Consider the following 57671-nt stretch of genomic DNA (forward strand, 5'->3'; position numbering starts at 1 on the left):
GGTGATGGCATATCGCTCACCCACGGAAAGCGCCCTTCTAAAGCGGAATCAGCCTTCTATGGATGCTTTTCCTGTAACTTTGTATTGAGTTATTTATCCAAGCGACTTTCTCATTTCTATACAACTTATGCTTGAAGCAGCAGGCGGCGACTCCGGTGGAATGAGGGAGACAGATAAGACATCACAAACCGCCCAAGCGACGGTGATGGCATATCGCTCACCCACGGAAAGCGCCCTTCTAAAGCGGAATCAGCCTTCTATGGATGCTTTTCCTGTAATTTAGTATTGAGTTATTTATCCAAGCAACTTTCTCATTTCTATACAACTTATGATTGAAGCGACAGGCGGCGACTCCGGTGGGATGAGGGAGACAGATAAGACATCGCAAACGACGCGTAAGCAACGGTGATGGCATATCGCTCACCCACGGAAAGCTCCCGTCTAAAGCGGAATCAGCCTTCTCTTGCTGATTTTGAGTTAGAAAAAAAATCTCCATAGCGATAATCACTAAGGAGATTTGTATTCATTCATCTAACTTTTCAATTGTTTTAGCTTCACCTGAAGCTGGATGAGATTCTTGTAAAGACTCATATCCAACTTTAACTAGGTCATATAACTCGAAATCGTTGCGCTGAGCCATCGAAATTCTAAACCAAGTGGCATTTGTCCCAGCTTCTATCGCTTCTTCTACCGTTAACTGTGTTGCTTCCTCTTCAGTTAAATCTCCTACAACAAGGATACCGCTATCCTCCGTATCAATAATAATTCCAGTAGTATAGCCTATCGGCTGTGTTTGTGTAGGATTATTCTCGAAAAAGTTCATGATGAAGTAAAATGTAGCTCCGATAGCTACGAGTAAAATCGCTATAATAATTGCTACAGTCGATTTTCCCTTCATATGAAAACCTCCTTATCTTTTTCCACGTCGGAAGCCTTCTTCTAAAAGATAAGCTTTTGCTTCATCATAGGAGCCAAAACTTTCTTCTAGGTTGTATCCATGATAAATATTCCAAAGAGTATCCTCTTGTAAAAGAGTCAATTTAGAGCTTTCTTTGTTTGTCCACTCCTCTTCTACTTCTTCATCAAAGGCTTCTTCCTCCTCCGTTGCCAAGTAGTCAATAGAGTCTTTAATCATTTTACGAAGCTCATCTGCTGATACTTCTCGAATATTCACTAATCCTTTTTCTTTTGCTTCATATTGAGGAAGATCTCCAACATAAACAAAACCATTTCCGTTTGGATGTAAATGGTAGATTACTGTAGTTTTATCGTATAAGCTCTCTTCATAATGGTAGTTAACTCGCTTCATGGATACTTCCTTACGAGTTAGTTCCGGAAATTCTTGAATAATTGCTTCTTTTTCTTCAAATGTTAGCATATGATTCCTCTTTCTTTTCTTATCATTAGTATATTATTATACCATAAACTCTATCCTCTTCGCGTCCACCACTCTGCTACTATAACAAAACAAATGACAACAGCAATTGCTACTGCAAAAAACCAGTCTGGTAAGCTGCCCAAGTTATAATCCTCCTAGCACATCCACATATCTTACAATTGTGAATACTATTTTCTAAACCAGTTGAGGAAAATAACTTCTCCCCATCTTTCCTAGTGTCACTCTACCCTTTTTAGCATAATGCTTCTAACTATACATCTTTTTAAAGATCCTTATCTCTGTTGCTAAATTACCTTCGTACCTCGTAAGTTTAATCCTGCCTCTTTCGAATAGATATTACCGCTCCAATGTGATAAACTAAGGGACAGACAATAAGAGGACGTGAGAGAAATGATTAAAATCGAATTACCAAAACCAACTGTAACAATTACTCAACGTAAGCAAGCACTAAATGAAGGAGAAGTTGAAATACCATCAATCTACGGATTTATCGACTTCCACCAAATTCCTAGAGATAAAGGCGGCATTTTTATGTTTTATAACAAAAATGATGAGCTATTATTCGTAGGAAAAGCACGTAAAATTCGTCAACGCATTAAAAAACACTTTGAAGATAATGTTTCTCCAATGATTAAGCATCGTGAAGAAGTGTATAAAATTAGTGTTTGTGTAGTTGAAGAGCCAATGGATCGTGAAATATATGAAACATATGCGATCAATACATTAAAAGCAAAATATAACATCGATAAAGTATTTTACAAATAAAAATCTCATGCCTCCTAATAGAGGCATGGGATTTTTATTTGGATTCTTCAAAAAGACTGGTACTATGTTTTGGCTGCACTCGAGCTTTTGGGTCTATGAAGGCTTTAATATGACTGATTGCATTAGGGACTTCTCCAAATCCAACAGCTATTAGCTTTACTTTCCCAGCATGTGTACACACATCACCCGCAGCATATATTCCTTCTACACTTGTTTCCATCTTTTCATTAACTACTACTGAGTTCTTTTCCATCTCGAGGCCCCAGCTTTTGAGTGGTCCAAGCGAGGCAACATTTCCGTAGTTGACTAGCACATGATCTACCGGGATGTTTTCCTCTACCTTGTCCTTACTTACCACTACAACTTCTTGAACACGTTCTCCATCGCCTATTAATTCTTTGATTGCATACGAGGTTTTAACAACTACCTTTGAATTATCTAACTGCTGAACAGATTTTTCATGCGCCGTAAATTGCTCTCGTCGATGACAAATGGTCACACTGGAAGCTATGTCCTCTAGCATTAACGACCAATCTAATGCGGAATCCCCGCCACCCAAAACTAATACGTTGGAATTTTGAAAGTCATTTAAATCCCTGACTTTATAATGAAGGTTTTTTCCTTCATATTCCTTGGCTCCAGGCACAGTTAATTTCCGTGGTTGGAAAGAACCAACCCCTGATGTCAGGAGAATTGTTTTTGAATAATGAACCCCTTTATCCGTTTTCAATATAAAATACTCATCCTGCTTTTCAAGCTCGTTCGCAGTTTCCTCTAAACATATTGTAGGATTGCTGTAGGCAGCCTGTTCAACTAAATTAGCTACTAAATCTTTTGCCAAGATTTTAGGCAAACCCCCAATATCATATATATACTTATCCGGATAAAGTTCCATCAATTGACCGCCTAGCTCTGGAAGGCTGTCAATAATCTTAACCTTTAAATCACGGAGTCCAGCATAAAAGGAAGCAAATAAACCTGTAGGTCCTCCCCCTATAATTGTTACATCAAAAACTTCTTGCTTCATGTAATCAATCACCTCATCAATCTATTATTTACTTTTATAAAAAACGGCTTCGTACTTCTGGAGAAGGAAGCATACAACTATCCTTTTGACCAAACCATTTATATCTATTCTTTGCGATAAATTTGTAAATACTATTTCTAATTGGTCTTGGAACAAATATAAAAATATACATGTATCTCCATATTCCTTCTAAATTTCTACATACCCTTAGCGCACCATCAGAAAATTTATAGACTTTCCCGTCTTCTATGAGGATAAAACTGTCTATATTATGTGAAATACTGTATTGTTCTTTTAATTTCATTCCGGCATCGCTTTGAAGCGCAGCAAATTGAAAATAACCTTTAGAGTCTCTTTTGATTATAAATTGAACACTGGAATCACAAAAATTACACACACCATCAAACATTACGATAGCTTCTGCCATTTTAAATTCCTCCTTGCCTCTAGTGTATCAGAAAGAATTCAGGCTGTTAAATGAGAGTGGTTGATATTTCTTAAGACTTTTGACTGATGCTAAAAAAGACATTATTTCAACTTTCTACATAAAGTAAATACTAAAAAATAAAAATGATGCCCAATACCGTATTGGAATTGGCATCATTTTTATCATTTATCCTGCGGTGTATCTGATGATCCAAAGGCTTCCACATCTTCAAAGCTATTTTCAAAATCCCTGATTTCTCTTGCTTCTTTATCTACTGGATGATCAGTATCAGCATTTAGTCTATCCTCTTCTACAGGTCGAAGATCATTTACCTCTTGCTGCGCATGATCTACACAGGTTAGAGTTGTCGGAACAGCTTCTAATCGTTCAATAGGGATTTGCTTGTCACATACACTACATTTTCCATAAGTACCCTCATCTAAACCCTGTAAGGCATCTTTAATATCTTCTATCTCTTCTTCTGCATGCTTTCGCAGAGCCAATCTCGTATGTTGGTCAGTTAAATCAGTGGCATTATCAGCAGGATGATTGTCGTAATTAGACAACTCTGTTGTTTCAAATTCCTCATCATTATTTAAGCTTTCCTCTAGTTCGTTAAACCGATCAAGTAAATTTTCTTTTAACTTTTCATATTTCGCCATATCAATTCCTCCTTAACGTTAGTATTAGGATTACCCCAATGAAGGGAAAATAAAACTAATTAGAATTCTTGGAAGTTTCCACTACATGAATTTCGGCTATTTAGGTAATATAGAAGAAAGGAGTGATTAACAATGGGTATCCATCGTTTTTTTATGAGCATGAATGACTTAGAAAGAATCATTCGAGCACCAGGCAGGTTTAAATACGAGGAACATAACGTTGCTGCACATTCATGGAAGGTAGCTCAGTATGCTATGTTCTTTGGAACCATTGAAGAAAATAATGGTGCAGTGATTAACTGGAAATCCCTGTACGAAAAAACCATTAACCATGACTTTGCAGAGATTTTTATCGGAGATATTAAAACTCCAGTCAAACACGCTTCCCCGGAATTAAAGCAAATGCTTTCCCATGTCGAAGAAAAGATGATGGAAAAGTTTATATTAGATGAGATACCTGAAGAATTCCGTCCCGTCTTTTTCGACAGAATGAAAGAAGGTAAGGACGAAACAATAGAGGGTCGTCTACTAGAACTGGCAGATAAAATGGACCAGGTATACGAAGCCTTTACAGAACTCCAACATGGAAATACCGATCCTGAATTTATTAAGATGTACGAGACAGCCTTACGAAAAATATTACATTTGCCATTAGAAAAGAGTGTGGCCTACTTTAAAGAAATAATGCTTCAGGACATTATGGCAGAGGAATCTGTAATTGACGTTAAAAGTATTACGCTAAAAATTTTAGTAGAATAAGGAAATCTTTCAATAAAAACTGCGATATATTGTATAATATAGTGTATAATATGATTCAACTAGGAAAATATAAGGAGGCTGTCTCATGCCTATACCAGTCGATCATACTAAACCAGTTCGTACTACAGCGAAACTTCATGCATTTAATCAGCTTCAACAATGGATTATAGATGGTACTCTACAACCGGACGAAAAGTTAAACGATATAGAGCTAGCCCAAGCTTTAGGAGTTAGCCGGACACCCATTAGAGAATCTCTTCAGTTACTGGAATCGCAGGGCTTTGTAACGATGCAACCAGGCAGAGCAACACAGGTTACGCCAGTGGAGCCAGAAGATATCTATAACCTGCTTCCTCCATTGTCTGTATTACAAGCACTTGCAGCTGAACTAGCAACACCTAATATGGATGAAGAAACATTAAACCTGTTAGAACAAAAAAACAATGAATTTGCAGAAGCTCTGCATGCACAGAATTTTACAAAAGCATTAAAATTAGATGAGGAATTTCATCAGCTGATTGTGGATCGTGCTAATAATCCATACATATTCTCTATGGTAGAAATGCTTCAAGCACATGTTCGTAGACTTTACTATTATGAAAAAATTAACTTAAGGGAATATTCCATTGAACAGCATAAGGAATTAATACGATTATTCAAGGAAAAGGATATTCCAAAGCTAGCTGAAGTAATGCGTGCTAACTGGATTTATACCATTGAAAAATTCTAAAATTAAATAGTAAATAAGGGTGCACGTGATAGAGAATGCTACTTCCTATAAGATTTCACACTTAACTACAAAAGCCTATCGACAAAATTAGTCGATAGGCTTTTGAATATTAACTATTTAATGGTACTGGTCTCTTCCCATTTATTCGAGCTATAACACCTGTTATAAGAGTAATAATCACGAAAGGAACTATCCAACCAAGACCTACATCGTAAAATGGTAATACATTGTCATAGAAATCTAGGATGGATTCTAACCAACCAAAGTATTCGATTTCTAAAGAATCACATAGTGCTTTTAAGCCGTCAATTATGCTTATTAGGAATGTACAAATCATAACCGCTACGTACACAAATCGTGCATGATAAAACAACGGCGACAAGAAAGCTAGCAATATCAAAACAATAGCCAATGGATATAAAAGCATTAGTACAGGTACTGAGTAAGTGATAATATTCGATAAACCAAAATTAGCAATCACACATGTAAATACACTAAAAATGATTACAAATGCTTTATAGCTAATGGAAGGAATTAACGTATGAAAGTACTCTGCACAAGCAGTAGTTAATCCAATGCTTGTTGTTAGACATGCTAGAATAATTACAATTGCTAATAGAATAGCTCCAAAGGATCCAAAGTAATGCTCCGAGGCAGCGCTTAAAACTGGTCCACCATTTTCCATTATTCCGAACAAATCAACAGAAGTAGCTCCTAAGTAACCAATACCAGCGTATATTATTCCTAAAAAGAAGATAGCTATAGCACCAGACTTGGCAGTGGCCGCTAAGATGCCCTTCTTAGAAGTTACACCCATAGAGCGAACTGCATTTATCACAATAATACCGAATACTAATGAAGCTAACGCGTCCATTGTATTGTATCCTTCTGTGAATCCTGTCATAAAAGCATTATCAATGTAACTGCCCTGTGGCGTACTAAATTCACCCATAGGTTTAAAGATTACAAACCCCAATAAGATTAAGAGCCCTATTAAAATCCCTGGTGAAAGGTATTTCCCTACATTATCTACAATCTTGGATGGGTTCAAGGAAAGCCATAAAGTAAGACCAAAGAAAACGACAGTAAATATCAATAAACCGATTTGTGTATATTCTGAATTTACAAAAGGCATAATCCCAATTTCATATGAAACAGCTCCGGTTCTCGGTAAAGCGAAGAAAGGTCCAATTGTTAAATATAGCAAAGAAGTAAAAATCACAGCAAAAGTCGGATGTACTCTACTAGATAGTTCCTGTAAGTTTTTACTTCCTGAGAAGCCCATTGCTAAAGTTCCTAAGAATGGAAGACCGATACCAGTTATTAAAAAGCCTATTATAGCAAACCATAAGCTTGTACCTGCGTTTTGACCCAGACTTGCTGGAAAAATTAAGTTACCTGCTCCAAAAAACAAAGCAAATAACATTACTCCAATAACCAAATAACTTGAAAAAGATAATTTATTGTCCATTGTACTTGCCCCCTGTGATATAAAAAAATAATCATTACTTTTTATTTTGTTCTAGTTGTATTAAATACATGTGCTAAATGATTATTCATCATCACTTAATTGCTAATAACAATCATGATAATACTATGAATTTATACAGAATGCAATATATTATATAAAATTAATAGAACATTTATTTAATTTAAAACATAAAAAAATAGCTAGCTAATAAAAAATTTATTAGCTAGCTATTTTTCGCGTTTTCATCTTCTTCTTCAAATAGGATTTCCGTTAAAGAATTGTCGGAAGAATTATCTGCTAATTCTACATTTGACCGATAAGCAGCTCTTGTTAAAAGGTGACCCGCAACAGGAGCAGTTAAAAAAACAAATAGTATTCCTAATATCAAACGTACACTTACGAAGCCATCATGTACCCAGAAATAGATAAACGCACCTGAAAGGGTTAGTAATACTGCAACCGTAGAGCTTTTAGTTGCAGCATGTGAGCGAGTATAAACATCGGGAAGTCTAACAATTCCAATAGCGCTAATAACACTCATTATGCTTCCTAAAAGGACAATTACAGCAGCGATTAGCTCAATTATCTGACTTACGCTCAATGATAACCCCCCTTTCAATATATCGGGCAATAGCAATTGTACTGATAAAAGCTAAAATTCCTAAAATAAGAATTGCCTCCAGAAATGCCTTTGTCTTAAGTACAATAGAAACTATGGCTATTATAGATATTAGGTTAACTCCTATCATATCTAATGCTACTGCTCTATCTGGCATTGAAGGACCCTTTATAATTCGAAAAAGTGCGATTCCTATGGAGATTGCAAACAAAGAAAGTGAAAGTACTAATATTTTTTCTACCATTAGCGAGTCACCTCCATAATTGCTTTTTCGAACTTAGTTAAGGAACGCAAAACATCTGCTTTTGAAGCTTCCATATCCATCGCATGAATATAAAAGGTATCTCCCTCTGGATTTACTTCCATTACGACAGAACCAGGAGTTAAAGTAAGCAATAACGCAAGCGTCGTAATTTCCCATTCACTAGACAACTTCGTTCTATAAGTAAATATCCCTGGCTTAATCTTTAGCTTAGGACTTAATATTTGTTTACTAATAACTATACTAGATGTAGCCAATTCTCTGATAAAGATAAATATCAATTTAATAATTGCAAATAGACGCTTTAAATAAAATTGTGTTCCAAAAAATCTATGCATAAGGAATACAATCCCGATTCCTACGAAGAACCCACTTACAAAAGTTTGTAATTGTAACTCCTCAGTGTCCATGAGCAGAGTCCACAAAAACGCTATAAATAAATTAAGTAGAAATTGTGCTGGCATTGTTAATCACCTCTCCCATTACTCTTCTCCGCCTAATATCGCATCAATATATATGGCAGGATTAGACAGCGTATTTGCTGCATCAGTAACATATCCGGAAATTACCTCTGCTCCTAGTCCTAGCGCAAGCGTTCCAATACCTAATAGGAAAATTGGAAAAATCATACTAAACTTCATAGGAGTTTCATCCTCTAAGCTGATGATTGTTTCACCGAAAATAGAGTTTAAGAATATACGAAGTAAAGAATACAGAACTACTATACTGGAGAGGAATGCCAAAGCCAATAAAATATATGATCCTGACTCAATCGCCCCTTGTCCTACTAAAATTTTCCCTACGAAACCACTAAGTGGTGGAATCCCAGCTAAAGAACAAGTAACAACAAAGAACAGCCAACCAAGTAAAGGATAGTTTTTTATTAATCCACTAATTTCATTAATCTTTGTTTTCCCTGTTAAAGAAATCATCGTACCCACCAATAAAAATAGCATTGCTTTAGCAATCATGTCGTGCACTATATAATAAATTGATCCCTCAATGGCTACAGGAGTTCCTATCGCTAAACCTACAAGCATAAATCCTACTGCAATCACTACATTATAGGAGGCTATTAATCGTAAATCCTTATAAGCGATTGCTCCCATACAGCCTACGACGAGTGTAATTCCGGCCATAACACCAATAATCGTGTGAGTTACTAGCGTATCGTGATAAAAAATAATCGTAAAGGTACGGAACAATGCATAGATACCTACCTTTGTTAAAAGAGCTCCAAATAAGGCAGCGATTGCCATAGGAGGCGCACTATATGAACCTGGCAACCAAAAGAATAGTAGAAGCCCTGCTTTTATACTAAATACGACTAAAAATAGTATACCTATAGTTGTTAGCAAGGGATCTTGCCCTGCTTCAGCTACTCTTTCTGAAAGGTGTGCCATATTGAGCGTTCCAAGAGAACCATATAAATAGGCAAGCGCTAGTAGGAAGAACCATGAAGCAATTACATTAATCACCACATATTTAATAGATTCTCTTAGCTGGCGTTTTGTACCACCCAATGTTATTAGCACATAAGATGCCAGAAGCGTAACTTCGAAACACACAAATAGGTTAAACATATCACCAGTTAAAAACGATCCGTTTACTCCAGCTAATAGGAACAACACAAACGGATAAAAGTACATCTTCTCGTGTCTTTCTCCAATGGAAGAGAAAGCATACATAACACAAAGTGCAGTTACAATGCTTGCAGTAAGCACTAGTAGCACTGAAAACGAATCAGCAACAAATAGAATTCCAAACGGAGGCTTCCACCCACCAAAATCCAATCGAAGAATTCCTTCTAATTGAATCTTATTTAAGATAAATACACTAATCCCGGTGATTGATAACACCGTCAATAAAGTAATGATACGTTGCAGCTTAATATATCGATTAAAGAATACTAATAATACTCCTATCATTATAGGAATTATTAAAGGCAAGACAATTATATTATTCATCATTTGTTCCTCTCAATGCATCCAGGTCATCTGTGCCAATATCCTGATACGCTCGGTATGCAAGAACAAGTATGAAAGCTGTTACTGCAAAGCTTATTACAATAGCAGTTAATATCAAGGCTTGTGGCAACGCATCTGTATAAGGACCATCTGCTTCCTTTAACAAAGGCACATTCCCTCTTTTTAAATCTCCCATAGTCAATATGAGTAAATGAGCTGCATGTGATAACACCGCAGTCCCTAAAATTACTCGAATAATATTACGTGAAAGGATTAGATAAGTAGCAACGGCAACTAAAATACCGATCAATATAACCATAATTGTTTCCATTAGCTATCATCCTCACTTATGCTTAAAATTATTGTAACTAGCACCCCAACTACCGTTAAAGCCACTCCTGCTTCAAAGATTGTGACGGTTGTAAGCTCTGTTTTACCGAAAATAGGCAAATCAAAATAGGCAAATGATTGTGACATAAATGGCACCCCAAATATCAATGAACCAAAACCGGTTGCTGTTGCTAATAGCACTCCCACAGCAGCTACTAGCTTAAAGTCTAAGGGAAGACTATTATGAACCTTTTCTATGCCATTCGATAAGTACAGCAGAACAAATGCTGAGGCTAATACTAAGCCTCCGATGAAGCCTCCTCCCGGCGTGTTATGACCTGAAAGAAATAAATAAACCCCAAAGGTTAAAATAATAAACACACCTATTTTAGCAACATTTCGAAGAATAACATCATTAATTTTCACTATCGGTATCCTCCTTTTTTGCTCTAAGCTTAATCATGGTATATACACCTAAGCCAGCTATAAAGAGAACGACTACTTCTAACATAGTATCAAAGCCACGGAAATCCCCTAATATAGCATTAACAATATTAGTTCCTCCAGCTAAATTATAAGCATCTTCAAATAGGTAAGAAATCCTTTCAAACTGGTCATAATTTAACACAGACAAACCAACTAAAACTACTACTAGCCCTACCCCGATTGATATAATGGCATTCATGTTCTTGGTTTTCAAGGATACTTTTTCTTTTTTCCAATCTGGTAAATGAGAGAACGCCAATAGGAAAAGTGCAGTGGTTACTGACTCAACTACCAATTGTGTCAATGCGAGATCAGGAGCTCTGAATATTACAAAGAAAATAGCTACGGTATAACCTAAAACTCCATTGAGTAAAGTTGCAGTAATTCTCGATTTAGCACGTAGCATGGCCAAGCTAGCAATTACCATAATAATCACCAAAATAATCTCATATGCACTAAACTTAGCACTTGGGGTTGTATCAACTGAAAATGCTCCTGAAATTATTAAATAGCCACCAACTGTCACAATAAAGAATATATAAATATATAGAAGATAGTCTCTTAAATAACCTGTCATATAACTTTTCGTTGTAACTGTAGACTGCTTCTCTGAAAAATTTAAAAAGTTGGTATATAAAGCATTAAAGGAATATTTCTGTGGTAATATGCTATAAATTGGTCTCCAATATTTTAAAATCTTAAAAAGAAGAAAACCGACAACTATTACTCCAACTGTCATCTGTAGCTCCGTATTAAAACCATGCCATGCGTAAATAGAGGGTGTTAGTTTCTCCGGATCACCAAAAGTTGGATAGATACTAGCCATTGCTGGCTTCAATATATAATTCCCTAATATATTTGGAAAGAAAAATATACCTACAACAAAAACGCTTAATATGATTGGCGATATAAGCATACCAATCGGTGCTTCATGAATCGGTTTATCCAGTTTTTCCGGCTGTGCATCACCCAGAAAGGTTTTAAAGATGAAAATCATACAATATACAAACGTTAGCACACTCCCTATCCATGCGATGACCGGGAAAATAATACCCCAATTTTGCAAGGAGAAGACATCTGCCTCCATTATATAAACGGTAGCCGTAAAAAACATTTCCTTACTTAAAAATCCATTAAATGGCGGCAATCCTGCCATTGATAAGCTACCAATTGTCCCTACTGTAAAAGTAATCGGCATTAAAGTCATTAACCCGCCTAATCTTCGAATATCCCGTGTTCCAAGCTCGTGGTCAAGGATACCAACAACCATAAACAGAGCACCCTTAAATGTGGAATGATTAATCATATGGAATAGTGCTGCAAAGGTGGCCTGAGTATAAATAACCGAATCCTCAGAGTAACCATATTGTAATGCAACTGAACCAAGACCTAGTAAACTCATAATTAGGCCAAGCTGACTAACTGTGGAGAAAGCAAGTAATGCCTTTAAATCTGTTTGCTTAACTGCATTAAAGGACCCCCAGAACATGGTGATCATCCCAACAATACTAACTGTCCAAAACCATATTTGGTCTACTCCAAATATTGGTGTAAAACGCGCCACCAAATATATTCCTGCTTTAACCATAGTTGCTGAATGTAAGTAAGCACTAACTGGTGTCGGCGCTTCCATCGCATCTGGTAACCATATGTGGAATGGAAACTGAGCAGATTTAGTGAATGCACCCAACAGGATTAAAATCATGGCAGGTACGAATAAATGATGATTCGTAATTTCCAATACCATCGGAATGATTTCTCGAATACTGAAGGTGCCAGTCATTGTATGCAGCATGATAAATCCTACTAGCATTGCTATACCACCGCTGACAGTAATAAGCATAGCCTTTTGAGCCCCACGTCTAGAAGCATTACGATGGCTCCAGAAGGCTATTAATAAGAAAGAGGAAACACTCGTTAGTTCCCAAAACACATATAAAACCATCAGGTTATCAGAAAACACTACACCTAGCATGGCTCCCATAAATAACAAGAGGTAACAATAAAAATGATGTAAAGATTCCTTAGTGGAAAGATAAAAAATAGAATATAGTATAACTAAACTACCTACACCAGTAATAAGTAAACCTAATATTATACTTAGACCATCTAAATAAGTAGTGAAGTTTATATCTAATGAGGGGATCCAGCTATATGTGTGAGAGTATGTTTTTCCACTTGCAATTGAGGGAATATAGCTTGCAAGCATTGCAAACAAGATGGTCGGTACTAGCAACACAAACCAACCAATATGTATTTTTTTAAAATTCCTATAAAAAATCGGTATAATTGCGGCTACTATAAAAGGTAAAATAATAGCAAAGTTAACAGAAAACAAATTGTAACCTCCTATTTCCATATATTGAGGGTATTTTCTATATAGAAAGATTTATTTCATTTGAAAGAGAGACTTGACTATAAGGGTAACTAGTTGCATAATAGGATTCCATATGGGGTTCCAATAAGAGCATTAGTTGAAACAGGGGTGTTTACCATTGCTGAATTTAAGCTAACTTGTTTGGTGTGATTTATAACGAAATGAGTGGCTACAAAACGTATAGACAAGGACAGTTAATAGTCCTATTTATAGAGGGTATGTCCAATGCATAAGAGGTTAGGAGCAAAACAATCCTCTATGCAAATTTTAATAGTGAATCAAAGACAATTTTTTTAAAACATTTAGAGCATATGGTAAATCTTTAGAACTCCTTAAAAATAATTAATAGTATTTTCATGATTTTCCTAAGTAAATTATACACTAAATGATGCATCTCTGCACTTCTGGTGTTTACAATAGCTTATAATTTGCAATATTTTATACATGTTACTAGAATAGATGAGACTATAATAAATGAGGTGTAGACAACCGTGAAACGCGTAAAAGGTAGAATGGACGAAAGTATACTTGTCTGCGTATACTATGGACCAAATGGTGAACGACTCATTAGAAGAGGACACAAGATGGCAAGTATTATGGACTGTCCACTCTATATCTTAACTGTGGATCCACTTCCGTACGATGCTTTCGATGCGGAAAAATCAGGATACGTAGAGCAGTGGAGATCTTTAGCAGATGAACTAGACGTGGAAGAATTTATCATCCGTGATAATGAAAAGCGTCCTTCTCCTAAAGTGATTAAGGAAGTAGCACATCAATTTAATATCACCCAGATTATTATCGGACAAACAGCTCAGAGCAGATGGGAAGAAATTACGAAAGGCTCCTTTATGAATGTACTATTAAAGGAAATCCCATTTGTAGATTTCCATGTGGTTTCGGTGGAACGTGCGATAAAAGAAGAAGAAGAAGGAATATTTGAAAAAGGTGTAAGAGCCTATTTGGTGAATGATGGAGATACTTATAAAGTATCCTTTACCTGTGCAAAGAATATGTGTCAGGAAGGAATTTTCTTTAAAGAAATTGGTACAGATTTTGATAATGGGATATTCAAATTTATGCATAATAACAAAATGCAGCAAGTTCATATCCAAGACAATCTAGTAACTGATCCATCTCAAGTTCCAGCTGATTGTAGACTAAAAGCAAGATAATATATAAGAGCAATCCTTTATGGATTGCTCTTTTTTTGTAAATATGAAAGCTCGGCGCTGCTCCTGCGTAAGCTCGCTACAAACAAGAGCGTTTGGAATGACTAAGGAACTGTCCCTTCACTTTTCTCCATTTAACTGACACAGGCGCTTGCGCTTTTCTTATGCCGCAACCTTCCCATCCTTTGGTAGAGCAAAAGCTACTAATCCTAATATAGGAAGAAGCGACACAACCACCATAGTTGAATACACTCCTATGTAATCCATAAGAATACCAATAACTACTGCTCCTATAGCTCCCATTCCAAACGCCAATCCAACCGTAAGACCAGCCATTGTTCCAATTTTGTTCGGAACTAGCTCTTGTGCGTAAACAACTGTCACGGAAAAACTGAGCATGATTGAAAATCCAATAGCAGTTAGTAGTATTAAAATAGCCCAAACAGGCACATAAGGTAATACAAGACACAATGGTATTGGTACAATGGTTGAAATGACAATCACTTTTTTTCTTCCAATCCTATCAGCCATCGGACCTCCAAAAAACGTCCCCACTGCCCCCATAGCTAAAAACAAGAAAATAATTAGTTGGCCTTTATCTGTTACGAAGTTATAGTTTTCCGTCAAATGAAAAATATAAAAGCTAGTAATATTCGTAACATAAAAAGAGCGCACAAAAATAATTATCATTAAAAGCCCTAGTGCAATCCCTACCTGTTTCTTAGTCAATACAGGCAAAGAAGATATAAATGCTTTTTTCTTAGCACCTAAACCCGCTTCTCTTAGTTGTTCCTTATACCATCTAGAAATTTTACTCAATATAAAAATACCTATCGCAGCAACGATTAAAAATAACGCAGCTCCTCTTTGTCCAAGCGGAAGTAGTATGAATCCACTAATAAGAGGGGCTAAAGCTTGTCCAGAATTCCCTCCAACCTGATAAATCGATTGAGATAGTCCTCTTTTATTCCCCGCTGCCATATAAGAAACCCTAGACCCCTCCGGATGGAATACTGCTGATCCCAAGCCTAAAAATATAACAGCTACGAGTATTATCCAGTAATCTGGTGCAAAAGCTAATCCTGCCACACCGATAAAAGAACTTACCATTCCTAGAGGAAGAGCATATGGCATTGGCTTTTTATCACTTATAAAGCCAACCACTGGCTGTAGTATAGAAGCAACTATATTAAGGGAAAATGTTATAAATCCTAACTGAGTAAAGGTTAATCCAAGTTCACCTCTAAATATTGGAAACATAGCTGGGACAACAGATTGTAAAGTGTCATTAAAAAGATGACATATTCCCATAGCCACCATAATAGGATAGACAGGATTCCCCTGCCTATTCAGAGTTTCTGTTTGCGACAATTTACCACACCTCCCTATAAAAATAGTTTTTGGATCAATTTTATAATTGCTATCTATATGAAAAACACGAACAAAAAAAGAATATAAATGATTTCCACTTTAATCGGTCATTTCTCATTTAGCTGATATCGTCGCAGCTTTTACAATCAAAAAGTTATAAATATTCATGTTTAATAGTAAGTGCAATTTATGAAAATAACCCAATTTAGTTATTATATCGCAAAATCATTGAATTTATAAAATTTTCCTAAAAGAGAATAGTTAGATGCTAGTGGGTCACAATACATAGAAGTATATTAAAAGGAGTATTGATCACAATGGCTGATATAAGTTTTTGGGAAATGATTTGGAGAACTACCATCTCATTTGCAGTTTTGCTTTTTTTAGCACGCATAATGGGAAAGAAGCAGATAAGCCAATTAACTTTCTTTCATTACATTACAGGAATAACTATAGGATCTATCGCTTCGGAAATTGCTTCACAAAAAGAAACTCCCTTTGTGGACGGAATTATATCACTAATATGGTGGGCAGTACTTACAATCCTTATGACATATCTTTCACAGCTTTCCCCTAAGTTGCGTCTGCTTTTAGATGATGAGCCAACAATTATCATTAAAGATGGAAGAATATCTCTAAAATCCTTAAAATCTTCTCGCATGAACATGGATGATGTAATGATGTTATTAAGAGAACAATCCATCTTTTCTATAGACGATGTCCAGTATGCAGTATTAGAAACAAATGGAGAGCTAAGTGTGTTTAAAAAACCTGCAGAACAAAATGCAACAAAACAAGATGTGAAGGCAGACGTTTCCATGCCCACTTATATTCCAACCGAAATTATATCAGACGGTAAAATTGTACGGAAAAATCTAAAAGAATTGAAACTAGACGAAGAATGGGTAATGAAGAAGTTGCGCAAGCACGGGGTTCAGTCAGTCGATGAGGTATACTTTGCACAATTACAAACAAATGGATCCCTTTCGGTTAACCTAAAAAATAATAGTCTATAAAATAACCATGAAGACAACAAAAGGTATGGGGAATTTTTCCCCATACCTTTTTACTTCCTTTTAAATAGGAAGCTTTTGCTATTTTAAAATATTATTTGTTAATTCTTCAGCTAAATTATTTAGTTCATTTACATTAATAGAAGAAAGTTGATCGTTGCTTAGTTGATATTTCTCCTTTAACTGAAGAATACGTTCCACGCTCCGATCAATTTGTTCTACCTTTATTTCTTCATTTTGTACGGCCTCTAAAATAGCTTGAATGGCTCTTTGCACTTTTTCATAGTCATGTGCGATTAATACAATATCATTACCAGCCTTGACAGCTTCAACTGCCGCCTCTCCTATTTCATAATTATCCAAAATGGCCTTCATCGTCATATCATCCGTCATGACGACTCCTTCATATTTCAGCTGCTCTCGTAGTATTTTCGTAATGACCACATTTGAAATGGATGATGGCTTATTAGCATCTATTTCTGGTAATAATATATGACCAATCATGACCACATCTGCTCCACTTTTTAAAGCATTTTGAAAGGGAATGAATTCTAAAGCCTGAAGCTCTTTCATATTCTTACTTACTATTGGAAGTTCAATATGAGAATCTACTTCTGTATCCCCGTGACCAGGAAAATGCTTAATAACTGAAATAACATTTTCACTTTGCAAGCCCTTCATAGTAGAAATACCAAGCTCACTCACCAATTTAGGGTCACTTCCAAAAGAACGATCTCCAATAACAGGATTATTAGGATTACTGTCAACATCAAGTACAGGTGCAAAATCCAAATTAAATCCAAACGCATTCAGCTGCTTGCCTAATAATTCTCCCAATTGAAATGCTAATGCTGGATTGTCCTTTTTACCAATTTGTTTATTGGTCGGAAGATTGTTGAGCTCTGGAATCCTTGTCACTCTTCCTCCCTCTTGGTCTATCCCTAAAAACAGCGGATATTGCTGCTGCATATTCTCAGCCTTAATGGAATTTAGTAATGTCACTATCTGATTTGCATTTACCAGGTTATCTTTAAAGAAAATGATTCCTCCAACCTTATCCTCACGAATCATTTCCCTACTTTTCTCCGATAATTCTACTCCTTCAATTCCTCCAAAAATCATTTGGCCCACTTTTTCTTCTAAGGACATACTATCCACTGGGGAAGTTGTCACCGTTGAGTCTACCTCCTTTAAGTCCGTATAAACCGAAATATGATGAACGTTAGGATTCGGATCATTTTCCGTAGGCTTTGGTAGGATCCATTTTAATTGTATATTCGGGAGAATTTCATAAACTAAAATAGTTTCTTCTTTCCCTTCATCCTGATAGCTACGTATAATATCTGGCTCTCCTGCAACCGAATGGATGTCTTCCAATTGAACCTCTTGTATATATGTCGAGTTAGTTCGGATATCAAAAACAGTTCCTGAATGATGTCCAACAGTTGCGTTTCGAGATAGATAGGTGTCATAAATATCATTCGAAAGATTGCTGCTCTCATCAGGTACTCCCCATAGCTCGTACAATTGTTCTGTATCTGTTTCGCCAACTATAAAGGGTACATTTATAACCTGTCCTTTTTCAGCTAGCTCAAAAACAAGCGAAACAACTGCCTGTCCTTCGTTAGCTGCTTCTTCTTCACTTATAAACTCTTTTGATTTCTCTTCTTTGTTAGTTGTTAAGACCGCTTCTATTATAGTAAACATAAAAATTACTACTATGATAATTCCAATTTTTTTAATCATTTTAAAGGCCCCCGAATGATCGTCTACCCTATTGTATTTCAATTAGTACCGACACTATACCTTTTTTTGTATTTTAATTTTAATAATCAATCATTTTCAAATGTCCTAACTAAATTATTTAAACCAATTTGCACAACAAATAATTAACTTAATACAGAATGAATCATAATCTTCAATTCAAGCAACGTATCTCTACGTTACTCACTCTGTACTTAATTTTCACAAAAAAATCCCCAAACGGGGATTGGAAATTATGCCTGTGATTTATGGCGGAATGGACATTTCCCTTGAATTGGCTCACTATCATCACCAATAAAGGATTGCTTCCATTCGTTATGTGTCGGGTCGCCGAAGTGGCCTATGTCTGGATGCTTAGGTAGCTGATCCCACACTTCTACACGTTTACGAACTTTTTCACGTGACATAATGCCACCTTTTTCAGTTCCTTCTAACCCTTCAAAAATTTTGCGAGGTTGGAATCCAAGAACCATCGCATTTCCTAGATGACGTGTCTTTCGCTTCTTGTATGCAGGAGCATTTCCAAACACAAAAATTGGCTCACCATTGAATCGGAAATCCCATAAATAGTGCTCTGGGTCGCGTGGACTGTCTTCGGGCCATTCTACTTCATCAACTTCATGTAAGTATTGGAGGATATCCCAAAACTGCTTTCGGTAATCTTCAATAGAACCCTCTTGCTCAAAAGGCTCCACAAATACAAAAAGACCGTGTCTCTTGTAATTTGGTAATTTAAATAAATTTAGAAATTCTTCTACTGCAGAAGGTAGATTACTCCAGTCATCTTGATTGATATAAGCATAGCGGAGCTCGCCTTTTAATTCGCCACTCATTCCAAAAAAACATGGAAACGTTTTATCTGTTACTGTGTTATGAAAGGTTTCGTATTCTTTATAAAGCCAACTAGGCAAGTCAGTTCTAGTATGAAAATCTTCTTTTGTTAATAATGCTTGTTCCTTTGTAATCATACGATCTCCTCCACCATCTTCATTCTTACATCTATTATGTCTATTCTTTACTTTAACTAATGTACATATTCTTTACCCCATTCTAAAATTCTTGAAACAACTAGGTACAAAAGGAAATAAATTTCACAAATAGGTTATGAAATGAAAAATTAAGGGAATACAAAAGTAATGAGTGAAGAAAATGGAGGATTACTTATGGTGAAAATAATTCAAGATAAATCTCAAATACATTGTAAAAGTGAATATGGAACGCTTCAAAAAGTAGTCTTATGTGAACCACAATTCATGGAAATTAGAGAAGTGATTAATGACGTACAAAAAAAATATATAAATGATAATATAGACCGTTCACTTGCCATTTCGCAACATCAAAAGTTTGAACAGACTTTAAGGAATGCAGGGGTGGAAGTGATAAAACTACAACCAAGCAAAGACCACCCTGAACAGGTCTTCACTAGAGATATTGGGTTTACTTTGGGCAACCGTTTATTTATATCCGAAATGGCGAATCCTATTCGTCAAGGCGAAGAGAAAGTATTGGCAACTTGGATGAATGAACATGACATTTCGTATAAGAAGCTTTCCACGCATTCCATTGAAGGTGGCGATGTAATCGTGGATGGCAATCGTGTGTTTATTGGCATTAGCCATCGTACATGTAAGGATGCTGTTCAAGCTTTACAAAAAGAATTGCCGGATTTTGAAATTATACCTATCCCTTTTAATCCAAAATATTTGCATCTAGACTGTGTGTTCAATATCCTTTCCTCAAAAGATGCATTAATTTATCCTGATGCGCTCGATCCTAAAATTGTAGAAAATTTATCGAGCATGTATCATTTAATCGAAGTGAGCGAAAGTGAGCAATTCTCAATGGGTACGAATGTGTTGTCTATAGGGCAAAACCGAGTGCTAAGTTTGCCAACAAATCAGGATGTTAATAACCAGCTGAGACAGCATGGTTATCAAGTATTGGAAATCGAATTCTCAGAAATCATTAAATCAGGTGGATCGTTCCGATGCTGTTCAATGCCTATTCTGCGCGGATAAGAAAAGAGTAATTGGCATCTTAAGTAAGTATTCTATTGGTAAATGAGCTTGGAAATGTAATTCCAAGCTCATTTTTTAATTTGAATCAGTATAATCATTCCAGGCACTTAGAGTAACTCAATCGAATATTAGACAAAATTAAAAGACCTCGGTTTCACACCGAAGTCATCTTTATTGCTACTATGTCATTTACTGAACTGATACATCATTTAAAGATAGCGTTTTGGCTAATCGATTAATTCGGAATTATCTCATACGCAAGCTTTCGAATAATGAACTCATGCTCCGGATAATTCTCTAAAAGTTCATCCCGAGTGAAAAGCTCAAAATCTTCATATTCAAATCCAGGAGCAACCATGCAGCCCACTAAAGAAAACTCTCCGCCCTCTAAAACTGAGGAGCCGAAGATAGAATTTTTAGGAACGATTGCTTGTGGCATTTCTCCGTTGGCTATATCTAACCCAAGCTTATATTCATGGTAGTTTCCTTTTGGGTCAATTACATGAACAACTAATGGGTCTCCACCATGAAAATACCATAACTCATCTGACTTTAAACGATGAAAGTGGGAGATATCTTTCTCTCCAAGTAAAAAATAAATGCTTGTATATAGATTTCTAGATGACCCAGATACATCTAGAGTTTCTGTCGAGGCAAATGAAGACTTAAAGTAACCACCCTCTGGATGAGGTTCTAAGCCTAAAAACTCAATATAATAGGAAGCATCCTTTTTCATTATACTTCCCTCTTCTCTAAATGCTTCATACAATTAAATAGATGACAGTGGTTTGCCTCGTCTTGCAGCTCAACCATGGTCAAAGAGGTATTTCCTATGTCTGTAGAGAATTCTCCATCCGGAATAAGCGCATATAAAATTCTTGCAAGAAATCCTCCGTGGCTAACAACTAAAATCTTTTTACCTTGGTGTGCTTTTTTTATGTCCTCAATGAAGGACATCCCTCTAGAGATAATAACTTCTTCCTTCTCGAAGCCCATTTCCTGCTCTCTCCAATTTGGTCCCCATTTCGCAACTCGTTCATTTTCGGTAGTTCCCTCTATTATACCGCCACCAATTTCACCTAAGCGCTTATCTACTCGAAAATCAATACTAGGCTGCTTTTCTGCTATAATTTCTGCAGTCCGCTTTGCCCGAATAAGATGGCTAGTGTATATGATATCCCACTGTTCCTTCTCCATCCGCTCAGCAACTCGCTCTGCCATTTGTATCCCTTCATCATCTAAAGGTACGTCTGTTGTACCCTGTGCTCGTCCTTCTTTGTTCCAGGCGGTAACACCATGTCTAATAAATCCTATTGTAGTCATTTAAAATCCCCCTTTGTTCAAAGATAAAATAGAATTTCCTTTTCGTAAAGTAATTGTCCATAAGCCTTGTAAAAATGTCTGAGTAGATTTAAATAATATCACTTGACCTTTACGCTACGTGAACCCTTAGACTATTTATAACAGGAGGTGAAGAAATGGAATACACGATTCAAAAGCTTGGGGAACTTGCAGGAATTAGTACTCGTACTTTACGCTATTACGATGAAATCGACTTACTGAAACCAGCCCGATTCAGTGAGGTAGGCTACAGAATTTATAGTTCAGCCGAAGTAAGCCGACTCCAACAAATATTGTTCTATCGAGAGTTGGGGATAAACTTAGTACGAATAAAAGAAATCATCTCTTCTCCAAGCTTTGACAGTACTTCTGCATTAAAGCAGCACAAAGAAAAACTACTTCAAAAAAGGGTCCAGCTTGATTTGTTAATAAATAATGTGGATAAATCGATTCAAGAAAAAGAAAGGGGACTTAAAATGACAGATAATGAAAAATTTGAAGGCTTTAAACAACAGCTTGTGGACAACAATGAGGATAAGTATGGTGAAGAAATTCGAAATAAATACGGAAATCAAACAGTAGATCAATCCAACTCTAAGCTAAAAGATATGACACAGGAACAATATGAGGAGATAGTTAAATTAGAACAAGAAGTATTAGATAGTTTAAAAGAAGCTATGACAGCTGGCGATCCAACAAGTGACCTGGGACAAAAGACAGCAAGCCTGCATAAGCAGTGGATAAGTTTCTATTGGCCAAAATATTCGAAGGAAGCTCACGCGGGTCTAGCCGAAATGTATGTGGCAGACGAACGTTTTGCAGCTTATTATAATAAAGTTCAGGCTGGGGCAGCTCAATTTTTACGAGATGCTATTCGTGAATATACTAAAAACTAGAAGGCTTGCCTTCTAGTTTTTTAAAAGTTGCTCAAGTATGTGGATATCATCGGGATAAGCTAGTGGCAATCTCTTAATATCGTCCAATGACTTCCAAGCAATTTCGTGGATAAATTCATCTGGATCATGGATTGTCAATTCTCCACTAACAAAGTTCACCACAAAGTATTCTACATAATACGAAATACCATAATCACTTAGTAAACCATTCTTTTGATGTACCTTTTCACTCGGATGAACAGTTAAACCTGTTTCCTCCCAAAATTCTCGGACACAGCATTCTTCAAATGTTTCTCCCTCTTCCAACGTACCTGATGGAACTGTCCACAGCTTATCCTCTCCTGGTGCAGCCTGTAAAACCATCAACACTTCATTTCGCTCATTAAAACAAATACCAGCTGCCCCTTGCCACTTGAACATATTTCCCATTCCCCTCTTCTGCCACATATCATTTTGCTTTAATTATACCGCACCCCAAAAAATCGGTGAAGTAGCGGGATACACCCGCAAGTATGGGAAAGAGTCCCTAAGTTAATGATTAACCTATATTTCTAGAGGATTCGCACGTAAACAGTAGTAGAAAGTGTCACCTAAATCAAAGATGCACACCCCTATTTACTAAGTTTTCGCCCCTAAACCACATACAAATGTATCCTAAAGTCGCCGAATTCGCCCATAAACAGTAGAAAGTGGCTCCTAAATCGAAGATGTGCCCATATTTACTATGTTTTCGCCCCTAAACCACATACAAATGTCTCCTAAAGTGGCGGTATCCGCTCCTAAACTACCTGATTTTCACCCGTAAATGAAAGAAAAAGCAATCCAATAATTTATATTTTTTCCACAGTACCTTGCAATGTATAATAGCATGTGATATATTACTTTCAACGGTACTGTTTATTAAATAGTAGCTAAGGGAGTGAAAGAAAAGTGAATATACAGTTTAAAAAGGGTGTTTTAAATCTGTGCGTCCTTGTCTTGTTGGATAAACAAGATCGATATGGTTACGAGCTGGTACAAAAAATATCTGATCAAATATCAATTTCTGAAGGCTCGGTTTACCCACTCCTTAGACGGTTAACTAAGGAAGGCTACTTCACAACTTATTTACAGGAATCAACGGAAGGTCCCCCACGTAAATATTACAAGCTGACGGACCTAGGTAGAACATATCTTCATGAGCAATTAAATGAATGGAAAAGCTTTACGGATGGTGTAAATAATCTAATCGAAGAGGGTGTAAATAATGACTGAGCAACAATTTATTAAGGAATTGGAACTTGCATTACATCAAATGACTACTGACGAGCGCAGTGAAATTATTTCGGATATTCGAGAATATTTCTCTAATGCACGGGAAGATGGAAAAACGGACAGCGAAATATCTGCCTCACTTGGTTCACCAAAGATTATTGCGCAGGAGCTTCTTGAGAATTATGTTCCAGAGAAATCCCAGCCAAAAGCTTTTACAAGCGATAAGTTGATACGCATTCCGGAGCCTAACTTTTCTAATGTGTTAGTAGATCTTGATTATGGTTCTCTAAACGTTTTTCCGTCTGAAACGGATGAAACTATTGTAGAACTGATTGGGGATAATGAAAAGCTTTCCTTTGTAGTCGAAGTGATAAATGATACTCTCTCCATTAATTTGAAATCTAAAAAAATGAGCTTCTTTACTTTTATCTTTCAGGTGAAAGAACTAAAAGTAAATGTCGCTCTACCAAAAAAACTTTATTCAACTATTATTATGAAAACTGATGATGGTCGTATTCGAGTAGAGAAATTGCTTGGTAAAAATGTGAAGATTACTTCTGACAACGGCTCCATTGCACTTCAAGAAATAGCTGCTACTATTATGGAGGTTAACACAGACAATGGTCGAATTGAGTTAGATCGAGTACAGGCTGACAAGCTAACTACTACGACCGACAATGGCAGAATTGAACTCCGCAATGTGGATACAGAGAAAACTTATGCAGAAACAGACAATGGCCGCATAACGATGCAATATGTAAGTGGGGATATCCTGGGGAAAACCGACAATGGACGAATCGAACTGTTAACAACTAGCATTGATCGAATGATTGATCTAAAAACAGACAATGGCAGTATCATGATTGAAACCGAATCCGAGCCTAAAGATGTATCTATCTACGCTAAAGTGGACTGGGGTAAAATAGACATTTTTGGAGAACGTAATTCCAAAACTGTTTACGGTGCAGGAACGAATCAAGTAAAGTTAACCTCTGACAATGGCAGATTAACTGTAGCAAAACGGATAATATCCGGGATTACTAACTAATGGTACCTAACTTAACCTAGCACAAGATCCAAACACCTTTTTTCCTCTTTTCTCATAGACTAGGTAAGGACTATAACAAAAGGGGAAATGTATGAATAATACCGAAAACTACAACCAACAGATGTATGCCCAACAGGCTTATCAGCAATCGTTAACATTAATAGCCGAAGCCGTACAAGGAGAAAAGGAAGATCAAGTTTTTTATGACTACCTAATCTCCTTAGCTCCTAATCAAGAACAAATAGAAATAATCACGTCTATCCGAAACGATGAGATAAAGCATAATCAGTGGTTCAGAGAAATGTATAAAGCATTGACTGGTAATGATGTGGTGGTTACGACAGAAGAGCAATTCGTTTCTCCTGCCAATTATGAGGCCGGTATTAAGAAAGCTTTTTTCGGAGAGTTAAAAGCAATGGAAAAATACAGAGTAATACGAGCAGGACTACCCTACCGCGAATACAGAGATATTGTTTTCGAAATTTTGACAGACGAAATGAAACATGCTCAACTATATAATTATATTTTAACGGAAAATATTTCAAAAAATGTACCGGAAAGCATGCAAGAAAATACTTCAGCAAATACTTCTTGGAACAAGCCTGAGCCTGTTGGCTTCCCTGACCAGTGGATTCAATATACACAATACCTTGTAAATGAAGCTCTCAGTGATGTGGAAAGAGGCGTTAATTTAAAGCATATTCTCCAGGAATTTATACTCATGGGTGTCCTCGTTGGTAAAGGATATACCCCAGAGCAAGCATATGAAACAGTAGAGAATTGGGAACTCTCAGGCGAATCTCAGTTACTCTACCAAAGTAAAAATATTAAGTAACACAACGCTGCGTATAATACGCGGCTTTTTTTTATGCCCAATTATTGTAATTCTCATGTTACTCTAAAATAAATATTTCATTTTTTGAGAAAAATTTAAATTTAGCGCGTTATATAGAGTGTAAAAGCTTTTAGAAATACCAAAAGGAGCTATTGTAGATGAAATCAACTGAATCTAATTTTATCCACAGGCTAAAATCAGAAAAAGAAGACGCACTGGAATATGTTGTGGATAATTACTTGCCATTAATAAAAGGCGTTTCCTACAAGGTTCTTTCTCCTCTAAAAAATGATGGGATGATAGATGAATGCATAAACGATATCTTTTTATCTATTTGGCATCATGCAAAGGATTTTAATGGCGACACAACTGATTTTAAAAAATGGATTTGTATAATCGCTAAATTCAAGGCTATCGATTACTACCGAAAAGCAACTCGTAATATGGAGGTTTCTAGTGAACAGATGGAACTTCAGCCAGCCGACTCTATAGAAAAAAGTTTGATTCTAACAGAAAATCGAAATGAACTAATGCAATTAATCCATAAACTAGATCCAATCGATCAACAGATCTTCATCATGCGTTTTTTTCTTGGCGAAAGTACAGAGGCCATCGCTAAGAAGCTAGGGAAAACAAAAGCATCTGTTGATAATCGTATATACAGAGGAAAGAAGAGGCTAAATGGACAGGTTAAGAAATTTCTTCTAGGAGGTAGCTATGTATGAAAGATCTTTACAAGCAATTTAATAATATTGAAATAGACGTAGACGAATTTGAAGAGATGGAAGTAAGCGAATTTGAGCGAGCGAAGGTAAAAAAAGAATTAAAAAATAAAATCAACACATCTAAACAAAGGAAAGGTAAAAAGTTTTTAGCTGCCGCTTCCCTTGCCGTAGGACTGAGCGTCTCAGCTATAGTAGGACTATCTTTCACTGCCTACGCGGACAATATCCCAGTAATCAGCAATATTTATAAATTCTTTTATGACTACAGAGATAATAACGGGGACTTCTATGGGGATTATGCTGAAAGTGCTACCCCTATTAACTTAACAGCAGCAAGCAATGGTATAAATGTAACTGTGGATGATGCCATTTACGATGGTGAATCTATGATTGTCACATATACAATTGATTCAAACAGAGACTTAGGGAATCCCATTGTATTAAGAGGAGTGCCTCATCTTCAAAACTCTCCCAAAACAGGAAGTAATGAAGCAAGCAAAGTATCAGAGAGCGAGAATAAATATGTAGGTATTATCACTATGAAAATGGACGAAAAGGATACCTCTTTACCGATAGAATGGAACATAGATTATTTACGTCCAGGAAGAACCATTGATAATGACCCTATTGAAGGTGATTGGAAATTTAACTTTACTTTAAATAAGGCAGATATAGCTATCTATAATTTAGATAAAAAGCTTACACAGTACGACCTTACAGTCCACCTTCAAAAGCTAACGATATCTCCAAATTCGTTTCATCTTCTATTTGAACAAATCGATTCTGATAAATTATATGAAAAATGGGATCAAGCAATCGTTGAATTATTAGTACAGGATGATCTAGGCAATCATTATTCACTAAAAGAACAAAGTGGAAGTTCTTCTAGACATAGGAACGGGACTAAATGGGGCTCCATATATGAAAAAGTAAATCCTATGGCTACTAAACTTATTATAACTCCTGAAGTAGAAATGAGTAATCTTGAACTTATTGAAGAAGATAAGGACTACAAAGGCAGTAGAAAGTCATATATAACTACTGATCAAAAACAATACAAAATGGATGACATAATCATCGATTTAAAATAAACGAATTCTTGTTTAACCTTAGCTAAGCCCATTAAAAATGAGCTTAGCTTTTTTCCTTTATAAAGGCAATATCTACTTAATACAAAGGTAATTTAATAGAAACAGTTGCTCCGCCGTCTTCGTTATTAAAAGCTTGGATAGTTCCATCGTGTTTATCAATAATTGTCTTTGCTATATACAGACCAAGGCCAGCATGTCCGTTTCTGCGGCTTTCTCCAGTTATACCTTGATAAAAGGATTCGAATACTTTCGCTTCCTTTCCTTTTTCAAACCCTTGGCCATTATCCACCATTTTTATATATAACCAGTCATCCGTCATAAGTACATTTAGGCTAATCTCTCCTTTTTGTACGAATCTAAGACTATTGGTGAAGAGATTATCCAGTACCTGCGATATTCTATTGGAATCAGCGAAAATATCGATTTTCTTACTTCTTTCATCTTTAAGCTTACCTGTAAATACAACTTGTTCTTTCATACACCAGTGTTCATATTCCTCCATCTTCCCCTGAAAGAAATAAATGGGATCAAATTCTTTTTTGTCTAACTGAAAAAAATCGTTTTCTAGAAGAGTCGTTTGATTTAAGTCGTAAACTAGCTTAACTGCACGCTGAATATTTGACTTAATCACAATTAGGTATCTATCAAAACGATCAATTCCTTTTTTCTTTGCTTCTTCTAAGCCTTCTACATGACCCTGGATAATAGTAAGTGGTGTTCGTAAATCGTGTGCCAGGGCAGCAATAGCCTCCTTACGTTCTTTTTGAAGCTTCCACTCACGTTGTAGAGAATCACTCAGCTCGCTTTGCATATTTTCAAAAGCTTCTATTAAAAGCTGTATTTCTCTTATTTTTTCATACTTATTTATGTTGAAATTTAAATCCTTTTTACGTACAAAGCTTGTCGCAATCATTAGTTGCTCTAGAGGTAATTTTATCTCTCTGCTAAGTCTTCGTACAAATATAATAGTGAATAAAATAATATAGAAAAAAGGTGTAAGCAGAATTAATGGGATTCCCACTTTTAGCAACAGAGTATCAGAGGATTCGATTGGTGTAACCTTCAGTTGATAATAAAGCATAACTACTCCTTGCAAGTTTTCGTTGGCATCAATTATAGGGATATATTTAACAAAGTAATTTTTCTCACTGTAATCCACAATATTTAATCTTTCATATAGTTGTTTGACATCTATGTCTAATTGATCCTCATGGCTGCCGTATTTATATGTACCCGCTATATCGATAACCTTATATTTAAAACCTTCGGATGGAATAATCATATCTAACTTGTTTTTTTGAGAAACTTCTAAGATTGAGTCTTTTTCTAATCGAATTTTCGATTCTATTTTAGGAATCATTTGTTCATAAAAGCTGGCCTCACGCATTTTTGATTCTCCGATATATATCAAAACACTCCATGTAAGAATTGTACTTAGAAGGCTGCATAATAAAATGTAGACAATTAATCGATGAAGTCTCTTATTAAGAGTTGTTGTTTTTACCCCCATCTATAGCCTACTCCCCATACAGTTTGTATATATGTATTGTCCTCCTTGATTGCTTGAAATTTTGCTCTTATTTTCTTTATATGTTCGGTAACTGTGGAATCCTCTCCATTAGCTTCTAATCCCCATACTCGCTCATAAATATGTGATTTAGAAAAAACTTGTCCTTTATTCTCTGCAAGTAACCAAACAATATCAAACTGTTTGTTTGTTAAGTCTATATTCACTCCATTTATATGGATCATTCTACCTTTGTAATCAATGGTTACTTCCCCATATTGTTTTACTTCATAAGCATAGCTTTCGATTCTTCTTTTTTCTCTTCTTATATGCGCATATACTCTAGCTTTAAGCTCCGTAAGACTAAATGGTTTAATGAGATAGTCATCCCCTCCAACTAACAAGCCTTTAATTCTATTAGATTCCTCCTGACAAGCACTAAGAAAAATAATAGGACCAGAGAGATTGGATCTTATTTTTTCACATACCTCAAATCCATCTATCCCATCCATCATTACATCGAGTAAAACTAAGTGTGGATTCTGTTTAGCTAATTGAATAGCATCGTATCCATTGTGAGCAGTTAAGATTTCATAACCCTCGTCCTCCAGAGAATCCTTCATAAAAGAAACTATATCCACTTCATCGTCCACAATTAGGATTTTTTCTTTGAGCAATATGGCACACCCCCCCTTTTACTCATACTATTTCATACTTATAACAAAAGTATAAACTTTTTACTTATTATTTTATTATATTTCAATTCTATTCTTATTCTTATAACAAGTTAAGGAGGAATTAGTTTGAAAAGAATTGAAGTTATTGATGCTTTAAGAGGTTTTGCATTATTAGGGATTTTGTTAGTGAATATACATTTTTTTAACGAATCACTTCAAGCAATTAGTTTGGGAGGAGTTCCTATAGAAGGTAAGCTCAACGAGTCGATTGACTTTTTTACTGCACTTTTAGTTGAAGGAAAGTTTATGCTACTATTTTCTTTTCTCTTTGGGTATGGCGCCACCATTTTGTACATGAACTCTACTACACAAGGGATAAAATTTACCCCTTTATACTTAAAAAGGATGTTTGCCTTATTCATCTTCGGATTGATCCATGGCTTGTTGCTTTGGTATGGCGATATTTTAACCACTTACGCAATAGTTGGCATTGTACTGTTATTTTTCTTAAAACGAAAGTCTAAGACAATACTTATTTGGTCTCTTGTATTACTTTCTATTGTCCCACTTCTACTTGGTATATCTACCGGATTGACAACTGGAACAGGGGACTATTCTTCTATGGATTTTTCCGAAGAGATTAAATTATCCCAAGAAATAGATAAGCAAATTTATGCGGAAGGAAATTTTGGTGAAATAGTAGCAAAACGTTCTATGGACTTTGTTATGAGCTTTTTCAATATGATATTGTTTTTCCCTCAAATTTTAGGGATATTTTTACTTGGAGTATTTTTTGGAAAAAGAAGGCTATTAGAGAACCTTCACGAGAAAAAACATTCTTTCCTTGTTTTTGGACTAATTGCCACATTGTCTGGAGTTATCTTAGAGTTACCTATGTTATTCTCCGACTCCTCGAATCTTATGTTGGAAATGATAGGTGTATTTATAGCAGGTCCATTACTGATGCTAGGCTATCTTTGTTTCTTCTGTCTTGCTTTCCTAAAATATAAAGAACAACTATCACTCTTTTCTTACATTGGAAAGCTTGGTTTTAGTATGTATATTTTACAATCCGTGATTTGTAGCCTCTTATTTTATAGCTATGGTCTGGGCTTATTTGGAGAAATTCAGCTTTGGCAAACCACTATCATCGCTATATCCATTTATATATTTCAGTTATTACTTAGCTATCTTTGGATTAAACATTTAAAGTTTCAATCAGGTCCCTTAGAATATGTTTGGAGGTTATTTTACAGAGGTAAAGGGTTCAAACGTAAGGCTAGCAAGTAAGAAGCTTTGAAGAAATTCCCACTGTCAGAAAGACAGTGGGGCTTTTCTACATCTGCTCCGGAGCATCTATCCCAAGTAAACTTAACCCTTCCTTTAAAACTATGGCAACCGCATAACAAAGTGTCAGCTTCGATCGCTTTGTTTCATCACCAACTAATATTTTTGTGTTCGCATAATATTTATTGAAATGGCGAGATAGCGTTAGGCAATATTTTGCGATAAGTGATGGATCTGCATGTTCAAAGGATTTCTGGATAACCTGTGGAAAGCCTTGAAGTGTCATTATCGTTGGCCATGCAGGTTCGCCTAGTCCTGCAAAACTCATGTTATTAGTCTCAAACTTACCTTTTTGAAGGAGTGAGTTTATGCGTGCGTGAGTGTACTGAACATAGGGTCCAGTCTCACCCTCGAAGTTAAGCATTTGCTCCAGAGAAAATTCTACATCATTCATACGATGATTTTTTAAATCATGGAAGATGACGGCCCCTACTCCAACTGATTTAGCAACCTCCTCTTTGTGAAGAAGTGAAGGATTTTTCTCCTCAATACTTTTTTTCGCCTCCTCGATAGCTTCATTTAAGACTTCTTTTAATAAGATCACTTTTCCTTTACGAGTCGACATCTTCTTACCATCCTTAAGCATCATCCCAAAAGGTACATGCTGACAGTCCTTTGCCCACGCATAGCCCATTTTTTGAAGCACACTGAAAAGCTGTTTAAAGTGAAGTGATTGTTCGTTGCCGACTACATAAAATGCTTTAGTAAAGGCATAGTTATTTTGACGATACAAGGCTGCAGCTAAATCTCTCGTTGCGTATAGAGTAGCTCCATCGGTTTTTTTGATCAAACATGGCGGCATATTCTCTAACTCAACTACTAATGCCCCGTCAGATTCCACGAGCAAACCCTTTTCTTCTATTTCTTTGACGACCGTTTCCATTTTGTCATTATAGAATGCTTCTCCATTAAAGGAATCAAACTGAATTCCTAGTAATTCATAGATATATTGAAATTCTTTAAGAGAGGCTTCCTTGAACCATTTCCAAAGCTGTAGTGCCTCTTCGTTACCCTGCTCTAGACTCTTGAAGGCAGCTCTTGCCTCAACATTGAGCTCTTCATCCACTTCAGCCTTTTCATGGAATTTTACATAGATTTTCAATAATTCCTCTATTGGGGAGGCTTCAATTTTTTCTTTGTCTCCCCATAGCTTATAAGCAACGATCAGCTTTCCAAATTGAGTTCCCCAATCACCTAAATGATTAATACGAACAGCTTTGTAGCCATTTTTCTCAGAAATATTGGCAAGAGCATTTCCGATTACAGTTGAACGTAAATGTCCCATAGAGAATGGCTTAGCAATATTTGGTGAGGAAAGGTCTATAGTAACTTGTTCGTCTTTCATTGGTAGCTGGCCATAATTGTTTTGATTTTTAAGTATTTCCCCTAACACTTCTTTCGCAATAGTTTTCTGGTCATAAAAGATGTTCAAATAGCCCCCTACTGCCTCTACATTAGCAATAAGTGAACTCTTCACCTGTTTTGCCAATTCAGAAGCGATAAGCTGTGGTGATTTTTTATATAATTTCGCTAGCGTAAAACAAGGAAATGCTAAATCTCCTAATTCAATGTTCTTTGGTTTCTCTAAAAGCATTTGTATTTCTTTCACTGTTAACTTACTTTCTAACTCAGTCTCAATCGAAATAGCAATTTGCTTTAATAGTTCCATATATATTCACCCTCCATTTTGTTTTTCCATATAAAAAAGCTCTCATCTCTATGAAGAGACGAGAGCTGAAATTCCCGTGGTACCACTCTAGTTGTCACATATTGTGACCGCTTTAACGTTATTAACGAGGACTTCCCCGATCTTTTCTACTCTAGTTCAAAAAGCTTCTCCAAAGTGCGTTTCTCTGAAAAGTCCTGTATCAGGCTCTCACTACCCCTGACTCGCTAATCATTATCTCATCAGATACTCTCTTTATCATCGAATTGTGTATGAATTTTCACTAATTTTAATCGAATCAAATACTAAAGTCAATATGTGAATAAATGTCTCCTTATCTATCTAACATTTACTATCTCATTTATTCCCCAGCTTTAAATGAACTGAATCCATCAACTTTTGATAACCAATTTCTTGATATATTTTGTTGGATGTGGGATTTAACATATCGGTATATAAAACACAGAAGTCATATTCCTTTAAAAGCTCCTTGCTGCAGGCTGCTACCATTGTTCTTGCATAACCTTTGCGTCGCTTTTCTTTAGGAGTAAATACCATAGAAACAGTCACTCCATGAGTTGATGGTCTAGCCTTCTTCATCATAGACACAATCTCTCCATCGTCCTCCCATAAGAAAACCTCCTGTCCATTCAACATAGCAGTCACTCTCTGGGCTATTTCCTCTTTAGCAGTACTTGGAAGTCCGGTATCTTCTTCAAACTGGCTATACCAAGATTCTATTAATGGAGCATCATTGTTATTAGCAAATCTCCAGGATCCTGGGCTATTTTCTAGCGTATCATCCACTTCATCTAATCGATATAATCCCTGGTCCATTAATAGCGAATTTGCTTGTCCCGTTTTCTCTTCCCATTTTGACGCGAAGCGAATAGCCCATTCCTTTACACTTATGATCGAATCTATATGTATACCACGTTGTAAAATCTCTTCAATACATAAATCGATTAACGCTTCGATTTTATTTAAATCGACAAAAATAATATTAAGTGGATGTGGTGGAGTCATCTGAAAAAGTGCCAATAACTCCCCATCCTCCTCAATAGTAGCCATCAGTGGGTCCTCATATCCTCCCACTCTAATTCTTTCAAGCACACCTAAAAATAAGCTAAATTTGTCCTCGTTTTGCTTTAAAAAAGGTTTTGCAATATCGTAAAACTTCTCTGCACTTTCATAGATTTGAAATCTCATTTTTACATCCCCTTTGCAACGTTTTATGTTAATATAACGTAAAACGTTGCATGATGGGAGATATTTATGAAAATTATTTCTATTCGGGATATTCATATTGGGGAAGGACTACCAAAAATTATTGTTCCACTAATCGGAAAAAATAAAGAAGCCCTTTTTAAGGAGCTACAATTAGTTAAGGATGCATCTCCTGATGTAGTCGAATGGAGAGTAGATTTATTACAGGAAGTTGAAAGCTTAGAATCTGTCAAAGACACCCTTTCATACATACGAGGTTATTTATATCCTACCCCCCTTTTGTTTACTTTTAGAAGTCACAAGGAAGGCGGCAATAAAGTTATTGAACCTGATTATTATAAGCAACTTTTACGTGAAGTGATCCAGACAAAGGAAATAGATTTAATTGATATTGAGCTTTTCTCAGAGGAAGTTGAGGAGCTAGTTTCTTTAGCTAAGGATAATCATATTTCTGTGGTGATGTCCAACCATGATTTTAATGGAACTCCCTCAAAAGAGGTAATAATAGAACGCTTAACAGCTATGCAAAGACTAGGTGCAGATATTCCTAAAATTGCTGTTATGCCTAATAGTCCAGCCGATGTTATTACCCTCCTGGATGCTACCTATACGATGTATTCTACATATGCGGATCGTCCGATTATTACAATGTCTATGGCTAAATCAGGTATTATCAGTCGTTTATCTGGAGAAATTTTCGGTTCAGCAGCTACCTTTGGTTCAGTTGTATCAGCTTCCGCTCCAGGACAAATTGAAGCAAAAGAATTAAAGAAAGTGTTAGGACTTTTACATAACGCATAGTAATAACTGCTCCCAATCATTATTCGGGGGGCAGTTTTAATGTTTAAGGCTGAGGAAATTCGCATTCTAATTGGCAAAATTAAACATTATAATTATTAAAAACAAAAGATATACATAAATGAGCTAGGAAATATATATCCCAGCTCATTGTATTTTCACTAAATAGATCATTAGTTAAAGTAAAATAATTTACTTTAGAATTACCTTACTTTAAACCTGTTTCCTTTTCATATAGCTTGATATGATCACCACTCACGCCGTACACAACACCATTATTTTTCCACCCGTATTTTTCATAATAGCCTTCAAGATCTGTGGACAAATAAAGCTTATCATATCCTTTTCTTGCTGCTTCTTTCAGGCTGTGTTGTAGCAGCATTAAGCCTATTTCTCTACCTCTATATTCTTCTTTCACGAATAAGCAGGCGAGCCATGGGCAAAGGTCTTGGCGGCTATTAAGGTCATTTCTTAATAACGCATAAGTTCCAATAATCTCCTCCTCTTCAATCATCACATAAAATCTTGGAATATCTGAAAAACGACAAGAATGAATCATAGCATCTTCATAAAATTTATAATTATGCTCATTTCCCCATTCTTTCCAAAATACTTGAATTGCTTTTTCGAATAGGTTATTCCTTTCCTGTAACTCAATAATTTGCATTATCTTTCCCCCAATCCAGCATAACCTGCTCCGTTAGTAAGAACACACCTCTATTAAGTAATGACACGCTTAGAGTTATTTTATTTTTCTGTGGATAAAATCCTCTCTAGTCGTATCATATCCACACAAGGAATGCCGTTTTCCACAATCTCTTCGGGATAATTAATTTTAAAAAAATCCTTATCCACAGAAACAATTCTGAATCCACACTTTTGATAGAGTGCAAGCTGATTTATGCTGGAGTTTCCTGTACCTACTTCTATTTTTTGATAACCAAGCTCTTTTGATTTCTCAATGGCATCGAGAACTAATTCTTTTCCTATTCCTTTTCCTTGATGTTGTTCATGTACAGCTATATTTTTAAGCTCCACAGTCTGGTTATTCAAAGGCACTAAGACATATACGCCAATTATTTTATTTCCTGCTTTCGTTATATAGCATTGACCCTTATCTAAATAAGCTTTAACTAATTCCTCTGCGGGATCTGCTAACAACAACAAATCCATTGGAAAATCGCTGTCTATTTTGTATACATTCATTTACTTTCCCCCCTGGAATATTTCTCTATATAAATTGTACCAAAAGAAAAGCCGTCCTTCTCTATATGAGCGGACGACATATTCTTTAAGACTCTGGAACAAGAATTTCTAAAATATCTTCAGACACATAGGTTTTCTTGTTGTGCAAAACCGGTGTTTCTTGAAATTCTCTTATACTTCTATTGTATCCATACTTCAGCTCTCCCCTAGTAATGGAAAGTGAGCTATTGCCAAGCTTTAAGTACACACTATTACGTTTTGGATGGGACATTACTTCATATCCTAAATACTGAGCCACCTCACGTATAGGAATCATCTTAACTCCATTTTGAATTAAATGGTCATTCTCTATTATTTTGTTGAGCTCTTTTTGAACAGGTTCAATATATTCTAGTGCAATAATTTTTGATGGAGTCGTAAGTTTTTGATTGTTCTTAGGTGAACTATAAAATACGATTAACTCCTTGTTTGTTAAATCGTTCTTGGAAATTTTCTTTCCCTTTTCATCCACCAATTCTGTTTTGTTGGTAATTTGAAGTTTCAGCTCTTTATCTAGACTAACAAATTGCTTATCGAATTTTGACACTTTCACTAGGCCACTCTTTTCTTCATGAGCAACAATGATTTCTGGAGAGATTCTTGGTGGATAAATTAAAATCATTGGTTTATTTTTATCGTAATAGGCATCAATTTTCATCCCCTTTTTAAAGGAGTCAATAGAAATCGCTTTTGTTGAAGCGCTATTAAGAGCTATTACATCTTTATTTAATACTAAAATTGAAATCTGAGGCTCTTTCTCATTCGTTTCTACAGTTAATGTTACTTCTTTATTATTTTTAGAAACTTCCTTAATAGTACCGGAGAATTTCATAAAGTTGCTTGCATCTTTTTCTTCTAAAACAACTACTTTGTTCGGTATTGTTTGAGCAGGAATACTTCTTGTCGAGGTCTTATAAAATACAATCAGCTCATTACCCACTAAATTTTTTTGATCGATACTTTCTCCATCCTTATTAACAACAAGCGTTTCCTTAGAGAGATTCAGCTTTAATTGGTTGTCTTCACTTGTTAACTCCTCATCGAAGACCCCTACCTTTGTAAAGCCTACATTTTTGCCATCATGAGCAATTATTAACTCTGGCGAAATTTGGGCTGGATAGATCATAGTCCTAGCTTTTGTTTTATCATAGTAGGCTTCTATTCTTTGCCCTTTGACAAATTCCTTTTTTTCTATTTCCTTGGCTGTGCCGCTATTATATAAAAGCGTCTCGTTTGTGATTGTAAAAACAGTGACAATCGGTTCTTTTTGCTCTGTTTCAACAGTAAGTATGACATTGTCTTCTTTATTTACGACTTCTTTAACGATACCAGTAAATCTCTCCAGTTTAGAGTTTTCTTTAACCATGGTATCCTCTCCCTCCTTCGCCAAAACAAATGTAGGTGTGAGAAGAAGACAGATTGCTATAAAGCTGAACGAAAGATAGTGTAATTTTTTCATTTCTGATCATCCCCTTTGTTTTCATCAGTGAATTAGACGGAACACCATGATAAACGTTTCAAAATTTTTTGAAACATTTATTATTCTAATGCGTATAAAGTAGTACGAAAAAATACTTAGGAATGGAGCTTAAACATGGCGTTAGTAATTAACGAAGTAACCAAACGTTATCAAGATTTTACTGCAGTTGACCATCTCTCCTTCACCATAGAAAAAGGTGAAATATTTGGTTTAATCGGTCAAAATGGTGCCGGTAAAACTACGACCTTTCGGATGATACTAGATTTACAGGAAACTACGGAAGGAACCATCACATGGGATGGTACAAATATCAATAATATTAATAGAGATCTTTTAGGTTATTTACCCGAGGAGAGAGGTATTTTCCCTGCTATGAAAGTGGAGGATCAGCTTTACTTCTTTGGAGAGCTTCGTGGTAAATCCCGTAAGGAGCTAAAAAAAGAAGTGGATTACTGGATTGATCGTTTTGAATTAGAGGACAAACGAAAAGCGAAAGCTGAAACACTATCCAAAGGAAACCAGCAAAAGGTGCAATTGATCGCAAGCTTCATTCACCAGCCAGCATTTCTTATACTAGACGAACCATTTAGTGGACTGGATCCAGTAAATAAGGATTTGTTGAAGGGTGCCATTTTAGAGCTAAAAGACAAGGGCACAACTATATTATTTTCTAGCCATCAGATGGAAAATGTAGAAGAGCTTTGTGATCATTTATGTCTTTTAAAACGTGGTGTCTCTTTGTATGCTGGAAGCCTGCTAGACTTAAAGAAACAATATGGAAAAACAAAACTTACTATTCGTACGGAGCTTTCAAAGGAGACACTTGAAAGCATGGAGGGCGTTAAGTATGTCCATGTTGGAAAAGACCAATATATCCTTACACTAGCAGATGAAAAATATGCGCAAGCAATCTTTGACTCTATTTTTGATGGCAAGTATATTGAGAAATTTAGCTTAGATTATTTGTCATTAGATGAAATCTTCAAGGATAAGGTAGGTGGCAAGAATGTCTAAATTTTGGTTGTTAGTCAAACAGTTATATACTCAAAAAATAAAAGCAAAATCATTTATAATCATGCTTGCCATCTACGTTGGTGTGATTTCCATCGTAATGTTTTGGTCAGATATAAAGGCTGCATTCTTTGAAAGTGAAGCACTAGAAATTGCAGTGATAAATGAAACAGAGGCTGATATAGAGGCTTTGTTCCAATCTAATAATGATTTAGCGTTTTCGTTCCCTACTTCTCCAAATGATGAGGTAGAAAAAGAAGTCATTGACGGAGACTATGCAGCTGCCATTTTTATCAAAGATGAAGAGAATTCTCTTAACGCGGAAATAGCAACATATGAGCCATTAGCATTTACTGATCAGCTCAGTCTATCTTCCACTCTTCAATATGCTGGGAAATTGTATGAGGTACAGCAGCTGAACCTCACAGCCGAAGAAGCAGATAAAATTCTACAGTCCGAAACCATCATTACAATGAAAAATTTAGACGAAGCCTCTGCTGGAGGCAAGAGTGAGGATGAGAAGGCAGTAGGAATCGTTGCTTCTATGCTCATCGGCTCATTAATCTATGGTTTCTTAATATCCTTTTTATCTATGATAACAACAGATGTGGCTTCTGAAAAAGGTTCTCGTGTTTTAGAGGTTCTTCTTGCAAGTGTTAAACCATCTACTCATTTAATAGCTAAATTAACAGGTACATTTCTCTTGGCAATTACACAAATTGGAGCTTTGATAATTTTGTTAGCAGTTATTTTTATGACAGTTGATGGAGGCTCTAAAATAGATAGTTTACAGCCTATGATTGAGGAGCTTTCCTATTCTTATATTGGTTATGCCCTGGCATTTTTAATCATGACCATTGTGCTAAATTTAATCATTGGTGCATTATTAGGCTCACTCGTATCTAAAGTAGAGGAAGCTGGTCAGGCAGTTATGCCAATGACTATCATCGGAATCATAGGATTTTATGTATTAATTTTCGGAGCGCAAAGTCCAGACACCATGCTAGTAAAGGTATTCTCTTACATACCATTTACATCGGGTATGGTAATGCCATTACGCATTGGTGCAACTGACATCGGGGCATTTGAGCCGATGCTAGCTTTACTAATACTAACCGTTACCTCTATCGTAGCATTCATCATCAGCCTGTCCTTCTATAAACGAAGCGTTCTTACTTATAGCTCAGGCGGTATTATCCAAAAGATTAAAACTGTATTAAAGGTAACAACATAATCCTAAATGAAAGTACCACGAACCTCACATGTTCGTGGTACTTTTACTTATTTCGGTCACTTATCTCTCGTCACTTTTTCAGCACTTTTTTGCATATACTATGGGGGTGAAAGAAGGGATGCGAATTATATGTGTGGAATAACCGGATGGGTTGATTTTAGAAAAGATTTACGGGGGTATTCTCCTGTTGTGGAGAAAATGGCAGAGAGTTTAAAAAAGCGGGGACCAGATGATCATAATGTGTGGAGTGCGGTCCATGCTCTCTTCGGTCATCGAAGATTGACTGTTGTTGATCCCGTTGGAGGCAAACAGCCAATGAGCAAAAGCTATCAATCTAGGAATTATACGCTTTGCTATAATGGAGAGCTTTATAATACGGAAGATTTACGAAAGGAATTATTAAGTAAAGGGCATTCATTCTCAGGGCATTCAGATACAGAGGTATTATTAACCTCTTATATTGAATGGAAGGAAAAGTGTGTTGATTACTTCAATGGAATTTTTGCTTTTGCCATTTGGGATGAAGAAGAGCAAAAGGTTTTTATAGCAAGAGACCGCTTAGGAGTAAAGCCATTGTTTTTTACGGAAAGAAATGATGGATTGCTATTCGGATCTGAATTAAAGGCATTGCTTGCACACCCAGGTGTTCCAACAGAGATTGATCGGAATGGATTATCAGAGATTATTGGGCTTGGGCCTTCCCGCACTCCTGGATTCGGTGTATATAAAGGGATAAAGGAGCTTAGACCAGCACATGCATTAACTTTTTCGAAAAACGGCCTGCGTATGTGGCGATATTGGAACGTGGAAAGTAAAGAGCATACCGACACATTAGAGGAAACGATAGAAAAAGTACGTTACTTAGTAACAGATGCGGTAGAAAGACAGCTTGTGTCCGATGTGCCTTTATGTACATTCCTTTCGGGAGGAATAGATTCTAGTGCTATTTCTGCAATTGCTGCAAATGCTTATAAAAGAGATGGAATACCCCCTCTTCATACTTACTCGATTGATTATGAAAACAATAATGTTCACTTCAAGGGAAATGAATTTCAGCCTAGCGAGGACTTCCCTTTCATCCAAAAAGTCTCTAGCTCTCTTCATACTACTCACCATTTTTCAGTCATTACACAGGATGATCTAGCCCAATTTTTAACGGAGGCAGTCCATGTACGTGATTTACCTGGAATGGCAGATATAGACTCCTCTTTACTATGGTTCTGTAAAGAAATAAAAAAGGATTTTACCGTAGGATTGTCCGGAGAATGTGCGGATGAGATATTTGGGGGCTATCCTTGGTTTCATAAGGTTGGAAATGCAGAAACAGGCTTCCCTTGGATTCGATCCAAGCATGAAAGACACTCCTTGCTAAACGATAGCTGGCAACAAAAATTGAAAATTGAAGATTATGTACAAAACGCATATGATATAAGCGTAGCAGAAACACCTCAGCTGTTTGGCGAGTCCTCCTTAGAAGCAGAACGAAGAAATCTCTTTTATATGAATATGATTTGGTTTATGTCCACACTTTTGGAACGAAAAGACCGGATGAGCATGGGAGCAAGCTTAGAAGTGCGTGTCCCCTTTGCAGACCATCGTCTTGTAGAGTATGCGTGGAATATTCCGTGGGATTTTAAAATGGTTGGAAACCAAGAAAAAGGCATTCTTAGGAAGGCATTAGAGGGAATTCTTCCAAACGAAGTGCTCTATCGTAAAAAGAGCCCTTATCCAAAAACCCATAATCCGGTCTATGCAGCAAAGGTTCAGCTCATGCTGAAGGAGCAACTGCTAGATAAGAATTCTATATTGCATGAACTATTTGACCCTAGAAGTCTTCAAACGTTAATCGAATCTAATGGAGAGGCCTTTAAGATTCCTTGGTTTGGACAATTGATGACTGGTCCCCAGCTATTAGCTTACTTAGCTCAAACGCATATTTGGTTTAAAGATTATAATGTTCAATTGGTGGATTAATAAATGTTAGAGGGTGGCGGTGACAAATCACTTTCACCCTCTTTATTGTTCAGCTATTTTTTTACTCCAATATACAATAGGTGAGAGGATATCCCTAAAATATAAGGGTCATTGGCTTTTTCAATCAGCAGGTCAATTAGATTTTTGTATTCCTGCTCACCTTTGTCTTTCCAGTAGTCCCAATTTTCCTTATTCAATATTGAAGCGACATTTGAGCCTATTAATTCTAAGCTTTCAAATCCATGCGCTTCCATGAACGGCTTTATCTCTTCGATATTAAAATAATACGCTCCTGTAAAACGCCCAGCTTCTTGGTGATTAAAGCTGCCTGTGTCGTTAAATTGTTGAATGCTTTTCATCTGGTTATTTGGCTTCCAATTTTCAGGGTACATGAGAGAAGTAAGTATGTGCTTAATCCTAGGCATAAACGCAATAAAAACAAGCCCATTCTTTTTGGTTACTCTATGTAATTCACGTATTGCTTTTATCCGGTCGGCTTCTTCCTGTAAATGATACATAGGTCCAAGCATAAGAGCCGCATCAAACTGCTCATCTTGGATCCCGGATAAGTCTCTTGCATCTGCTACAAGAAAATCTGAAAAGTGATTTTCCAGATGAAATTCTTCTGCTTTTTCTTTCGCTATCTCTACTAGTTTCGGTGTAAGGTCAGTTAGGGTTACCCTATAGCCCTCCATTGCTAGCTTGATTGAATATTTCCCCGGTCCCGCCCCGTTATCGAGTATATTCCCAGCAGGAGGAAGATATCTCTTTATGTAATGCCAATTCACCTGAAATTCAATTGGTTCTCTTTCAAGTCTCCCCCACTCATCAAATTGGTTGTAATAATTAATAATGTCACTCATAACAAACACCTACATTCTTCATCAATTTTAATATTAGTTCTATTTGCAGTAGGATAATCCCTGCTAGATGAAATAATTTATACTATTTTCAACTATTAAATAGAAATAGTTTACCCGGCAAGCATGTATATAGATGACAAATTTCAGCTCTCGGCGGGGGCATTCCGTGGGGTGAGCGATAAGCCATCACCGTCGCTAGCGCGCACGTTGTGATGGCTTATCTGTCTCACTCATCCCACTGGAGTCGCCGCCTGTCGCTCCAATCATTAGATTGAGAGTAATTAGAAGGGAATAACTTATACTGTTATATTCAGCCATCAAATAGAATCAGCTTAAGCGAAAAGCATGTGTAATAGATGGTACGATTTTGCTAATATCACCTCCAATTTTCAAAAAAATTCAATCCTACTCTAAAGGCAATAAATCAGAAGACTTTATTGTTTCTTAGAAAAAAAAGACAGAGATTCATCATCTCTGTCCAGTCTATTTGCTTGTAAGTGTTCTGAAGTATTTGTCTACAAAAGGAACGAGATAGTCTAAAACCTTTTCACTTGGATTCATCTTCGCGTGGTGAAGTCCAAAAGGAGAATCGACACCAGCCCAGAATAACATGCCTGGTATGTCCTTTAAGAAATAGCCAAAATCCTCGCCTGTCATCGCGGCCTCACAGTGGATGGCGTTGGTTGCTTCATGCTGCTCTGCAAAAGCTAGAAAATCATTGGCGATATCCTCATTGTTATATACCTGATAATAAGAAGACCCATAATCGATTTTCACGTCACAATCAAATGCTATTTCAGTGGCATGGCAGAATACTTCTATTTTTTCTTTAATGAGTGTCATTGTAGAAGCATCCATTGTCCGAATAGTTCCCTCTAAACGAGCATGACCAGAAATAATATTTTGGACAGTTCCCGATGAAAACTTTCCAATAGTTAAAACTGCAGGCTTCATTGGATTGACTACTCGGCTAACGATAGACTGCAACTGTAGCAAAAGAGTCGCTGCCGCAATCGACATATCCTTTGCTTGGTGTGGATAGGCAGCATGGCCCTCCTTCCCTACTAAGTCCATATAGAGCTCAGAGGTATTGGCAAATAGTAAGCCAGGGCGAGTAGCTATCGTACCAACTGAATATTCTGGAGCTACGTGATAAGCAAATATCTTGTCTGGCATAAGCTCGGGCTGTTCTTCCTTTAGCCAATGTAACATCGGAAGAGCACCACCTGGACTTTCCTCTGCTGGTTGAAACAAGAACACCATATGATCGTTTAATGGTGACTCTACTATTTTTTGAAGCAAACCGAGCGCAACGGTCATATGCATATCGTGCCCGCAGGCATGCATTCTACCCAGGTGCTCAGATGAAAAGGCAACATCGGTAGCCTCCGTGATTGGGAGACCGTCAATATCAGTCCTCCAGCCAATCGTTTGAGTTGGCTGGAGTCCTTCTACTTTCACGACAATACCTGTCTTCCACGTAACAATCGTTAATCGATCCTGTGGAAGCGAGTGGATTTGCTCCAATAAGTAAGCCTGCGTTTTCACCTCTTTAAATCCAAGCTCCGGTATACGATGCAAATCGCGACGAATATCAAGTAAGGTTTTCATGTGTCACCTTCTTAAATTTGACGTAGTTCTTGCATAATTTCTGTTTTAGATTTTGTTTGTGCATCGATATCTTTAATTACCTTAGCTGGTGTACCCGCAACTACTGTATATGGCGGTACATCTTTTGTTACAACTGCTCCGGCAGCAACAACTGCTCCTTTGCCAACTCGGCACCCCTCTAAAACTACAGCATTAGCACCGATTAATACGTCGTCTTCAATTATTACTGGAGTTGCAGAAGGTGGCTCAATAACACCTGCAAGCACTGCTCCAGCTCCAATGTGACAGTTATCTCCCACTGTTGCACGACCACCAAGGATTGCTCCCATGTCGATCATTGTACCTTTACCAATGACAGCGCCAATGTTGATTACAGCACCTAGCATGATAATTGCATTATCACCAATGCTCACTTGATCACGAATAACTGCACCTGGTTCAATTCTTGCATTAATACCTTTTAAATCTAATAAAGGTATTGCAGAGTTTCTGCTTTCATTTTCAACTACTATATCTTCAATTTGTGCTTTATATTCATCTAATGTCGGTTGAATTTCAGACCATTCTCCAAATAGAATAAGAGAATTCCCTTGTCCAAAAACCTTTGTATTTTCTCCGAAAGAAAGTTGGTCAATCCCACTTCCTTTTATGTATACCTTCACTTGCGTAGATTTTTTTGCGTGTTGAATGTAAGAAATAATCTCATGTGCATCTAACTGTTTCATGTTCTCATTACCTCCTCAAATATGTGCTTATTGTACATTAATTTTTATTAAAAATCACGAATTTAAATACATTTTCAAATAATTAATTATCTTGTCTACATATTAAAAGAGATTGTTGCAGGATTATTACAGGTGCCAGGCACCTGTAATAATCCTGCAACCATTTATAAAAATCAGAAAATACTGATATTTAGTTGTAAAATTATAGATTAAAAGTATAATATTAATCATCATCTATTTGATATGCCAACTGGCTTATTTTTTTACAACATAATGGAAGCGCTATCATTTGGGTGAAAAATAAACCTTGGGGGAGAGAAATTGAAAAAAAAGAGTCTTAGTCTTGTTTTGTTAATGGTTTTGGCACTTTTGGTTGCAGCGTGTAGTGGAGGGAAGCCAAATATTGCTATCGGCCCTCCGGCTAGTGAGACTAGCTCCGTCTCTAAGCTAATTTTAGATGCCTATGGAATTACTGATGATGATTACAAAGCTTATCAGGAGGGCTTTGGTGATGCTGCTGATGGTGTACAGGATGGAAATATTGATATTTCTATAGGTATCCTTGGACTCCCGGCTGCAAGTATCGAAAGCTTGCAAAATTCTGCAGGAGATGTTGTGATGATGAGTTTATCTGATGATGCAATCTCTTATATTGAAGAGAATAGCGGATATAGACGTCACACTATTCCTAAGGATACGTATGACTTTTTAGATTCAGATGTGGAAACTGTGACTGCCTACGCTATTTTAATGGGAAGTACAGATACGATCGATGATGAGCTTGGTTATGAGCTAGCAAAGATAATGATTGAAAACGCAAGTGAAAATACACATGCTCAAGCAAAGCAGATGATTTTAGAAAACGCACTAAACGGAGCTGAGGGGCTTCCTATTCATCCTGGCGCAAAGCGTTATTATGAGGAACAGGGTCTCACTATTGACAACCCAGTAGCAGAGCTTACTGCTGACAAAAGCAACCGCAAGAATGATTTTATACTCGGAACTGGAAGTCAAGGCGGCACTTATTATCCACTAGGGGGAGAGATGGCAAGTATTTGGAACAAACATATCGAAGGATTTAACTTAACAAACACAGAAACTGGCGCATCTGTAGAAAACCTATCTAGTATTCGAGATGGAAACATGGATTTAGGTATGTCTGTACATGTACCAGCAATACAAGCAGTCAATGGCGAGGCAGCATTTGAAGGACATGAAGTTCCAAACGCCGCATTTATTGGGCATATTTATCCAGAGGTTATTCAAATTGTCACACGTAAAAGCTCTGATATTAAAAGTTTGGACGATGTGAAATAAAATCGAGGTATAAAATCCAATTAAAAATGAGGTGAGACAATGAAAGATCAGCAACCAATAAATGCACAAGAAATACTAGAGAAATATGATAAGGAAAATCAGTTTCGATCAAATATTGGAAAATGGGCATGGGTTGTTACCTTTTTAGGGGTGGCCTTAACCGTATTCCATTTATACACGGCCTATTTTGGAACCCTACCAACTCAAAAACAAGGTGCCGTTCATGTAGGAACTGCTCTCGGTGTCATTTTTCTATTGTACCCATTAAAAAGAGACCTACTTAAAACACAAAAGAAAATACCTTGGTATGACATCGTGCTTGCCTTTACCGCCATGTATGTAACCTATCATAAAATAATCTTTTTTGATTCTATTCTACAGAGCAGAATTTCCGGATATAGCATACCTGACATAATCATCTCCGTCCTTGGGATTCTTCTTGTCCTAGAAGCGACCAGAAGAACGGTTGGCTTACCAATCGTCATAGTGGCTTTAGTAGCCATACTTTATGCTATCTTCGGAAATTTTGTCCCTACTCAAATCCTTTCCCATCCTGGATTTTCTTTAGAGCGAACCGCTACTGCACTTTGGTACAAAGAAAGTGGAATATTCGGCACCCCCGTTCAAATTTCAGCAAAGTTTATATTCCTCTTCCTATTCTTTGGCGTAATGCTCGTACAAACAAATGTAGGGAAGTTCTTCAACGATTTAGCCTTTTCTTTAACCGGAAGATATACAGGAGGTACTGCAAAAACAGCTGTTGTAGCAAGTGCATTGCAAGGGACTATATCAGGTAGCTCCGTTGGTAATACAGTCGCAACAGGGTCCTTTACTATCCCTATGATGAAAAAAGCAGGTTTTAAGCCTGAATTTGCTGGTGCTACCGAAGCCGCTGCATCTACTGGAGGACAAATTATGCCTCCAATGATGGGCGCCGCGGCCTTTATCATGATGGAAATTTTGGGTGTATCGTATGGAACTATTATGATGGCGGCGATTATACCAGCGATATTGTATTTCACAGGTATCTTTATCGGCACTCATTTTGAAGCAAAAAAACTTAAAATACTTGGGCTCCCAAAGTCTCAATTACCTTCTTTTAGAAAGACTATGAAACGAAATTGGTATATGCTTTTACCTCTCTTCGTTATTACTGGAACGATAATTTATGGTTTTACCCCTCAACGTGCAGCTCTTTTTGGAATAGTCGCTGCGTTTTTAGTAAGCTTAATACGCAAAGAAACAAGGATGTCCTTTAAGCAAACTATAAATGTATTAGAACAAGGTACAAGAGTCGCTCTACCGGTTATAGCAGCCGTTGCCACAGCTGGTGTCATAGCTGGAATTGTTAGTATGACTGGCCTTGGCTCCAAATTTGCTGCTGGAGTTATAGCTCTATCAAACGGATATCTCATTCTCGCTCTAATATTTACCATGATTGCTTGTATTGTATTGGGGATGGGATTACCCACTACAGCAAACTATGTAGTCACAGCTACTATTGCTGCTCCAGTTTTAATAAATGAATTCGGAGTAGCTCCAATTGCTGCCCATATGTTTGTATTCTATTTTGGTATAGTCGCAGATATCACTCCACCTGTCTGTCTTGCAGCTTATGCCGGGGCAGGTATTGCAGGAGCAAACCCTTTTAAAACAGGTATGAACGCCGTCAAACTAGCCATCGCGGCCTTTATCGTTCCGTTTATCTTTATCTATAATCCAATCTTAGTAATGGTAGATGTAGAACCAGTAATGCTTATCGTCTCTGTTACTGCTTCCTTAGTAGGAATGGTAGCTGTCAGCAGTTCCATGATTGGCTATTTTATAAGGTACTCTAAGGTCTGGGAACGATTCATCTTGTTTGTGGCTGGGTTAATGCTTATTGTTCCAGAAATTTTAAGTAGTGTACTTGGGCTTGTACTCATACTAGGAATTTGGTTCATACAAAAAAGAAGAACAGACGACGAGCTTGGAATAGAGGGCAGTAGATCGAGTCAAGCATTGTATTAATTACCTCTTTAATTTTCAGAAGAATATGTTATATTATATAGTAACTAATATCGAAGGGACGATGGGTGGACAATGATTTTATAATCTTATTTCTCGCTTAATATTACTGCTTTATGCAGAAAAATATTTTTAGCTTTGACGGAAATAGGATTAGTCTGCCCATTTTTCAAATTGAGATAATAAATTACTACAGGCATATATATTTGTAGTTATTTTTTGTCGTACACTAAATGGCCAGTAAAATCCTTCCGTCTAAATCGGAGGGATTTTTTTATCTCTCCAAGGGAGGTAATACAATGACTTTACAAGGAAGATTAACGAACATCAGCATAACCCATGGTGACAAAGAGATCATTAACAATATAAAAACCGATATACATTTAGGGGCTGTAATAGGAATTGTCGGTAGAAATGGTGAAGGAAAATCTTCTCTTCTTTCCATTCTTTCAGGTGAAAGCTCTCCCACTTCCGGACAAATCGAATGGATAGGGACTACTCCCACCATCAGCTATTTCAAGCAAGAAGATGAGCATTTCCATTCAAATGTAGAGGAAAAAGATGAACGGACTTATATCAGTAAGTGGTCTGTCCCTAATAATCGTCCTTACGATGCATTAAGTGGCGGAGAAAAAATGAAAAAAAGACTGTCTAAGGTTTTTGCAGAAAGTTCTCAGTTACTTTTACTTGATGAGCCTACTAATCATTTAGATCAAAGTAGTCTATCCTTCTTAAAAGAAGAAATAGCTACCTATTCTGGAACGATTATATTAGTATCACATGATCGATACTTTTTAGACGAAGTATCAAATTATATTTGGGAAATTGAAAATAAAAACCTAACCGTCTATACAGGAAATTATTCTACCTATCGTAAAAGAAAAGAAGAAAAACTTATCACTCATCAAAGAGAATATGATGCACAACAATCAAAAATCCGACAAGTTGAAAAGCAAATGGAAGTATTGAAAAATTGGTCCAACAAAGCACATGAAGAATCGACAAAAAAAGACGGTGCAAAAGAGTATTTTCGTATGAAGGCTAAGAAAAAGGATGTTCAAATTCGCTCCAAGCAAAAACGACTAGAGCTAGAGCTTTCCAAATATCAAGTAGAACGTCCAGTAGAGGAAAAGGAAATCAATTTCTCTATTGAAGGTAATAAGAAAAAAGGGAAACGCGTCATAGAAGCTAAAAATTTAAGCAAATCTTTTAACGAAGAAATTCTATTTCAAAAAGCTTCCTTTACTATCCAAGCTAAAGAACGTGTTGGAATCCTCGGATCAAATGGGAGTGGTAAAACAACCTTTTTCCGAATGCTGACTGGAGAAGAAACATTTGAAGGTGAGCTTTGGAAAACCGAATCAATGAACATCGGCTTTTTACGCCAAACAGTATTCGATCTTCCAGAAGATCAAACCCCCTCTGACTTTTTTGCAACTACCGATTATGATACAAGGGGTGTAATTCAAACCTTAATGAACAATTTGGGCTTCTCTAAGGATCATTGGTTAAGACCAATTTCTACAATGAGTATGGGAGAAAGAGTAAAACTAAAGTTAATGGAGTTCATGGTAGATCAAAAGGATGTACTCATTTTAGATGAGCCTACGAACCATCTCGATTTGCCTTCTCGAGAACAGCTAGAATGGACACTGTCTACGTATCCCGGTACTATTTTACTCGTAACCCATGACCGTTATTTTTTAGAAAGGCTAACAAACAAGCTTCTTATATTTGATAAAAATAGAATTCAAAAGCTTGAGATGAATTATACTGATTGGCTTAGTAGAAGCGAAGAAAACGACAATAACAAGTTACTTCTAGCTCTAGAAACAGAGCGACAAGCTGTACTAGGTCAATTAAGCTATCTTCCATCTAAAGATTCCAAGTACATGGAATTAGATGAACAATTTAAAATGCTAACCCAAAAGATAAATCAACTAAAAAATAAGTAAACAAAATGGCTGCTCAAAATCCCAGAGCAGCCATTTGTCGTTAGGAGCATAAAAATGTCGATTTCCCGGGAAATAGGTCAACGGATTCAATTTTTTTACATTCTATTAGAATCAACATATAATATAATAAATCCAATCAGAAAAGTAGGTTTTATCATGAAGACAATTCCGAAGCCTCTCGTTATGGTCAATCAATGGACAATTGTAATCTCTGTCGTCATCGCGCTTATCACTCAATCAGCATGGATTCTGCTCATTCCGTTAATTGCCAATTTATCTAGTTTATTATTTGGTTTTCATCCTATTGTAGTTGTAGCCAAAAGATTTCTAAAGAAGCCTAGTAAGGAATATATTCAAGAAGATTATGCTCAGCTAAGGTTTAATCAATGGTTGGCAGTTGGCTTTTTACTTATAGCTAGTATTAGCTTCTTTTTGAAGTGGAGTATTTCATTTAATATTGCAACTGTTATGGTCGGTTTAGCTGCATTTATTGCTATACTAGGATTTTGTATAGGCTGCTTCTTTCGTTTCCAATACCAGCAATGGAAGTATCGAAGAAATAACTCTGCAACACATTAAGATTTTCTACAACTAGAAAAGAGAAGAACTGTTTGTAATCATAGTTCTCCCTTGTTTTTTCAATCTTTTCTTTTTAAGGCTCTAAACTATAGCAATAAGTAATTATATGGCTGCTCAAATCATTTAGAGCGGCCATTCTTAAGTCATTATATAAGGTTTTCCCCATTGCACTAGTCACCGTAATAGGTTCTGGTGTTTCTCCTTCATTTAATCGTTCTTCCTCTCCCTTACCGAAAAATACACTACAACTGTAAATACAGCTACAAATAAAATTCCAATTATAAAAAACGGTGAATCGGGATCACAAAATGCATATCTGTTCCCCCCATAGGGACCTCCTCGCTCAGCCACTCTATAAGTCCCTGAGGAAACTTCTACTGCAATTGCCTCCTTACTACTAACTTCCTTTACTTCATAATATTTAGTTCCTCTTGGGTAAGCATTAGAAAAATTCCCTGAGTAAGACCCTTCTAGATCGGAGTATTTTGTAACATGACCAATTTCCTTACCAATTTCATTGACCTCTTCATCTTGCAGAACATAAACATATCCATCCCATACTACGAAGGGATATGCCCAGTCAGCCATTGTTTTGATAGGGCTTGCTATGAATAAAATAACTAAACATAAAGCAAAAAAACTTCTCATCCTATTCCCCCTTTCTACATTTGACGCATCACAAAATAAACAGTTTCTTGAGTCCTAATTTATATATAAAAGTAGTGTTTATAATTCGCCTATAGCAATAAACTAACATCTATTATTCATGTTTTTTAAGTAGATAGATTACTTTCTACTCAAAAAAAAATCCCATCTACAGCTTCCTGTAAATGAGACTTTTACTTTCCTATATTTATGCTAAATCTACATTATGATAAACCTGCTGAACATCCTCTAAATCTTCAATAGCATCAATCATTTTTTCAAATTGGGCTTGTGCATCTGCATCTAACGCAATATCGTTCTGTGCAAGCATTGTTAGCTCAGAAATTGTAAATTCTTCAACTCCCGCAGCTCTTAAAGCTTCTTGCACCACATGGAATTGGTCAGGCTCAGCGTAAACGATGACTGCATCTTCTTCTTCTAAAATGTCACGAGCATCTACGTCTGCTTCCATCAGGATTTCCAACACCTCATCGGCAGTTTTGCCTTCTAAGCCTATAACTGCTGTTGCATCAAACATATAAGACACAGAACCACTAACTCCCATGTTGCCGCCATTTTTACCAAATGCAGCACGAACATCAGAAGCAGTACGGTTTACGTTATTTGTTAATGCATCTACAATAACCATTGATCCTCCTGGACCAAATCCTTCATAGCGAAGCTCATCATAGCTTTCCTCTGATCCACCTTTTGCTTTTTCAATCGCTTTATCAATAATATGCTTTGGCACACTGTAAGTTTTTGCACGCTCTAATACGACCTTTAAAGCTTGGTTAGAGACAGGATCTGGCTCACCTTGTCTTGCTGCAACATATATTTCACGACCAAATTTAGCATAGATACGGCTAGTATTAGCATCTTTAGAAGCTTTCTTTTCCTTAATATTATTCCACTTACGACCCATAAAAGTCCCACTCTCTTTCACATATTGTTTTCGTACTCTAGAATTCTACTGTGTTATTATACATTAGAACCAGTATAAGTAGCAAAAATAAATACATTAACTTCCATTCAATTCTCGCTCGGATACAATTTTTGTAAAAAAATGATAGATTGAGAAATTATTTCTTTAAGAACTTCTATATTGATATCCTCTACTTTATTGATATAAACACATGCCTTACCTGAAGTATGTTTTCCTAATCTACTTAACAATTCCGCGCGATCTGAATCTCCGCTAGCAAAATACAAGCTAATCTTTGCCTTTCTTGGTGAAAACCCAACAAGAGGAGCATCCCCTTTATGACCGGAAGCATATTTGTAATGGTAAGAACCAAATCCAATAATACTTTGCCCCCACATTTTCGCTTGATAGCCAGTAGATTCTTCAAAAATCTCTAGAAGTTTATATGCATCCTCCCTTTTCTTTAAGCTATCGACTCCTTCTATAAACTCTGCCACATCCTGATCAGTCTCTAAGGTCTTCTGTTTATATTTAGACATTTAAACGCTCCCTTATATCAAGTTAGAAAAAAAGCCTCTCCATGATTGGACAAGACTCTTTCCTTATTTCTGTTTATCATTAGATTTTATTGTGGAGTATAATCCCACGTTATAGCTAGATATCTAAAGTTCAGTTCTCATAAATAGCAGGAACAAGAGGGGGGATTTCCGCTTTAGTCGAACGCTTTCCGCGGGGAGAGCGATAAGCCATCCCGCGGGAGTCGCTAACCTGCCACTCCAATCATAAGTTGGTTATCCTTCTTCTATAATATTACGAACAGCATTCCTTAAGTTTATTGTAACAATTTGCAAGCTTTCTAGATTATTTCGTTCGAAAGGTTGCTCTTGATAGAACTCTGCAAACTGTTGTCCCTCATATCTAGGGACAACGTGCATATGATAATGAGTCAATTCACTAAACACTCCACCATTTTGGCAAATCGTAATCCCATCTGGTGTGTATAATTGTTTAATCGCCTTGGAGATAAGTCGGGAAGCATCCATTATAGAATAGGCGACCTCTACATCTAAGTCATCCACATCCTCATAATGTCTTTTTGGAAGTATAAGTACGTGCCCATTATTAAAAGGTTCATGATCTAGAAAACATGTGATATGGTCATTTTCAAAAATAACGAAAACATTTTGTTCCTTATTAGCTAACATACAACCTAAGCATTCAGTCATTTAAAATCCTCCCTATAGCATTTTTTCTAACACGATTTTATGCTTCCCCTTATCACTAGTGAAAGTTTCCTTTATATCAAAGCCAAACTTTATATTTAAGATAAGCATCTCTCTTTTTTCATTGCGCGAAATAGTACGAGCCTTTGTATAACCCATGGATTTTACTAGATCATGCTGTCTACTCATCAGCTCTTTTGCTATCCCTCTTCCTCGGTAGTCCTTGTGAACCCCACCAAGCCAGCTATAGAATGTACGATTTCCGTAATCATATCCAATTTTAAATCCAATTACTCGTTCATGATCTTTTGCTACGAATACTATCAAATTACTTTTTTCTTTCAACTTTTCAGTTTCCAACTCGGAACCCTCGAATACATGCTTATGAAGCTCCAAGACTCCTGAAAGTGTTTGAGTATCTGGAACACCTTGAAAATACATATAATCCATTCCAATTTCCTCCTATGATTGAAGCAGCTCTTTATGATCACTTTTTACTTTGTTTAGTAGTGCTTCACAGCCTTCTATTACTAAATCGTAGGTTTCCTGAAAATCACCTGTGAAATAAGGGTCTGGCACATCTTTTTTGTGAATGGTTAAATCTAAAAATCGAATAATTTTTGGATGATTCGGTTGACCAAGCATCTTACGTATATCTCTAATATTATTTTCATCCATCCCAACGATATAGTCAAATTCTTCAAAATCTTCCTCTTTAAGTTGGCGTCCAGCCATACCCTTCGTTGAAATGTTATATTCTTTTAGCTTAGCTATTGTCCCTTTATGTGGTGGATTTCCAATATGCCATCCACTTGTTGCCGCTGAATCTACTTGTATATATTGTTCTAATTTTTCATTTTGAATTAGATGCTTAAATACAGCCTCTGCCATAGGAGAACGACAAATGTTGCCAAGGCAGACAAACAAAACATTAACCATTTTTATCATCCTTTCTAAGCTTTCTGTTTTTGAAATACTTCAATTACTTTCTCTACATTTCTTCATACTTTTTTAATACCCGTTTAATTCACTTGCTAAATCAATCAGATTCTCTTTGTTATAAAAGCACCAATACCAATTAACATAAATAAAATCATCATGTAAACAATGAGCATTCCAGTTTCAATTGTCTCCACACCAATTGCAAATAAGATCAACAATATAACACCACTCCCAAACAGGACAAAATACAGGACAGTAGAGAAATAATTTTTCATCATTACAGCTGTACGCTCGTCCATATCAGGAATTTTGCCATTCTTTTTTTGACGTAACCATGCAAATAGAAAAAAGCCTATAAAGCCCCCTAATGATCCAACTACCATCGGTAAAAACAGTCCCCAATCAAAAATGCCTTCCTCTTTACCTGCAATATACACCCCTAAAAAGGCACCAACAATGATACATCCACTAATAATTCCGTACAGTAAAATTCTATAGCTTTTTGTCATTTTCATCCCCCTCAAGATAAAATAATTCTTCTATGGGTACTTCAAAGTAACGCACTAGTTTAAGTGCCAGCTCTAAGCTGGGATTGTATTTATTGTTCTCAATCGCAGTAATCGTTTGTCGGGTAATTTGTAAATCACCAGCCATTTGTACCTGTGTGATTCCCTTTTTTAAACGTATCTCTCTTATATGATTAATGACCTTTGTCATCTGTTTCCTCCTTGCAACCAATGTAAATATATCTTTACATAAGGATAATCTAAAACTATATTTATGTAAAGAAACCTTTACATAAAATTTAAATAACTTATGAACGTCAATTATTGTTATAATTTTCAAAAAGGTACAGGAAGGGAGTTCAAATGAGAAATAGAGGAGCCACTATTATTTTAGAAAAGGATAGAGTTGCACTAATTAAAAGGACAAAACCACATACTACCTATTATGTATTTCCAGGTGGTGGTATTGAGACTGGGGAAACCCCTGAGGAAGCTGCTATTAGAGAGACATATGAGGAGATAGGCGTGCATGTTAAAATCCAACGTCTTTTAAAAGTATTACCCTATAGCGGAAAGCAATATTATTATTTAGCTGAAATTATAGGCGGTACCTTTGGTGCAGGTACTGGGGATGAATATAAAAACCCTTCTATAAAAAAAGGAAGCTATGAACCCATTTGGATCAACCTTAAGGACCTAACCTCGTTAGATGTTCGTCCTAAAGAAATAGTAGAAGCAATCTTGGCAGATTAAACAGTCCAAGGAAAGCACAAAAAGACAGGGGTATTTAACGTAAATATTTTAGGATAAATGTAAGGAGTGTTAACCATGAGATGGGTAGTATTTATTCAACAAGCAAAGTTATTCAACTATATATTTCTTAACTAAAAAAACACCCAATTATTTCAATTGGATGTTTTTGTATCATAGTTAGTATATAAGAGGATAATCTTTTATCGTTTATCCTCAGCAATAATCATTTGTCCTGTAATAGGATGCTTAAACTGTACCTTGAATGCATGTATTTCATACGTTTTTGTAGGTGATTGCAGGGCATTCGGTTCATGATGAACAACCTGAAATTTACACAAAGATATTAGAAGTATTTATAAAGACTGTGCAAGTTTCTTAGAAATCCAAAAGAGTAGTTGAAAATTTGAGGATGAATCCATATATTAAAAAACTGCTACCTTCTTTTGATGGAAAGAAGATAGCAGTTTTTAAGTTGTTGGCTAATTCTATGAATAGAAATTATTTGTTATAGTTAAGCGGATATTATTTGTTTATTTAGAAGCGTCTCGTTTTTAAACTAAAGATCCGCCAGTTTTTAAGTATTTTTCAATACCTTCTGCAGCGCGATATGCTAGTGCTCCAACTGTGCCAGTTGGGTTGTAACCTGAGTTTTGAGCAAAAGCACTTGCACCTGGTACAAATACGTTTTCACAATCCCACATTTGTAGATAGCTGTTTAAAGCACTTGTTTCTGGATCAGAGCCCATAATTACTCCACCAGTATTGTGAGTAGATTGGTAGTTACGAATATCGTAATCTCCGACTTCGCCACCATTAATTTTGATATCTTTTGCACCCATTTTTTTCATGATCTCAGCTGATTTTTCGCCCATAAATTTCATTAGTTGACGATCTTGATCTTTCCAATTAAACGTCATACGGAGTAATGGATCACCGAATGCATCTTTATAAGTTGGATCTAGATCGATGTAATTATCTTGCCAAGGAAGGGAAGCCCCTTGTGCTTTAACAATAAGAGCACGGTTTGCATTTGTAACAGAAGCGTCTTTAAATTCTTTCCCCCAAGTTGGAACGCCTGCTGGAACCTGATTATTTGCAATAGGACGATCCCCTAATTGGGTAATTTGAATTGTCGCACCATGTAAGAAATCTAAGTCAGTGTGATCAAAGAAGTCTCCGTTGAAGTCATCAATTTGGGCTCCTAGAGATCCTGCACCACCGTATAAATTGAACTCTTCATCGAAGAAACCTACAGCAGTCCCCAGAATTGTTTGGTATGCATAGTTTCTACCAATGACTCCTGTACCAGTAACTGGATCATATGGACGGCCAAGTTGAGAGTTTAATAAAAGTTTAATATTATTCATTTGATAGGCTGATACTACAACTACATCTGCCTCTTGGATAAACTCTTCACCAGTACGTATATCTACGTATAATACGCCAGTAGCTTTTCCATTTGTGTGTAGAACTTTACGTACAACAGAATGAGTACGTACTTCGAAGTTACCAGTTTCTTTAGCTACAGGTAATACTGTAACTACTGGTGATGCTTTTGCTCCATATTCGCAACCAAAACGCTCACAAAAACCGCAATATTGACAAGCGCCACGAGAAATGCCATCTGGATTAGTATAAGATTGCG

At 36.5% G+C, this 57671-nt stretch carries 60 protein-coding genes and 1 other annotated feature (1 of these 61 cut by a window edge); of the genes, 22 read left to right on the forward strand and 38 right to left on the reverse strand.

The features are described from left to right. Positions 1-523 precede the first annotated feature (523 nt). Together H9650_RS14325 and H9650_RS14330 are read right to left on the reverse strand one after the other, a co-directional pair. Positions 524-898, reverse strand: coding sequence for a DUF3221 domain-containing protein (locus H9650_RS14325; RefSeq protein ID WP_144539433.1), 375 nt, complete (start codon positions 896-898; stop codon positions 524-526). Between the two features lie 12 nt (positions 899-910). Continuing rightward, entirely contained in the window at positions 911-1378 is a 468-nt protein-coding gene (locus tag H9650_RS14330; RefSeq protein ID WP_144539431.1) for a hypothetical protein, read from the reverse strand. A gap of 411 nt (positions 1379-1789) precedes the next feature. Here H9650_RS14330 and H9650_RS14335 point away from each other — a divergent pair, with 411 nt between their 5' ends. Then, positions 1790-2164, forward strand: a complete 375-nt coding sequence (locus tag H9650_RS14335; protein WP_144539429.1) for a nucleotide excision repair endonuclease — start codon at positions 1790-1792, stop codon at positions 2162-2164. A 34-nt stretch (positions 2165-2198) separates the two neighbouring features. Here the strand turns inward: H9650_RS14335 and H9650_RS14340 are convergent, their stop codons facing one another. The 3 genes from H9650_RS14340 to H9650_RS14350 all read right to left on the reverse strand — a co-directional run bounded on the left by H9650_RS14340 (position 2199) and on the right by H9650_RS14350 (position 4280). After that, positions 2199-3191, reverse strand: coding sequence for an NAD(P)/FAD-dependent oxidoreductase (locus H9650_RS14340; RefSeq protein ID WP_144539427.1), 993 nt, complete (start codon positions 3189-3191; stop codon positions 2199-2201). 34 nt (positions 3192-3225) lie between these two features. After that, entirely contained in the window at positions 3226-3618 is a 393-nt protein-coding gene (locus H9650_RS14345; protein WP_144539425.1) for a thiol-disulfide oxidoreductase DCC family protein, read from the reverse strand. Between the two features lie 182 nt (positions 3619-3800). Continuing rightward, positions 3801-4280: a TraR/DksA C4-type zinc finger protein gene (locus tag H9650_RS14350; protein WP_191697519.1), complete on the reverse strand. Its 480-nt coding sequence runs from the start codon at positions 4278-4280 to the stop codon at positions 3801-3803. Between the two features lie 132 nt (positions 4281-4412). Between H9650_RS14350 and H9650_RS14355 the strand changes: the two genes are divergently transcribed. Both H9650_RS14355 and H9650_RS14360 read left to right on the forward strand, forming a co-directional pair. Next, positions 4413-5039 (forward strand): YfbR-like 5'-deoxynucleotidase, encoded by a 627-nt coding sequence (locus H9650_RS14355; protein ID WP_144539421.1) that lies wholly within the window; start codon positions 4413-4415, stop codon positions 5037-5039. 85 nt (positions 5040-5124) lie between these two features. After that, positions 5125-5769 (forward strand): GntR family transcriptional regulator, encoded by a 645-nt coding sequence (locus H9650_RS14360; RefSeq protein WP_144539419.1) that lies wholly within the window; start codon positions 5125-5127, stop codon positions 5767-5769. Between the two features lie 109 nt (positions 5770-5878). On the opposite strand, the gene brnQ is transcribed toward H9650_RS14360, so the two are convergent. The 8 genes from brnQ to H9650_RS14400 all read right to left on the reverse strand — a co-directional run bounded on the left by brnQ (position 5879) and on the right by H9650_RS14400 (position 13242). Further along, on the reverse strand, positions 5879-7240 hold the full coding sequence (brnQ, locus tag H9650_RS14365; protein WP_154312167.1) for a branched-chain amino acid transport system II carrier protein: 1362 nt from the start codon (positions 7238-7240) through the stop codon (positions 5879-5881). A 223-nt stretch (positions 7241-7463) separates the two neighbouring features. Beyond that, positions 7464-7841 carry a Na+/H+ antiporter subunit G gene (locus tag H9650_RS14370; RefSeq protein ID WP_144539414.1) on the reverse strand — a complete coding sequence of 126 codons (378 nt, stop codon included), beginning with the start codon at positions 7839-7841 and terminating at the stop codon, positions 7464-7466. Beyond that, entirely contained in the window at positions 7819-8103 is a 285-nt protein-coding gene (locus H9650_RS14375; RefSeq protein ID WP_144539412.1) for a Na(+)/H(+) antiporter subunit F1, read from the reverse strand. Before H9650_RS14375 ends, H9650_RS14370 begins: the two co-directional genes overlap by 23 nt. Beyond that, positions 8103-8585: a Na+/H+ antiporter subunit E gene (locus tag H9650_RS14380; protein ID WP_144539410.1), complete on the reverse strand. Its 483-nt coding sequence runs from the start codon at positions 8583-8585 to the stop codon at positions 8103-8105. The genes H9650_RS14375 and H9650_RS14380 overlap by 1 nt, the downstream gene beginning before the upstream one ends. 18 nt (positions 8586-8603) lie before the next feature. Beyond that, the gene (locus H9650_RS14385) at positions 8604-10088 is read right to left on the reverse strand and encodes a Na+/H+ antiporter subunit D (protein ID WP_144539408.1); all 1485 of its coding nucleotides are present in this window, start codon (positions 10086-10088) and stop codon (positions 8604-8606) included. Next, positions 10081-10419 carry a Na(+)/H(+) antiporter subunit C gene (locus tag H9650_RS14390; protein WP_144539406.1) on the reverse strand — a complete coding sequence of 113 codons (339 nt, stop codon included), beginning with the start codon at positions 10417-10419 and terminating at the stop codon, positions 10081-10083. Before H9650_RS14390 ends, H9650_RS14385 begins: the two co-directional genes overlap by 8 nt. Beyond that, complete coding sequence (locus H9650_RS14395; RefSeq protein WP_144539404.1) at positions 10419-10844, reverse strand: Na(+)/H(+) antiporter subunit B; 426 nt, start codon at positions 10842-10844, stop codon at positions 10419-10421. Before H9650_RS14395 ends, H9650_RS14390 begins: the two co-directional genes overlap by 1 nt. Continuing rightward, on the reverse strand, positions 10834-13242 hold the full coding sequence (locus tag H9650_RS14400; protein ID WP_186318205.1) for a Na+/H+ antiporter subunit A: 2409 nt from the start codon (positions 13240-13242) through the stop codon (positions 10834-10836). Before H9650_RS14400 ends, H9650_RS14395 begins: the two co-directional genes overlap by 11 nt. A gap of 530 nt (positions 13243-13772) precedes the next feature. Between H9650_RS14400 and H9650_RS14405 the strand changes: the two genes are divergently transcribed. Next, positions 13773-14456 (forward strand): adenine nucleotide alpha hydrolase family protein, encoded by a 684-nt coding sequence (locus tag H9650_RS14405; RefSeq protein WP_144539400.1) that lies wholly within the window; start codon positions 13773-13775, stop codon positions 14454-14456. Between the two features lie 159 nt (positions 14457-14615). Here H9650_RS14405 and H9650_RS14410 read toward each other — a convergent pair whose 3' ends face one another. After that, complete coding sequence (locus H9650_RS14410) at positions 14616-15773, reverse strand: MFS transporter (RefSeq protein ID WP_191697570.1); 1158 nt, start codon at positions 15771-15773, stop codon at positions 14616-14618. A 368-nt stretch (positions 15774-16141) separates the two neighbouring features. Here H9650_RS14410 and H9650_RS14415 point away from each other — a divergent pair, with 368 nt between their 5' ends. Then, positions 16142-16840, forward strand: a complete 699-nt coding sequence (locus tag H9650_RS14415) for a YetF domain-containing protein (RefSeq protein WP_225216097.1) — start codon at positions 16142-16144, stop codon at positions 16838-16840. Between the two features lie 78 nt (positions 16841-16918). Here H9650_RS14415 and nagZ read toward each other — a convergent pair whose 3' ends face one another. Together nagZ and H9650_RS14425 are read right to left on the reverse strand one after the other, a co-directional pair. Next, complete coding sequence (gene nagZ, locus H9650_RS14420) at positions 16919-18583, reverse strand: beta-N-acetylhexosaminidase (RefSeq protein ID WP_191697520.1); 1665 nt, start codon at positions 18581-18583, stop codon at positions 16919-16921. Positions 18584-18834: 251 nt separating this feature from the next. Then, positions 18835-19569: a YqcI/YcgG family protein gene (locus tag H9650_RS14425; protein ID WP_144539397.1), complete on the reverse strand. Its 735-nt coding sequence runs from the start codon at positions 19567-19569 to the stop codon at positions 18835-18837. Positions 19570-19764: 195 nt separating this feature from the next. Between H9650_RS14425 and H9650_RS14430 the strand changes: the two genes are divergently transcribed. After that, the gene (locus H9650_RS14430) at positions 19765-20619 is read left to right on the forward strand and encodes a dimethylarginine dimethylaminohydrolase family protein (RefSeq protein WP_144539395.1); all 855 of its coding nucleotides are present in this window, start codon (positions 19765-19767) and stop codon (positions 20617-20619) included. Between the two features lie 235 nt (positions 20620-20854). Here H9650_RS14430 and H9650_RS14435 read toward each other — a convergent pair whose 3' ends face one another. Further along, positions 20855-21355 carry a cupin domain-containing protein gene (locus H9650_RS14435; RefSeq protein ID WP_144539393.1) on the reverse strand — a complete coding sequence of 167 codons (501 nt, stop codon included), beginning with the start codon at positions 21353-21355 and terminating at the stop codon, positions 20855-20857. Continuing rightward, positions 21355-21942, reverse strand: coding sequence for a histidine phosphatase family protein (locus tag H9650_RS14440; RefSeq protein WP_144539391.1), 588 nt, complete (start codon positions 21940-21942; stop codon positions 21355-21357). The genes H9650_RS14435 and H9650_RS14440 overlap by 1 nt, the downstream gene beginning before the upstream one ends. 155 nt (positions 21943-22097) lie before the next feature. On the opposite strand from H9650_RS14440, the gene H9650_RS14445 reads away from it, so the two are divergent. Beyond that, positions 22098-22856, forward strand: a complete 759-nt coding sequence (locus H9650_RS14445; RefSeq protein ID WP_144539389.1) for a MerR family transcriptional regulator — start codon at positions 22098-22100, stop codon at positions 22854-22856. A gap of 12 nt (positions 22857-22868) precedes the next feature. Here H9650_RS14445 and H9650_RS14450 read toward each other — a convergent pair whose 3' ends face one another. Next, positions 22869-23276 carry an NUDIX hydrolase gene (locus tag H9650_RS14450; protein ID WP_144539387.1) on the reverse strand — a complete coding sequence of 136 codons (408 nt, stop codon included), beginning with the start codon at positions 23274-23276 and terminating at the stop codon, positions 22869-22871. 510 nt (positions 23277-23786) lie between these two features. Between H9650_RS14450 and H9650_RS14455 the strand changes: the two genes are divergently transcribed. The 5 genes from H9650_RS14455 to H9650_RS14475 all read left to right on the forward strand — a co-directional run bounded on the left by H9650_RS14455 (position 23787) and on the right by H9650_RS14475 (position 27809). Then, a complete protein-coding gene (locus H9650_RS14455) occupies positions 23787-24110 on the forward strand; it encodes a PadR family transcriptional regulator (protein ID WP_144539385.1) in 324 nt (107 codons plus the stop codon). Next, on the forward strand, positions 24103-25158 hold the full coding sequence (locus H9650_RS14460; protein ID WP_144539383.1) for a DUF4097 family beta strand repeat-containing protein: 1056 nt from the start codon (positions 24103-24105) through the stop codon (positions 25156-25158). The genes H9650_RS14455 and H9650_RS14460 overlap by 8 nt, the downstream gene beginning before the upstream one ends. Positions 25159-25249: 91 nt before the next feature. Continuing rightward, the gene (locus H9650_RS14465) at positions 25250-25993 is read left to right on the forward strand and encodes a ferritin-like domain-containing protein (RefSeq protein WP_144539381.1); all 744 of its coding nucleotides are present in this window, start codon (positions 25250-25252) and stop codon (positions 25991-25993) included. 158 nt (positions 25994-26151) lie between these two features. Next, positions 26152-26718 carry a sigma-70 family RNA polymerase sigma factor gene (locus H9650_RS14470; protein WP_144539379.1) on the forward strand — a complete coding sequence of 189 codons (567 nt, stop codon included), beginning with the start codon at positions 26152-26154 and terminating at the stop codon, positions 26716-26718. Then, a complete protein-coding gene (locus H9650_RS14475) occupies positions 26715-27809 on the forward strand; it encodes a DUF4179 domain-containing protein (RefSeq protein ID WP_144539377.1) in 1095 nt (364 codons plus the stop codon). The genes H9650_RS14470 and H9650_RS14475 overlap by 4 nt, the downstream gene beginning before the upstream one ends. 76 nt (positions 27810-27885) lie before the next feature. Here H9650_RS14475 and H9650_RS14480 read toward each other — a convergent pair whose 3' ends face one another. Continuing rightward, positions 27886-29196: a sensor histidine kinase gene (locus H9650_RS14480; RefSeq protein ID WP_191697521.1), complete on the reverse strand. Its 1311-nt coding sequence runs from the start codon at positions 29194-29196 to the stop codon at positions 27886-27888. A gap of 113 nt (positions 29197-29309) precedes the next feature. Beyond that, complete coding sequence (locus tag H9650_RS14485) at positions 29310-29993, reverse strand: response regulator transcription factor (RefSeq protein WP_225216098.1); 684 nt, start codon at positions 29991-29993, stop codon at positions 29310-29312. Positions 29994-30119: 126 nt separating this feature from the next. On the opposite strand from H9650_RS14485, the gene H9650_RS14490 reads away from it, so the two are divergent. Next, entirely contained in the window at positions 30120-31283 is a 1164-nt protein-coding gene (locus H9650_RS14490) for a DUF418 domain-containing protein (RefSeq protein WP_191697522.1), read from the forward strand. A gap of 46 nt (positions 31284-31329) precedes the next feature. On the opposite strand, the gene argS is transcribed toward H9650_RS14490, so the two are convergent. Together argS and H9650_RS14500 are read right to left on the reverse strand one after the other, a co-directional pair. Next, entirely contained in the window at positions 31330-33009 is a 1680-nt protein-coding gene (argS, locus tag H9650_RS14495) for an arginine--tRNA ligase (RefSeq protein ID WP_191697523.1), read from the reverse strand. Between the two features lie 51 nt (positions 33010-33060). Further along, positions 33061-33277 (reverse strand) — a binding site (T-box leader). An 86-nt stretch (positions 33278-33363) separates the two neighbouring features. After that, positions 33364-34215 carry a GNAT family N-acetyltransferase gene (locus H9650_RS14500; RefSeq protein WP_144539367.1) on the reverse strand — a complete coding sequence of 284 codons (852 nt, stop codon included), beginning with the start codon at positions 34213-34215 and terminating at the stop codon, positions 33364-33366. A 66-nt stretch (positions 34216-34281) separates the two neighbouring features. On the opposite strand from H9650_RS14500, the gene aroD reads away from it, so the two are divergent. Further along, positions 34282-35034: a type I 3-dehydroquinate dehydratase gene (gene aroD / locus H9650_RS14505; protein WP_151112342.1), complete on the forward strand. Its 753-nt coding sequence runs from the start codon at positions 34282-34284 to the stop codon at positions 35032-35034. A gap of 205 nt (positions 35035-35239) precedes the next feature. Here aroD and H9650_RS14510 read toward each other — a convergent pair whose 3' ends face one another. From H9650_RS14510 to H9650_RS14520, 3 genes are all read right to left on the reverse strand, one after another. Continuing rightward, on the reverse strand, positions 35240-35698 hold the full coding sequence (locus H9650_RS14510; RefSeq protein WP_144539363.1) for a GNAT family N-acetyltransferase: 459 nt from the start codon (positions 35696-35698) through the stop codon (positions 35240-35242). A gap of 80 nt (positions 35699-35778) precedes the next feature. Next, complete coding sequence (locus tag H9650_RS14515) at positions 35779-36237, reverse strand: GNAT family N-acetyltransferase (RefSeq protein ID WP_151112338.1); 459 nt, start codon at positions 36235-36237, stop codon at positions 35779-35781. A gap of 85 nt (positions 36238-36322) precedes the next feature. Beyond that, positions 36323-37735, reverse strand: a complete 1413-nt coding sequence (locus tag H9650_RS14520) for a stalk domain-containing protein (protein ID WP_144539359.1) — start codon at positions 37733-37735, stop codon at positions 36323-36325. Positions 37736-37870: 135 nt separating this feature from the next. On the opposite strand from H9650_RS14520, the gene H9650_RS14525 reads away from it, so the two are divergent. The 3 genes from H9650_RS14525 (at position 37871) to asnB (ending at position 41975) form a co-directional block, all read left to right on the forward strand. Then, positions 37871-38770 carry an ABC transporter ATP-binding protein gene (locus H9650_RS14525; RefSeq protein ID WP_151112334.1) on the forward strand — a complete coding sequence of 300 codons (900 nt, stop codon included), beginning with the start codon at positions 37871-37873 and terminating at the stop codon, positions 38768-38770. After that, a complete protein-coding gene (locus tag H9650_RS14530; protein ID WP_144539355.1) occupies positions 38763-40001 on the forward strand; it encodes an ABC transporter permease in 1239 nt (412 codons plus the stop codon). The genes H9650_RS14525 and H9650_RS14530 overlap by 8 nt, the downstream gene beginning before the upstream one ends. A gap of 129 nt (positions 40002-40130) precedes the next feature. Next, positions 40131-41975: an asparagine synthase (glutamine-hydrolyzing) gene (gene asnB, locus H9650_RS14535; RefSeq protein WP_191697524.1), complete on the forward strand. Its 1845-nt coding sequence runs from the start codon at positions 40131-40133 to the stop codon at positions 41973-41975. 53 nt (positions 41976-42028) lie between these two features. Here asnB and H9650_RS14540 read toward each other — a convergent pair whose 3' ends face one another. From H9650_RS14540 to dapD, 3 genes are all read right to left on the reverse strand, one after another. After that, positions 42029-42838 (reverse strand): class I SAM-dependent methyltransferase, encoded by an 810-nt coding sequence (locus H9650_RS14540; protein ID WP_191697525.1) that lies wholly within the window; start codon positions 42836-42838, stop codon positions 42029-42031. A gap of 483 nt (positions 42839-43321) precedes the next feature. Beyond that, complete coding sequence (locus tag H9650_RS14545; RefSeq protein WP_191697526.1) at positions 43322-44449, reverse strand: N-acetyldiaminopimelate deacetylase; 1128 nt, start codon at positions 44447-44449, stop codon at positions 43322-43324. Between the two features lie 11 nt (positions 44450-44460). Next, positions 44461-45174 carry a 2,3,4,5-tetrahydropyridine-2,6-dicarboxylate N-acetyltransferase gene (gene dapD, locus H9650_RS14550; RefSeq protein WP_151112326.1) on the reverse strand — a complete coding sequence of 238 codons (714 nt, stop codon included), beginning with the start codon at positions 45172-45174 and terminating at the stop codon, positions 44461-44463. A gap of 321 nt (positions 45175-45495) precedes the next feature. Between dapD and H9650_RS14555 the strand changes: the two genes are divergently transcribed. From H9650_RS14555 to H9650_RS14570, 4 genes are all read left to right on the forward strand, one after another. Continuing rightward, positions 45496-46491, forward strand: coding sequence for a TAXI family TRAP transporter solute-binding subunit (locus H9650_RS14555; protein WP_225216099.1), 996 nt, complete (start codon positions 45496-45498; stop codon positions 46489-46491). Positions 46492-46530: 39 nt separating this feature from the next. Then, positions 46531-48501, forward strand: coding sequence for a TRAP transporter permease (locus H9650_RS14560; RefSeq protein WP_154312149.1), 1971 nt, complete (start codon positions 46531-46533; stop codon positions 48499-48501). A 296-nt stretch (positions 48502-48797) separates the two neighbouring features. After that, positions 48798-50453: a ribosomal protection-like ABC-F family protein gene (gene abc-f, locus H9650_RS14565; protein WP_191697527.1), complete on the forward strand. Its 1656-nt coding sequence runs from the start codon at positions 48798-48800 to the stop codon at positions 50451-50453. 156 nt (positions 50454-50609) lie between these two features. Next, a complete protein-coding gene (locus H9650_RS14570) occupies positions 50610-51032 on the forward strand; it encodes a DUF4395 domain-containing protein (protein WP_191697528.1) in 423 nt (140 codons plus the stop codon). A 207-nt stretch (positions 51033-51239) separates the two neighbouring features. Here the strand turns inward: H9650_RS14570 and H9650_RS14575 are convergent, their stop codons facing one another. From H9650_RS14575 to H9650_RS14610, 8 genes are all read right to left on the reverse strand, one after another. Continuing rightward, the gene (locus H9650_RS14575) at positions 51240-51680 is read right to left on the reverse strand and encodes a hypothetical protein (protein WP_191697529.1); all 441 of its coding nucleotides are present in this window, start codon (positions 51678-51680) and stop codon (positions 51240-51242) included. 205 nt (positions 51681-51885) lie between these two features. Next, positions 51886-52602, reverse strand: a complete 717-nt coding sequence (locus H9650_RS14580; RefSeq protein WP_144539341.1) for a YebC/PmpR family DNA-binding transcriptional regulator — start codon at positions 52600-52602, stop codon at positions 51886-51888. Between the two features lie 107 nt (positions 52603-52709). Next, complete coding sequence (locus H9650_RS14585; RefSeq protein ID WP_191697530.1) at positions 52710-53141, reverse strand: DUF1801 domain-containing protein; 432 nt, start codon at positions 53139-53141, stop codon at positions 52710-52712. A gap of 252 nt (positions 53142-53393) precedes the next feature. Further along, a complete protein-coding gene (locus H9650_RS14590; RefSeq protein WP_191697531.1) occupies positions 53394-53828 on the reverse strand; it encodes an HIT family protein in 435 nt (144 codons plus the stop codon). A gap of 12 nt (positions 53829-53840) precedes the next feature. Further along, positions 53841-54275, reverse strand: a complete 435-nt coding sequence (locus H9650_RS14595; RefSeq protein WP_144539335.1) for a GNAT family N-acetyltransferase — start codon at positions 54273-54275, stop codon at positions 53841-53843. 12 nt (positions 54276-54287) lie between these two features. Then, positions 54288-54764, reverse strand: a complete 477-nt coding sequence (locus H9650_RS14600; protein WP_144539333.1) for a low molecular weight protein-tyrosine-phosphatase — start codon at positions 54762-54764, stop codon at positions 54288-54290. 104 nt (positions 54765-54868) lie between these two features. Next, positions 54869-55276 carry a hypothetical protein gene (locus H9650_RS14605; RefSeq protein ID WP_144539331.1) on the reverse strand — a complete coding sequence of 136 codons (408 nt, stop codon included), beginning with the start codon at positions 55274-55276 and terminating at the stop codon, positions 54869-54871. After that, entirely contained in the window at positions 55260-55484 is a 225-nt protein-coding gene (locus H9650_RS14610; RefSeq protein ID WP_144539329.1) for a helix-turn-helix transcriptional regulator, read from the reverse strand. The genes H9650_RS14605 and H9650_RS14610 overlap by 17 nt, the downstream gene beginning before the upstream one ends. Before the next feature lie 152 nt (positions 55485-55636). Between H9650_RS14610 and H9650_RS14615 the strand changes: the two genes are divergently transcribed. Then, positions 55637-56026, forward strand: a complete 390-nt coding sequence (locus H9650_RS14615; RefSeq protein ID WP_144539327.1) for an NUDIX hydrolase — start codon at positions 55637-55639, stop codon at positions 56024-56026. A gap of 551 nt (positions 56027-56577) precedes the next feature. Here H9650_RS14615 and H9650_RS14620 read toward each other — a convergent pair. Beyond that, positions 56578-57671, reverse strand: the 3' portion of a protein-coding gene (locus H9650_RS14620) for a GMC family oxidoreductase (RefSeq protein ID WP_154312145.1). 622 nt of this gene lie beyond the right edge of the window; only the last 1094 of its 1716 coding nucleotides appear in the window; its start codon lies beyond the right edge, outside the window; its stop codon occupies positions 56578-56580.

This window comes from Psychrobacillus faecigallinarum (assembly GCF_014836595.1).
GTDB classification, from domain to species: domain Bacteria; phylum Bacillota; class Bacilli; order Bacillales_A; family Planococcaceae; genus Psychrobacillus; species Psychrobacillus faecigallinarum.

Coding starts and splice junctions, on each gene's coding strand:
- H9650_RS14595 (WP_144539335.1), bottom strand. CDS start 54,275: ATGGATTATATGTATTTTCAAGGTGTTCCAGATACTCAAACACTTTCA.
- H9650_RS14375 (WP_144539412.1), bottom strand. CDS start 8,103: ATGGTAGAAAAAATATTAGTACTTTCACTTTCTTTGTTTGCAATCTCC.
- H9650_RS14410 (WP_191697570.1), bottom strand. CDS start 15,773: ATGGTGGCTATGGGAATATGTCATCTTTTTAATGACACTTTACAATCT.
- nagZ (WP_191697520.1), bottom strand. CDS start 18,583: ATGATTAAAAAAATTGGAATTATCATAGTAGTAATTTTTATGTTTACT.
- H9650_RS14465 (WP_144539381.1), top strand. CDS start 25,250: ATGAATAATACCGAAAACTACAACCAACAGATGTATGCCCAACAGGCT.
- H9650_RS14475 (WP_144539377.1), top strand. CDS start 26,715: ATGAAAGATCTTTACAAGCAATTTAATAATATTGAAATAGACGTAGAC.
- H9650_RS14500 (WP_144539367.1), bottom strand. CDS start 34,215: ATGAGATTTCAAATCTATGAAAGTGCAGAGAAGTTTTACGATATTGCA.
- H9650_RS14610 (WP_144539329.1), bottom strand. CDS start 55,484: ATGACAAAGGTCATTAATCATATAAGAGAGATACGTTTAAAAAAGGGA.
- H9650_RS14425 (WP_144539397.1), bottom strand. CDS start 19,569: ATGATTACAAAGGAACAAGCATTATTAACAAAAGAAGATTTTCATACT.
- H9650_RS14325 (WP_144539433.1), bottom strand. CDS start 898: ATGAAGGGAAAATCGACTGTAGCAATTATTATAGCGATTTTACTCGTA.
- H9650_RS14330 (WP_144539431.1), bottom strand. CDS start 1,378: ATGCTAACATTTGAAGAAAAAGAAGCAATTATTCAAGAATTTCCGGAA.
- H9650_RS14540 (WP_191697525.1), bottom strand. CDS start 42,838: ATGAGTGACATTATTAATTATTACAACCAATTTGATGAGTGGGGGAGA.
- H9650_RS14340 (WP_144539427.1), bottom strand. CDS start 3,191: ATGAAGCAAGAAGTTTTTGATGTAACAATTATAGGGGGAGGACCTACA.
- asnB (WP_191697524.1), top strand. CDS start 40,131: ATGTGTGGAATAACCGGATGGGTTGATTTTAGAAAAGATTTACGGGGG.
- H9650_RS14525 (WP_151112334.1), top strand. CDS start 37,871: ATGGCGTTAGTAATTAACGAAGTAACCAAACGTTATCAAGATTTTACT.
- H9650_RS14605 (WP_144539331.1), bottom strand. CDS start 55,276: ATGACAAAAAGCTATAGAATTTTACTGTACGGAATTATTAGTGGATGT.
- H9650_RS14580 (WP_144539341.1), bottom strand. CDS start 52,602: ATGGGTCGTAAGTGGAATAATATTAAGGAAAAGAAAGCTTCTAAAGAT.
- H9650_RS14575 (WP_191697529.1), bottom strand. CDS start 51,680: ATGAGAAGTTTTTTTGCTTTATGTTTAGTTATTTTATTCATAGCAAGC.
- H9650_RS14585 (WP_191697530.1), bottom strand. CDS start 53,141: ATGTCTAAATATAAACAGAAGACCTTAGAGACTGATCAGGATGTGGCA.
- dapD (WP_151112326.1), bottom strand. CDS start 45,174: ATGAAACAGTTAGATGCACATGAGATTATTTCTTACATTCAACACGCA.
- aroD (WP_151112342.1), top strand. CDS start 34,282: ATGAAAATTATTTCTATTCGGGATATTCATATTGGGGAAGGACTACCA.
- brnQ (WP_154312167.1), bottom strand. CDS start 7,240: ATGGACAATAAATTATCTTTTTCAAGTTATTTGGTTATTGGAGTAATG.
- H9650_RS14560 (WP_154312149.1), top strand. CDS start 46,531: ATGAAAGATCAGCAACCAATAAATGCACAAGAAATACTAGAGAAATAT.
- H9650_RS14445 (WP_144539389.1), top strand. CDS start 22,098: ATGGAATACACGATTCAAAAGCTTGGGGAACTTGCAGGAATTAGTACT.
- H9650_RS14460 (WP_144539383.1), top strand. CDS start 24,103: ATGACTGAGCAACAATTTATTAAGGAATTGGAACTTGCATTACATCAA.
- H9650_RS14385 (WP_144539408.1), bottom strand. CDS start 10,088: ATGAATAATATAATTGTCTTGCCTTTAATAATTCCTATAATGATAGGA.
- H9650_RS14350 (WP_191697519.1), bottom strand. CDS start 4,280: ATGGCGAAATATGAAAAGTTAAAAGAAAATTTACTTGATCGGTTTAAC.
- H9650_RS14470 (WP_144539379.1), top strand. CDS start 26,152: ATGAAATCAACTGAATCTAATTTTATCCACAGGCTAAAATCAGAAAAA.
- H9650_RS14515 (WP_151112338.1), bottom strand. CDS start 36,237: ATGAATGTATACAAAATAGACAGCGATTTTCCAATGGATTTGTTGTTG.
- H9650_RS14345 (WP_144539425.1), bottom strand. CDS start 3,618: ATGGCAGAAGCTATCGTAATGTTTGATGGTGTGTGTAATTTTTGTGAT.
- H9650_RS14355 (WP_144539421.1), top strand. CDS start 4,413: ATGGGTATCCATCGTTTTTTTATGAGCATGAATGACTTAGAAAGAATC.
- H9650_RS14600 (WP_144539333.1), bottom strand. CDS start 54,764: ATGGTTAATGTTTTGTTTGTCTGCCTTGGCAACATTTGTCGTTCTCCT.
- H9650_RS14450 (WP_144539387.1), bottom strand. CDS start 23,276: ATGTTCAAGTGGCAAGGGGCAGCTGGTATTTGTTTTAATGAGCGAAAT.
- H9650_RS14390 (WP_144539406.1), bottom strand. CDS start 10,419: ATGGAAACAATTATGGTTATATTGATCGGTATTTTAGTTGCCGTTGCT.
- H9650_RS14615 (WP_144539327.1), top strand. CDS start 55,637: ATGAGAAATAGAGGAGCCACTATTATTTTAGAAAAGGATAGAGTTGCA.
- H9650_RS14415 (WP_225216097.1), top strand. CDS start 16,142: ATGGCTGATATAAGTTTTTGGGAAATGATTTGGAGAACTACCATCTCA.
- H9650_RS14430 (WP_144539395.1), top strand. CDS start 19,765: ATGGTGAAAATAATTCAAGATAAATCTCAAATACATTGTAAAAGTGAA.
- H9650_RS14380 (WP_144539410.1), bottom strand. CDS start 8,585: ATGCCAGCACAATTTCTACTTAATTTATTTATAGCGTTTTTGTGGACT.
- abc-f (WP_191697527.1), top strand. CDS start 48,798: ATGACTTTACAAGGAAGATTAACGAACATCAGCATAACCCATGGTGAC.
- H9650_RS14510 (WP_144539363.1), bottom strand. CDS start 35,698: ATGCAAATTATTGAGTTACAGGAAAGGAATAACCTATTCGAAAAAGCA.
- H9650_RS14545 (WP_191697526.1), bottom strand. CDS start 44,449: ATGAAAACCTTACTTGATATTCGTCGCGATTTGCATCGTATACCGGAG.
- H9650_RS14440 (WP_144539391.1), bottom strand. CDS start 21,942: ATGACTACAATAGGATTTATTAGACATGGTGTTACCGCCTGGAACAAA.
- H9650_RS14530 (WP_144539355.1), top strand. CDS start 38,763: ATGTCTAAATTTTGGTTGTTAGTCAAACAGTTATATACTCAAAAAATA.
- H9650_RS14520 (WP_144539359.1), bottom strand. CDS start 37,735: ATGAAAAAATTACACTATCTTTCGTTCAGCTTTATAGCAATCTGTCTT.
- H9650_RS14590 (WP_191697531.1), bottom strand. CDS start 53,828: ATGACTGAATGCTTAGGTTGTATGTTAGCTAATAAGGAACAAAATGTT.
- H9650_RS14335 (WP_144539429.1), top strand. CDS start 1,790: ATGATTAAAATCGAATTACCAAAACCAACTGTAACAATTACTCAACGT.
- H9650_RS14360 (WP_144539419.1), top strand. CDS start 5,125: ATGCCTATACCAGTCGATCATACTAAACCAGTTCGTACTACAGCGAAA.
- H9650_RS14480 (WP_191697521.1), bottom strand. CDS start 29,196: ATGCGTGAGGCCAGCTTTTATGAACAAATGATTCCTAAAATAGAATCG.
- argS (WP_191697523.1), bottom strand. CDS start 33,009: ATGGAACTATTAAAGCAAATTGCTATTTCGATTGAGACTGAGTTAGAA.
- H9650_RS14570 (WP_191697528.1), top strand. CDS start 50,610: ATGAAGACAATTCCGAAGCCTCTCGTTATGGTCAATCAATGGACAATT.
- H9650_RS14435 (WP_144539393.1), bottom strand. CDS start 21,355: ATGAAAAAGGATGCTTCCTATTATATTGAGTTTTTAGGCTTAGAACCT.